The organism is Polaromonas sp. CG_9.11, assembly GCF_015752225.1.
Classification (GTDB): Bacteria; Pseudomonadota; Gammaproteobacteria; order Burkholderiales; family Burkholderiaceae_C; genus Polaromonas.
The window spans coordinates 166,768-222,824 of record NZ_JADOVE010000002.1; the positions used below are offsets into that span (position 1 = coordinate 166,768).

Consider the following 56,057-nt stretch of genomic DNA (forward strand, 5'->3'; position numbering starts at 1 on the left):
AAGAGGCCGCCCGTGCCGCCCGCATCCACGATTTCATCGCCTCGACGCCAATGGGCTACCAGACGATGGTCGGCGAGCGCGGCCTGAAGCTGTCGGGCGGCGAGAAGCAGCGCGTGGCGATTGCCCGAACGCTGCTGAAAAACCCGCCGGTGGTGATTTTTGACGAAGCCACTTCGGCGCTGGACTCGGCCAACGAGCGCGCCATTCAGGGCGAACTGCGCACCGCCGCGCAGAACAAGACCACGCTGGTGATTGCGCACCGGCTCTCGACGGTGGTCGATGCGCACGAGATCCTGGTAATGGACGCCGGCCGCATCGTCGAGCGCGGCAGCCACAACGCCTTGCTGGCCGCGAATGGCCGTTATGCCGACATGTGGGCCATGCAGCAGCAGGCCAGCGAGCGGATTCTGGATGAAATTGGCGTATAGCGCATTACTGGTGGGCGTATTCAGCTATTAAAAAATGAGTAGAAATTGACGTTCGATCGTGGCTTGCGGTAGCGCAGCGCCCGCCGCCCGTGCGCTTTCCCGCCGCATAATCCGCACATGGAAACCAAATGGCTGGAAGATTTCGTCTCGCTCGCTGAAACCCGCAGCTTCAGCCGTTCCGCGCAACTGCGGCACGTCACGCAGCCGGCTTTTTCACGGCGCATTCAGGCACTCGAAGCCTGGGCTGGCACCGACCTGGTGGACCGAAGTTCCTACCCGACGCGGCTGACGCCGGCTGGCCAGACGCTTTACAACCAGTCGCTGGAAATGCTGCAGGGCCTGCAGTCCACCCGGGCGATGTTGCGCGGCCACACGTCGGCAGGCCAGGACTTCATTGAGTTCGCGGTGCCGCACACGCTGGCCTTCACTTTCTTCCCGGCCTGGGTCAGCAGCCTGCGCGACAAGTTTGGCCCGATGAAAAGCCGGCTGATCGCGCTCAATGTGCATGACGCGGTGTTGCGGCTGACCGAAGGCAACTGCGACCTGCTGATTTCCTACCACCATGACTCCCAGCCTTTCCAGTTGAACGCCGACCGCTACGAGATGGTGTTGCTGGGCCAGGAAGTGCTGGCGCCGTTTTGCCGGGCGAACGCTGCTGGCGAACCCGAATTTCGGCTGCCCGGGCATGCCGGCCAGCCCCTGCCTTACCTGGGCTATGCGCCCGGGGCCTATCTGGGGCGCATGGTGGAACTGATCCTCAAGCAGTCCAGTATTCCCATACATCTCGACCGGGTGTACGAGACTGACATGGCCGAGGGGCTCAAAGCCATGGCGCTGGAGGGGCACGGCATGGCCTTTCTCCCCCTCAGCGCCGTGAGAAAAGAGCTTCGTTCCCGAAAGCTGGTCAGTGCCGGTACGGGCCTGGAGATGACCATGGAGGTCCGGGTCTACCGTGAACGGCCGAACGCGCGGAATGCCGCCAAACGCCACGCGCAGGATTTGTGGGTCTATCTGCAGGCGCAGGCCGACAGCAAGGGCAACGCAGTGGGCCTGCGCGTCCTGCCGACGCCCGCTGGGAAAGCGCAAGCGGCTAGGTAACAACCCGGGGGTGTTATAAATATTTCGCATAGTTTTCCGCGCAAACGGCATTGGCGGTTTCATGGCGATAAAATTACAGTTCGTTACGACCAGTTTTTGCCAATGTCCATCACCGGGAAAATGTTTTCAGTCTTCATCCTTCACCAAAATTCATGGCGTGGCGATGCAGATCTTCCGGGAGAAAATCGCATGCGTGGTCGATGCGCCTGAAATGAAAGGCACAAACATTGCTTGCAGGGAAATGACGATCCCAACGTCCGCTGCCCAGGTTGAAAAGCATGCATTCCCGGGCGACGGTGTCGTGAGGGCAGGCCGGGTAAACCTTGGCACGGGCTTGCGGTCGGCCTCTATAGAATAGTTTTTTCAATTGTTTCATCACAGGAGATTTCATGAAATTCAAGACAGCCACTCTGGCGCTCGCACTTCTTGCGTCAGGCGCAGCTTTTGCTCAGGCGACCGATACCGTCGCCAAGGCCAAGGCTTCCGGCGTTGTCACCATGGGGGTCCGCGATTCGTCGGGTGCCTTGTCCTATACCCTGGGTGATGGCAAATACGTGGGTTATCACGTCGAGATCTGCAACCGCATCATTGCCAACCTTGAAAAAGCGGCCGGTCGTAAACTTGAAGTCAAGTACCTGCCGGTCACTTCGCAGAACCGGATTCCGCTGGTGCAAAACGGCACCGTTGACATCGAATGCGGCTCGACCACCAACAACGCCACCCGCGCCAAGGATGTTAGCTTCTTGCACACCACCTTTGTCGAGGAAGTGCGTATTGCGGTGAAAGCCAATTCAGGCATCACCGCGATTGCCCAGCTCGCCAACAAAAACGTGGCCACCACGACGGGCACGACATCGGTGCAGACGCTGCGTAAAAATGAGCGTGCCACCGGCATTGACTTCAAGGAAGTCTATGGCAAGGACCACTCCGACAGCTTCCTGCTGCTGGAATCAGGCCGTGCCGATGCGTTTGTCATGGACGGATCGATCCTGGCAGGCAATATCGCCTCTTCAAAGAACCCGGCCGATTTCAAGATCGTCGGTGAAGTGCTCAGCGTCGAGCCGATTGCCATCATGGTTCGCAAGGACGATGTCAACCTGAAAAAGATTGGCGACAGCACCATTGACGAACTGATCAAGTCGGGCGAAATCAACAAGCTCTGGGACAAGTGGTTCATGCAGCCGATTCCACCGAAAAATACCCGTGTCGGCCTGCCCGTGAGCGAAAGCACCAAGACCGCCTGGGCCACGCCAAACGACAAGCCGATGGAAGATTACGCCAAGAAGTAACACCGGCTCTCAAGGTCAGCAGACCCCGCTCGTGATTGCGCTGGCGGGGTTTGTTGTTTGACCCGCGGAATTTTCATCAGCTAGCGAGCAACAAGACGCAGGAGTCACCATGACGTGGGATTGGAAAGTTTTTTTAAATGACGATGGTGGCGGACGCACCTACCTGGAGTGGATGATGACCGCCTGGGGCTGGACACTGTCCGTGGCCGTCGCCGCCTGGGTCGTCGCCATGCTCGTTGGCGCGCTGATGGGCACCTTGCGCACTCTGCCGAACAGCCCGTGGCTGGTGCGGCTGGGCAATGTATGGGTCGAGCTTTTTCGCAACATTCCGCTGCTGGTGCAGATTTTCCTCTGGTACTTCGTGGTACCCAAGATATTTCCCGCCATGAAGGAAGTGCCCGGCTTTGTGCTGGTGGTGCTGGCGCTGGGCTTCTTCACCTCGGCGCGTATCGCCGAGCAGGTTCGTGCCGGCGTCCAGGCGCTGCCGCGCGGCCAGCGTTATGCCGGCATGGCATTGGGCTTTACCACTGTGCAGACCTACCGCTACGTGATCCTGCCGATGGCTTTTCGCATCATCATGCCGCCGCTGACCAGCGAATCGATGAACTTGCTGAAGAACTCGTCGGTGGCGTTTGCCGTGTCGATTGCCGAACTCACCATGTTCGCCATGCAGGCGCAGGAAGAAACCTCGCGCGGCATCGAGATCTACATTGCCGTGACTGCGCTCTACGCGATTTCGGCCTTTGCCGTGAACCGGCTGATGGCGCTGGTCGAAAAGAAAATGCAGATACCGGGCCTGGTCGTGGTCGGCGCGACTGGCGGAGGACACTGACATGTTTGGACTTGACCTGACTTTTCTGAGCTGGGACATCCTGTCCAAGTTCGTCATCAGCGGCTTTTTGTTCAGCGTGCAGCTGACGGTGATTGCCACGCTGGGTGGCATCGTCCTGGGCACGCTGCTGGCGCTGATGCGCCTGTCGGGCAGCAAACTGCTGGCGATTCCCGCCACTGTCTATGTCAACGGCATGCGTTCGATTCCGCTGGTGATGGTGATCCTGTGGTTCTTCCTGCTGGTGCCGACCCTCATCGGCCGTCCCATTGGTGCGGAGCTTTCGGCCACCATCACCTTCATCGCCTTTGAGGCAGCGTATTTCAGCGAAATCGTGCGCGCCGGCATCCAGTCGATCTCTCGTGGCCAGGTGAACGCCGGGCGGGCGCTGGGAATGACCTACGGGCAGAACATGCGGCTGATCATCCTGCCGCAGGCCTTTCGCAACATGGTGCCGGTGCTGCTGACGCAGACCATCATCTTGTTCCAGGATACTTCGCTGGTCTATGCCATTGGCGCCTACGACCTGCTCAAGGGCTTCACCACCGCCGGCAAGATTTACGGTCGGCCTGAAGAGTCGTACCTGCTGGCTGCCGTGGTGTATTTCGTGCTGTGCTACAGCCTGTCCTGGATGGTCAAACGGCTCAATAGCCGTATTGCCATCATTCGCTAAACCTTGCCCGACACAGTAACACCCAAGAGAACATTGGAGAAAAAGATGATTGAGTTGAAGGAAGTTTCCAAATGGTACGGTGACGTGCAGGTGCTGAACAACTGCACCACCCGCATTGAGAAAGGCGAAGTCGTCGTGGTTTGCGGGCCGTCGGGCTCGGGTAAATCAACGCTGATCAAGGTCATCAACGCGTTGGAGCCTTTCCAGAAGGGGCAGATATTTGTCGATGGTCAGGCGGTGCATGACCCAAAGACCGATTTGCCCAAGCTGCGCTCCAGGGTTGGCATGGTGTTCCAGAATTTCGAGCTGTTTCCGCACCTGAGCGTGACCGAGAACCTGACGCTGGCGCAAATCAAGGTGCTGGGCCGCAAGCCCGACGAGGCGAAAGCGCACGGCCTGAAATACCTGGACCGCGTTGGCCTGATGCTGCACAAGGACAAGTTTCCCGGCCAGCTGTCGGGCGGCCAGCAGCAGCGCGTGGCCATTGCCCGGGCGCTGAGCATGGACCCGATTGCCATGCTGTTCGACGAACCGACCTCGGCGCTCGACCCCGAAATGGTCGGCGAGGTGCTCGACTGCATGATGGGCCTGGCCACCGACGGCATGACCATGATGGTCGTCACCCACGAAATGGGTTTTGCCAAGAAGGTCGGCAGCCGCGTGATTTTCATGGACGTGGGCGGCCGCATCCTGGAGGACTGCTCCAAGACCGAGTTCTTCAGCCACCCGGAAAACCGCCAGGAACGGACCAAGGAATTTTTGGACAAAATCCTGTCGCACTAACGTTTCAGTTGCCCACAAGAAAAAGCCCCGCAATGCGGGGCTTTTTCATTCAACTGGCAAGCCCCTCTTACTGCTTGCGCGCAGCAATCGACTTTTCAGCCGTGGCCACCAGGTTGGCACCGATCTGGTTTTTCCACTTGTCGTACACCGGGCGGGTCGCCTTGACGAACGCTTCGCGTTCCTGCGGGCTGAGCTGCGTCACGGTCACGCCGTTGGCCGCAATGTCCTTGAGCAGTGGGCGCTCGGCTTCGGCCAGACCCTTGCGGGCAATGGCGATTTCCTGTTTGCCGGCATCCACCGCAGCCTGCTTGACGATGGCCTGGTCGGCCGGCGTCCAGGATGCCCAGATGTCCTTGTTGACAACAAAGATCAGCGGATCAGCGACGTAGCCCCACATCGTGACGTATTTTTGCGCCATGGTGTGCAGCTTGGCCGCTGTGTAGATCGCCATCGGGTTTTCCTGGCCGTCGACCGCGCCGGTGGCCAGCGCCGGCTGGGCGTCGGCCCAGCTCATCTGGGTCGGGTTGGCGCCCAGCGCCGTGAAGGTGTCGAGGAACAGCGGCGAGCCGACGACGCGGATTTTCAGGCCCTTGAGGTCTTCCGGTTTCTTGATCGCCAGCTTGGAATTGCTGATCTCGCGGTAGCCGTTCTCGCCCCAGGCCAGCGGCATCACGCCGGCCTTGTCGATGATCCTGAAAATCTCCTTGCCGACGTCGCCCTGCGTCAGCGCGTCCATCGCGGCATAGTCGGGCATCAGGAAGGGCAGGGAGAACAGGTTCAGTTCCTTGACCTGCGGCGACCAGTTGATGGTCGAGCCGACGGCCAGATCGATCACGCCCTGGCGAATGGCGCTGAATTCGCGCGTCTGGTCACCCTGGATCAGCGAGACGCCCGGGTACAGCTTGATGTTGATGCGGCCCTGCGTGCGCTCCTTCACCAGATTGGCCCAGATTTCACCGCCCTTGCCCCACGGGTAGGCGGGCCCGAGCACCAGCGACATCTTGTATTCGGACTTGTAGGCCGTCTGCGCGGGCGCGGCAGCGCTGAAGGCCAGGGCAGTGGCGGCCAGCGCCAGGCCGAGAAAGTTCTTGCGTTTCATGGGAAAAGTCTCCTTGGGTAAAAAAGGGGTTCGGACTCAGTAGCCCAGCTTGCGCGGCAGCCACAGGGCCAGTTCGGGGAAGGCGATCACGGCGACCAGCACCAGGAACATCGCGCCCAGCATCCAGACCACCCAGCGCACGGTTTCTTCCATGCGCACGTTGGCAATCCGGCACGACACCATCAGGTTCACGGCCAGCGGCGGCGTGAACTGGCCGAGGGCCACTTTCAGCGTCAAAATGACGCCGAACCACACCAGGTCCCAGTGGTAAAACTGGGCAATCGGCAGCAGCAGCGGCACGAAGATCAGGAAGATCGAAATGCCGTCCAGGAACATGCCGACGGTGATCAGCATCAGGATCAGCAGCGACAAAATGCCGTACTCGCCCAGCCCGGAATGGACAATGGCGTTGGTCAGCGGGTCAATCACGCCCAGCGTGCTCAGCGAATACGCAAAAATGCTGGCCAGCGACACCACCAGCAGAATCACCGCCGACAACTCGCCCGACTCGCGCAGGATCGGGAACAGGTCGCGCACCGAGATCGTGCGGTAAATCACCATGCCGATGAACAGGCCGTAGAACACGGCGACTACCGCCGCTTCGGTCGGCGTGAACCAGCCAGCGCGCATGCCGCCCAGGATCAGCACCGGCGCGGCCAGTCCCCAGACGGCTTCCTTGAAACTGGCCCAGAAAGGCGGGCGCGGCATGCTGGCTTCCAGCGCGCCCATCTTGTGTTTGCGCGACAGCCACACCGCCGGAACGATCAGCGCCAGTCCGGCCAGGACGCCCGGCACCATGCCGGCCGCAAACAGCGCCGGCACCGAAGCGCCCGGCACCAGCACCGAGTAGATGATGAAGGCCACCGATGGCGGGATCAAAATGTCGGTCGCCGCCGCCGCGCCGACCACGCTGGCCGAAAACGCTGCCGGATAGCCGGCGCGGTTCATGGCCGCGATCATCACGCCGCCCACCGCCGCCGCGCAGGCCGGGCCCGAGCCCGAAATGCCGCCCAGGAACATTGCCACGGCAATCGCCACCAGCGGCAGCATGCCCGGGCCGCGCCCGACGATGGCGACGGCAAAATTGACCAGCCGCAGGGCGACGCCCGAACGGTCGAAAATCGAGCCGACCAGCACGAACATCGGAATCGCCAGCAGCGGGTACTTGCCCAGGCCGGCGTAAAAGTTCTGCGGAACGGCCAGCAGGCCGAACCACTGCGAATCGCCATTGGCCAGCGCAATCGCCGTGGCGCCGGCCAGGCCGAGCGCCGCACCAATGGGCACGCCCGCCAGCATCATGGCGATGAACGCCAGAAACAGCAGCGTGACGATCATGCCCGGCGTCCCCGGCGGATGAACAGGCCGACGGCGCGCAGTGCAATGCCGATGGACAGGATCGGCAGCCAGATGGTGTACCACCACTGCGGAATCCCGATGCCCGGCGAGGTTTCGCCAAACCGGTAATCGTCCCACACCAGACGGATGCTCAGCACGCCGATCAGGGTGAATAGCAAGGCCACCAGCACCGCGCCCAGCCGCGACAGCTTCTTGCGCCGCGCCATCGAGCCGCTGTCGGAAAAGTATTCGATGCGGATATGCCGGTCCCGCGCCACCGCCGCCGAACTGCCGACCAGCGCCAGCACGATCATCAAAAACACCGAGAACTCCTCGGTCCAGGCAAACGACTGGTTGGTGAAGTAGCGGGTCAGCACATTGGCAAAGGTGATCAGCGCCAGCGCGCCCATGACAAGAACGGTCAGCCAGTCTTCGATCTGGAGCGGCACCCGGGTCGGCTCGCCGACCTCATCAAGGGGCAAAATGGTTTCAGGCGCAGGGCCAGCGTGGGGAGGGGAAGACATGAACGGCAAGCCTGGGTCGCAAGAGTTGAAACAGCCGGGATTATCCTGCAGCCGGCCTGCATCGCAACGGTGCGGCGGTGCCTGACGCATCGGGAGTTTCCTTGAGCCGGTGCGACAATTCAGCGCATGACTTCAGCCACTTCCATCCCCTTGACTCCGGTTTCCCAACTCACCATCACCCGGCCCGACGACTGGCACCTGCATGTACGCGACGGCGATGCGCTGCACACGGTCGTGCCGCACACCGCCGCGCAGTTTGGCCGCGCCATCATCATGCCCAACCTGCGCCCGCCCGTGACCACCGCCGCGCAGGCGCTGGCCTACCGCGAACGCATCCAGGCTGCCGTGCCCGAGGGCGTGGCTTTTGAGCCACTGATGACGCTCTACCTGACGGACAACCTGCCGCCCGACGAAGTCAAGCGCGCCAAGGATGCCGGCGTGGTTGCGGCCAAGCTTTACCCGGCGGGCGCCACGACCAACAGCGACGCCGGCGTCACCGACCTGCGCAAGACCTACCAGACCCTGGAAGCGATGCAGCGCGAAGGCCTGCTGCTGCTGGTGCACGGCGAAGTGACCTCGCCCGAGATTGACCTGTTCGACCGCGAAGCGGTGTTCATCGACACGCAGTTGATCCCGCTGCGCCGCGATTTTCCGGAACTGAAAATCGTGTTCGAGCACATCACGACGAAGGAAGCGGCGCAGTATGTCGCGCAGTCCGACCGCTTTCTGGGTGCCACCCTCACGGCGCACCACCTGCTGTACAACCGCAATGCCATCTTCACGGGCGGCATCCGCCCGCATTACTACTGCCTGCCGGTGCTCAAGCGCGAAACGCACCGGCTCGCGCTGGTCGAGGCCGCCACATCGGGCAATCCGCGATTTTTCCTCGGCACCGACAGCGCGCCGCACCCGGCGCACCTGAAGGAGCATGCCACCGGCTGCGCCGGCTGCTACACCGCCCATGCCGCCATGGAACTGTATGCCGAAGCGTTTGACGCGGCCGGCGCGCTGGACCAGCTTGAAGCCTTTGCCAGCTTCAACGGCGCCGATTTTTACAGCCTGCCGCGCAACGCCGGCACGATCACGCTGGCAAGGGAAAGCTGGACGCCGCCGGTGAGCTTTGCCTTGGGCGAGGCGGAACTCAAGCCGCTGCGCAGCGGCGAAGCCCTGCCGTGGAAATTGCTGGCTGAGTGAGCGCGGTGCCCGAAGATGAGACCGTTCCTTTCCCGCTGACACCGCTGTCTGAAAAGGGACTGGCCGGTATCGACTGGCACCCTGGCTGGTTCGACGGCTGGCGCACCCATGGCCAAGGGGTGCAGTCACTGATCGTGTCAGGCGCCACGATGGCTGATGCGCTCAACGCACACGGCTGCGCGCCCGTCAGCTTTGTGCCGCAATCTGACTTGCCGCCCGGCATGGCCTACGAGCAGTTCATTTTCGAGCGCGGCAGCGTACCGACCCGCGACAACCTGCACGATTTTTTCAACGGCCTGTGCTGGATGCGCTTTCCCGCCACCAAGCAGCGGCTGAACCAGTTGCAGGCGGCCGAAATTGCCTGTGCCGGCGTCACCGCCCTGCGCGGCCCGGTGCGTGATGCGCTGACCGTTTTGGATGAAAACGCCGCCTTCCTGCTGGCGCCGCCGCCGGTGTGGGACGCGCTGGCGGCGCGCGACTGGCGGCGGCTGTTTGTTGATTTGCGCCCGCTCTGGGCCGAGGCGCAACTGGTCCTGTTCGGCCACGCCCTGCTGGAAAAGCTGGTTCACGCACGAAAACCCATCACTGCGCATGTCTACCGGGCACAACCAGCTATTGATTCGATAGCGGCGCTGGATGCCTGGGTGGCCGATGACCTGAACGCCGCCACGCTCGCTGGAAAGCCTTTTTTGCCCCTGCCGGTGCTGGGCGTGCCCGGCTGGTGGCCTGGCAACGAGGATGTTTCCTTTTATGATGACCGGTCGGTTTTTCGCCCGCCCAGCCAGGGGGTAAATCAGAAAAAACCCGGTGCCCCATCCCGCCATATTCCATACAGAAAAGCTTGATATGGTCTGAAACTCCCCCATTTCCTGCCGAGATATGCACAATTCGGGCCTGTACCCGTGGTGCTTTTTTTTCCTGTTTTTATTCAACGCGTCCCGGAGAACCCATGAAACGCATCTTTTTGTTTGTATTGACCAACATTGCCGTCGTGGCCGTGCTGGGCATTGTGGCGAGTCTGCTGGGCGTGAACCGCTTCCTGACGCCCAATGGCCTGAACCTGCCGATGCTGCTCGGCTTTGCGCTGGTCATCGGCTTTGGCGGCGCGATCATTTCGCTCTTGATCAGCAAGCCAGTGGCCAAGTGGAGCGCCGGCGTGCGCGTGATCAATGGCGCTGAAGGCCCGCAGAACGCCGATGAAGCCTGGATTGTCGAGACCGTGCGCAAGCTGGCTGAAAAAGCGCAGATCGGCATGCCCGAGGTCGGCATTTTTGAGGGCGCGCCGAACGCCTTTGCCACCGGCGCCTTCAAGAACTCGTCGCTGGTGGCGGTGACCACCGGTTTGCTGCAGGGCATGACCAAGGAAGAGATCGAGGCGGTGATCGCCCATGAGGTCGCCCACATCGCCAATGGCGACATGGTCACCATGGCGCTGATCCAGGGCGTGATGAACACTTTCGTGGTGTTCCTGTCGCGCGTCATCGGCTATGCGGTGGACAGCTTTTTGCGCAAGGGCAGCGACAACAATTCCGGCCCTGGCATCGGTTATTACGTCAGCACCATCGTGCTCGACATCGTGCTGGGCTTTGCTGCGGCCATCGTCGTCGCCTGGTTCTCGCGGCACCGCGAGTTCCGCGCCGATGCGGGCGCCGCGCGGCTCATGGGCCGCAGGCAACCGATGATGAATGCGCTGGCCCGCCTGGGCGGCATGCAGCCGGGCGAGCTGCCCAAGGCCGTTGAAGCCATGGGCATCACCGGCGGCATGGGAAAATTGTTTGCCACCCATCCACCGATTGAAGAGCGCATTGCCGCGCTGCAAAACGCACAGGGCTGATCCGGGCTCCTGGCAATTTTTTGAAGGCCGGCTGAATGCCGGCCTTTTTCATGGCGCCGTGCCAGCCTTCGCTGTCGATTCCTCAGGTGATGCTTTCGGCATGGCTTCGACTTCGACTTCAGTCTCAGTCTCAGTCTCAGATTCTGCTTCTGCTTCTGCTGTCACCGGGACTTCTTGCGCCTTTGCAAGTGCAACCGCATGCGCCGCCTGGTCGGCGCGTGCCCATTCCACCGTACGCCTTACCTCGTCCGGCTCCATGCCGTACATGTCCGAAAACTCGGCCACCGTCTTGCCGCTGGCTTCAAACATCCTGAGCAGCGCATCGCGCTTGGCGGACTGTTCGGCCAGTTCGGCAAACACGTCGTCGAGCAATGACGTGGACACCTCGTCCTGCTGGCGGATGCACAGCCGGTAGCTTTCCCGGCTCAGCCCGGACGCTTCGATCGCCTCGATCAGTTGCGCGCGCGCGTAAGGCCGCAAGTCCTGGTTCGAGCGCGCCTGGCGCCTGCGGAACACTTCCATGATGGCGTGGTGGACATGTTCCGGAGCCACCGGCTCCACCGGTTCGCCGTTCAGGTCGTGGCGCTGCAAGCCGGACGCCACGCTTTCCAGGTAGCGGGTGGAGCGCGCGTGCAGGCCGAGCGCGACCTTCAGTTCGTCGCGCTTGAACAGGTCAGGGTGCAGCGCCAGCAAATCCTGGAACACGCCGAGCTTGAGCGGCAGGAATTGCGCGCCGAACATTTTGGGGTACAGATCGAAAAGCTGCTGCAACACCGGATGCACGGCGCGCGGCGCGCGGGCCTGGTTTTGCTGTTTTGCCGGCGTCCGGCCGCGGCCCCCCTGCCGGGCCGGGCGTTGGGGTGCGGGGGCTACTGCCGGGGTGGATTCGAGTTCAGGGTTGGTTACGGTATCAGTCATCAATCAGTTCTGTCAGGTTGAGGTTTGGGCGACGCCTGGGCTTCGCTTCAGAAACAGGAGGCCAGAGTTTTTGGCGTTGGCGGTGTGAAACCGTGAGGGCGAAGTATCCCCCATCCGGGAAGGGCGCACGTTTCAGGCGGCCAGCGTGCGCGCGCATTCAGCTTCGGCCAACAGGCTGCGCGCCACCGCTTCGGCCACCTTGATGCCATCGACGCCGGCCGACAAAATGCCGCCGGCGTAACTCGCGCCTTCGCCGGCCGGGTACAGACCGCGAACATTCAGGCTCTGCATGTCGTCGCCCCGGCTCATCTTGATGGGCGACGAGGTGCGCGTTTCCACGCCGGTCAGCACCGCATCATGCAGGTCGAACCCCTTGATCTTCCGGCCAAAGGCGGGGAAGGCTTCGCGCATGGCATCGATCGCATAGACGGGCAGGGCGGACGACAGGTCACCGATGGCCACGCCAGGCGTGTACGACGGCATGACGCTGCCCAGGCCCGTGGACGGCCGCCCGGCCACGAAATCGCCGACCAGCTGGCCGGGCGCCTCGTAGGTGCTGCCGCCCAGCACGTACGCATGCGATTCAAGCTGGCGCTGCAGCGCAAGGCCGGCCAAGGGACTGCCCGGATAGTCGCGCGGGTCAATGCCCACGACGATGCCGGCGTTCGCATTGCGCTCGTTGCGCGAATACTGGCTCATGCCATTGGTCACGACGCGGCCAGCTTCGGACGTGGCGGCCACCACGGTGCCGCCCGGGCACATGCAAAAGCTGTACACCGACCGGCCATTGCTGGCGTGGTGCACCAATTTGTATTCAGCCGCGCCCAGCGCCGGGTCGCCCGCATGGCGGCCCCAGCGGGCGCGGTCGATCAGGCCCTGCGGATGCTCGACCCGAAAGCCGATGGAAAAAGGTTTCGCTTCGACATACACGCCGCGCGCATGCAGCATGGCAAAGGTGTCGCGCGAGCTGTGGCCCAGCGCCAGCACCACATCGTCGGCGCGCAACTCATGCGTCTGGCCGGTCACCTGGTCGAGCACCGTGAGGCCGCGAATATGCTGGTTGTCCGGCCCGCCCTCGATCAGCACGTCGGTCACGCGCTGCTGAAAGCGGATTTCCCCGCCCAGGGCGATGATCTGCTCGCGCATGTTTTCCACCACCTTGACGAGCTTGAAGGTGCCGATGTGCGGATGCGCTTCGTAAAGAATGTCGGCGGGCGCGCCCGCCTTGACAAACTCGTTCATCACTTTGCGGCCCAGGTGGCGCGGGTCCTTGATCTGGCTGTAGAGCTTGCCGTCGGAGAACGTGCCGGCGCCGCCTTCGCCGAACTGCACGTTGGATTCGGGATTGAGCACATTCTTGCGCCACAGACCCCAGGTGTCCTTGGTCCGTTCGCGCACAGTCTTGCCGCGCTCCAGCACGATGGGCCTGAAACCCATCTGCGCCAGCACCAGCGCGGCAAACATGCCGCACGGCCCGAAACCGATGACGACCGGGCGCAGTGGCAGGCTGGCCGGAGCGCTGCCGACCGGGTGGTAAGCCATGTCCGGCGTGGGAAAGATATGCGGATTGCCGGCGTGTCTGGTCAGCAGTTCGGCTTCGAGCGCCGCATCGGCCAGACCCACATCGACGATATAGACCTGCATGATCACGGCCTTGCGGGCGTCAAAACTGCGCTTGAACACCGTGAAGCTCGCCAGTTCGGCAGGCGTGATGTGAAGGGTCTGGAGGAGGGCATCGTGCAGCGCCTGTTCAGCGTGCGCGAGCGGGAGTTTGATTTCAGTCAGTCGCAGCATGGTTCGTCCGGTTCGTGGCTTGTGGTTATCAAGCAGAAGGGCGTCATGATAAAACGCGCCGGGTTCAGCCTTGACGCCGGACGCACCCGCCGCCGAAGGCTGGGCTCGGCGTTCGGATCAGTCCTGGGCGATGAACCTTGCTTGTTTTTATATGAAAAAGGCTGTTGGCGCATGATGCATAAGCACAAGAAGCTATTTTATTGATAGCAAAAAAAGTTTTGTGCTGCCTGCGACTGCGCCAGCTTCAGGCGGGGAAAAAGCCTTCGACCGACAAATAACGCTCGCCGGTGTCGTAGTTAAAGCCGAGCACACGGCTGCCTGCCGGCAGTTCGGCCAGTTTCTGCGCAATCGCCGCCAGTGTCGCGCCCGAGGAAATGCCGACCAGCATGCCCTCTTCGCTGGCCGAACGACGCGCCATCTCGCGGGCCGGTTCGGCATCGACCTGGACCACGCCGTCGAGCACGCTCACATCCAGGTTTTTTGGGATAAAACCTGCGCCAATGCCCTGAATCGGATGCGGGGCGGGTGCGCCGCCCGAGATGACCGGCGAGGCGCTGGGCTCGACTGCAAACACTTTCAATTGAGGCCAGGCGGCTTTGAGCACCCGGGCGCAGCCGGTCAGGTGCCCGCCAGTGCCGACGCCGGTGATCAGCGCGTCAAGTCCGTCGGGAAAATCGGCCAGGATTTCCTGCGCGGTGGTGCGGGCATGGATGTCGATGTTGGCCGGGTTGTCGAACTGCTGCGGCATCCAGCTGCCCGGCGTGGCCGCGATCAGCTCCTGGGCGCGGGCAATCGCCGCTTTCATGCCACCTGCGCGCGGCGTCAGGTCAAAACTGGCGCCATAGGCCAGCATCAGGCGGCGGCGCTCGACGCTCATGCTGTCGGGCATGACCAGCACCAGCTTGTAGCCCCTGACGGCCGAGACCATCGCCAGGCCGATGCCGGTGTTGCCCGAGGTCGGCTCGATGATCGTGCCGCCGGGCTGCAGGGCGCCCGATTTTTCGGCGGCTTCGACCATGGCCAGCGCGATGCGGTCCTTGATGGAGCCGCCGGGGTTGGCGCGTTCGGACTTGATCCACACCTGCGCATCGGGGCCGAACAGGCGGTTGATGCGGACATGGGGCGTGTTGCCAATGGTGGCGAGGATGCTGTCGGCTTTCATGGGGCTCCCTTTCGTTTTCGATGAACAAAAGCACATTGTGGCGCACTGCCATAATGCAGGGGTGAAGCCTGCCAGACCGCCGCTGGTGCAATTTCCGAAAGGAAGCACTGGAGGAACGTCCGGACTGCACAGGACAGCGTAGGAGGTAATACCTCTCCACCGCGAGGTGAGGATCAGAGCAACAGAGACGAGCCGGTTTAGTCCGGGTGAAACGGGCAATCTCTACGCGCAGCAACACCAAATAGGCCAGCGTTGACGTGGTTCCGCGGAGCTGGCGGGTAGGTGGCACCGAGCCGGGTGGGCGACCCCCGGCCCAGATTAATGGCGGTCACACCGGGCAACCGAAAGGAAGTCTGGCGCACAGAATCCGGCTTATCGGCGGGCTTCACACTTTATTTTTGCCGCCAGGCGCCGCTTGGCGCTCAGCGGCTGCCCAGCAGCGAGCGGCCCAGTGCGAACACCGAGTTCGGCGCCGTGGTGTAAACCGGCTTGGGCTTGGGGGCGCTGAAGACGCCGCGCTTTGCCGGACGTGCCTCGATTTTCACGCCCTTGGCGCGCTGCTCGCTGGCCAGGTGGCGCAGGCTGATCGACTGCATGTGCTCGACCATCTTGGCATTCAGCGCCGCCCACAATTCCTGCGTCATCCACTCGCCCGAGCCTTGCTGCATTGCCAGGGCTGCGTCTGCCTTGCCCGGTTTGTCAGCATGGGCCTCGACGGCGCCAATGATGTCGGCGACTGAAATGCTCTCGCTGGCGCGGCTCAGCGAGTAGCCGCCGCCCGGACCACGGGTGCTTTCGACCAGTCCGCTCTGGCGCAGTTTGCTGAACAGCTGCTCCAGATAGGACACTGAAATCCTGTGCCGCATACCGATGTCGGCCAGCGATATCGGGCCGGCGTTCCCCTGAAGGGCAATATCGATCATGGCAGTAACCGCGAAACGGCTTTTGGTGCTCAGGCGCATGGAAAGTCTCCTTTAAACATCAAAAAGATGACGTGATGCGCTTGACTATAGAAAGCTTTTTACTTCGTGTAAATTCGTATTTAAATCCATTTCATTTCGAAAAATACGAACTATCAAACAACTTGCTTCAGCAAGCACTAAATTTTCGGGGAAACCAGCGCATGAACTTCAAGCACCTGCATTACTTTTGGGTTACCGCCAAGGCCGGCGGCATCAATCGCGCCGGCGAGCAGCTTCACACCACGCCGCAGACGCTGTCGGGGCAGATCAAGCTGTTAGAGGCCTGGCTGGGGCGCCAGCTGTTCCGCAAAAGCGGGCGCCAGCTGCAGTTGACCGACGAGGGACGGCTGGCGCTGGGCTATGCCGACCAGATATTTGCCTTGGGGGCTGAAATGGAAACGGCCCTGCGCCAGGCCAGCGGCGGCCAGAAAACCCTGGACTTCCGTGTCGGCGTGGCCGATTCGGTGGCCAAGTCAGTGGTCTACCATTTGCTGGAGCCTGCGCTGGCGATGTCCCAGCCGGTGCGGCTGATCTGCAGCGAAGGCAAGTTCCCGGATTTGCTGGCCCAGCTTGCGCTGCACCGCCTGGACCTGGTGATGGCCGACGAGCCGATGTCGGGCCGCGTCAGCATCAAGGCCTTCAACCACCCATTGGGCAGCACGCCCATGAGTTTTTTTTGCACGCCGGCGCTTAAAAGCACGCTCAAGGGCGATTTCCCGCAGTGCCTGAACGATGCGCCGCTGCTGATCCTTGGCGTTTCTTCATCGGTACGCAAGCAGTTCGACAGCTGGTGCACCAAGCACCAGATTCACCCCCGCATCATTGGCGAATTTGACGATGGGGCGCTGATGAAAGCCTTCGGACGCGAAGGGCGCGGCGTTTTCATGTCGGCCAGCGTGTTGGATGCCGAGACGCAGACGCAATATGGCGTGGAAGTGATCGGCCGCACCGACGAGATGGTCGAAGACTTTTTTGCGGTCACGATTGACCGGCGCATCACGCATCCGTGCGTCGCCGCCATCACCCAGGCGGCACGCGGGCAGTTGCTGCATGGCCTGGGTCGGCGTGCCGCCTGATGACGTCAAGCCGGGCGCCATGGCGGATGACAGATGCGCTTTCACGCGCCGTGGCGAAGGTCTATTTCGATGCGGTCCCAGCCGGTGCTGACGCCGCACCTGCTGCGGCAGGCGCGGCGCCGAAATACTGGGCATAGATCTTGTTGTAGGTCCCGTCTTCCCGGATGCCGGCCAGGCCCTTGTTGATTTTTGCAAGCAATTCGGCGTTGCCTTTCTTGACCGCGATGCCGTACTGCTCGGAGGCAAAGCTGCTGTCGGCGATGGTCTTGAATTTCGAATCGGGGTTGTTGTTGACATAGTGGACCACCACGCCGTTGTCGGCCACCACGGCATCGACGCCGCCGCCTTCCATTTCCTTCAGCGCCAGCGGCGTGGACTCGAAGCGCTTGATGTTCGCACTGTCCTTGCCTTGCAGCTTGGTGATGACCTCGTCTCCGGTCGTGCCGTTTTGCACTCCCACCTTGAGTTTTTTCAGATCGTCGAACCTGGCGATCTTCGAGTCGCTTTTGACGGCAATGAGTTGCTGGGCGTCGAAGTAAGGCGTTGAAAAATCCAGCGTCTGCTGGCGCTCGGGTGTGATGGTGATGGCCGACACCAGCAAATCGCGGTCGCCCTGGGCCACCGAATTGAAGATGCCCTCCCACGGCGTGTTCAGGAACTTGACCTCGATGCCGGCTTTTTGCGCGGCGGCCTTGACCACGTCGATGTCAAACCCGACGATCTCGCCCTTGTCGTTTTGTGACTCGAAAGGTGCATAGGCGGCATCGGTGCCGACGACATAGACCCGGGCGGCGGCCGCGACGGGCGGCGCTGCAGGCGCGCCGGCGGCAGGGGCTGCCGGTTCCTGCTTGCCGCAGGCTGCCAGTACCAGCCCGGCCAGCAGGACGCCGGAGGTTTTGAGAAAGTTTCGCGTCGTGATCGTTGGCATGTAGCGTCCCAGAAGAGTTAATTGGCAGTCGCCCTGTCAGCCCAAACCCTCAGTGGCAGAACGACCAAAGAAAAGTATAAGGCTCTATCGGTAAGTAAGTGTTGCACCTGCGTGCTGGCTTGGTGCCTTACGCAACACGCCGCAGCGCCTCGATGCGGTCCACATGCGCCTGCAGAGAGCGCAGGGCAATCGGCCACAGGCGCGGGTCGGTGTCGTCATAGGCCAGCGCCACCCAGTCATTCGTCGTGCCGTCAGGCATGGCTTGCATCGCCGCTTCCACCTTGGCTTCGCGCTTCAGGCGGTGCGCCCTGAGCTGGGCAATCGCCTGCGGTGCCTCGCCGAGCACATGGCCGTGCGCCGGCAGGATGAAGTCGATCTCGTGCGCGTTGCAGGCGCAGGTGAGCCGGTCCAGCGAGTCGAGGTAGGCGTTCATCTCGCCGTCGGGCGGGTTGATGATGGTCGTGCTGCCGTTCAGGATATGGTCGCCTGAAAACAGCAGGCCGTCTTCGACCAGTACCAGACACACATGGTTGGCGGCGTGACCGGGGGTGAAGATGACCTTTAAAGTGTGTTTTTCCGCTTGATGGACAAGCCTGATTAGCTCCTGATTTAATAGCGGTCGATCGGGCGCGAAATGGGAGTCGGCGCGTGCCGTGTCGGCGGAAGGCAGTCCCAGGACGGGCGGGCGGTGGGCGCACAGTGCCTGCAAGGGGCGGGCGCCTGGTGAATGGTCGGGGTGCGAATGCGTGCAGACGATGGCCTTGATGCGCCCGCCGGTCGCGTCAAACAGGCGCCGGATGTGCGCCTCGTTGTCCGGCCCCGGGTCAATCACGATGTAGCCTGTGCCGTCCGTGCCGACGATGTAGCTGTTGGTGCCCGGGCCGGTCATCATCCCGGGGTTGGGCGCGGTCAGGCGCATGACGTTTTTCAGCAGCGGCACGGGGTGCTGGCACTGCCAGTCGAGCGAATGCACGATCTGGCCGTCGGGGCTGGTCAGCGCCAGCTCGCCGTAGGGCGAGTCGTGTTCCATGTAGCGCGCATCCTGGCCGCCCAGCAGGCCGGCGCGCGGGCAGGAAATCCACAGCGGCTTTTCATGCGCGCAGGCGGTCAGCACCGCCTCCGCGTTGGCGTACTGCGCCAGGCGCTCCAGCGTGCGCAGGGTGGGGAAAATCATGAAGAACGTACCGGCCTCGTGCCGCGCCAGTGCCTCGGCCGGGCGCACCCAGCTGGGTTCGAACTGCTCGGTTTCATCGGCCACCGGCGTCTGGCCTTCGGGCATGCGGGCGACCAGGAAGGGCACGTCGAAACGGCGCGGCAAATCGCGGTCGGTGACCCAGTGGGCCAGGGTGAAGACATCCTCGCCCGCCAGCAGGAGGCCGCGTTCCTTGCATTGCGCGCCGAACGGCGCCTTGCGGTCCAGCGCGGCAATGTCTTCGGTGGTGATATGGCGGCCGTCAGCATGACGCGCCAGCAACACGCCGAGTTCCTCGAAGCTTTCGCGGATGGCGGCGATGGCCTGGGTCAGGTGCAGGTCGGACTGGCCGGCCCGGCGCGTGGACTGCGCATGCGCTGCCGCGTCAGCCACGTCGATGCCGCCACCTGGAAAAACGTAGGCGCCCGGCGCAAAGCTGGCCGTCATGGAGCGCCGGGTCATCAGCACTTCAATGCCTTGCGGCGTGTCACGCAGCAGCAGCACGGTCGCGGCCGGGCGGGTGGGCGCTGGTTCGCGCTGGGCGTAAAGGAGTTGGGCAGTTCGGACCATGGCGAATTATGGCTTTTGAAGCGCATTCTTGCTGCACGCTCATGGCTCTTCACTCTTCTGGATAGGCGTTTGAACCGGTCCATTACCTGCTTGATTCCAACGATCAACTGTGAAATCAAGCTCCCAAAAAGTTCTCGACGTCACGCAAGGTGCGCAGGCTGCTGCCTTATTTCTTCAAGGCGATGAACGACTTGGGCAACCCGAAATATCTTTCCGTCACGATACGGGCGTCCTTGAACAGGTAGCGGAACATGTCATTGGTCACCAGATCGGCATGCTCTACCAGCATGACTGCGTCCCCAATGGACTCCGCGGTTTCAAAATGCCCCAGTTTGAAATGTCTTACCAGCCATACGCGAGCGGGTGCGGGAAGCCAGTGAAAAAACGGCGTCATGAAATGAGGCTCAATGGGGAACCAGTAGTTCGGGGTTTGAACAAAGTACGCCTGCGAGACGCGTTCAAGTTCCTTTGTAAATTGAACCTTTCGTCGCCAGTCTCCAACATGTTCCAGGACGGAATTTGAATGGGCGATGTGAAATGACCGGTCACTGAACCGTGCCAGATCACAGCCATCCGATTCAACAAAGGCAAAGGGTCCGTGGTCCGCAGGTAATCGGCTTCCGGGAAGATTGACAATAGTAATCTTTACATTGTGTTCCGTCAGGTATTGCAACGGCACGATTCCCCAATACTGTTCTGATCCCCCGATGTCTATAACGGACACCGCGCCATGCATATTGAAGACCTCTTCGATCATCTCCAGCAAAGGGGCGATGCGTTTGGTCCTCAACTTTGATCCTACGGATTGCTGGCTGTCGTAGTTTGAAAACCGCTTGGCTAGAACGCTTGAAATGGACACGATGGATTCCTTCCTGTTACTTACCCAACAGACAGGTGCAGACTTGTATGCAACCAATTGACCTACGCACCCTCAATTTGATGCTAATGGAATTTTATTGATTCGGTCTCGTAAATTTTGATTATTCATGTAATTCAGGTGTCAAAGAACAAACGCAAAGAATGTGTGACGTACCAATTAACAAGTAACTTTTTGAACTGCTTGGACTACTTGTTACATTTGTATACGCCGGGTGTCCATCGCGCTATAAAAAATACTGGTGGGAAATATTTTTCCAAAAAACTCCGTCATTGATTTGCCATGTATTTCAAGTTGTACAGCGCAAAAAAAATTGGCAAATTTGAAGAATTGTCTGGGAATAAGGTCGGTCGATATATTTGTCGATATTGATAATAAAAATATTATCTTTTTGTCTTGGAAAAAATCCAGGAAAACCAAAATAATTCTGTGCAGAACCCATGGCGCCAAGCACTTTTCTTGTCGGTGCTTGCTGTATATCCGGTTGCTGGATTTTTTTCGTGCTGGCTGCAACAGATCGCGCAGCAAGTGCAGTTTGGGTCCATCCATAGGGTGTCGGACTGCTACATGGCTTGAGGAGAATGCATGCTGCAGCGCTGCGCGAAGCCATGCTGCTGCCACACGCCGCCGTCACGTCCCCACTGCTGCCGCTCGAATTCGGATTTGCCTGCGCCGGCAAGGACGGACTGGTGCCGGTAAGCGCGCCCGATGCCGGTGGCCAGCCGCAGCTACGCATTGATGGCGACATCTCCGAACCCTTGCTGGTACTGGCCTGCCGCGAGGTCTAGGAGCTTGGGCTGCACAAGGTATGCATGGCGAAAAATGAACCGGCGCGGGCGCTTTGCAGCGCATGTCGTTTCTGCCGTCGAAGCGCTCTGGTCGCAGTTGGCGACAGCGGCTGCAAAGCCGGCTTTGTCAGCGCGGACTTGGGTTTTGACGGCTATCTGGTTGTTGCCGGCGTGTTGGTGCGATGCCACGCAGCGCATGCTGGCGCCGCTGACATGGACAGGGCGCAGGGATAATCGCTTCCATGCGAATCCGATTTACCAAAATGCAGGGTGCGGGCAACGATTTCGTGATGCTCGACGAAACCCGCGGCCCGCTGGGCTTGACCACCGCGCATTACCGTTTCCTGGCGGACCGCCACTTTGGCGTCGGCGCTGACCAGATTTTGACGGTGCGGCCTTCGCCCGCCGAAGGCATCGACTTTGAATACGTCATCCACAACGCCGACGGCGGCGAGGTCGAGCAGTGCGGCAACGGTGCGCGCTGCTTTGTGCGCTTCGTTCGCGAGCAGGGCTTGACCACCCAGGACGCGGTCAAGGTCAAGACGCTGGGCGGCATCATCGAGCCGCGCATGCAGCCCGATGGCCGTGTCACGGTCAACATGGGTGCGCCGGAGTTCGAACTCAACCGCATCCCGTTCAACCCCGCCGGCTTGACGCCCGAAGCCGCCGGTGCATGGCAAAAATGGCCTCTAGCGCTTGATGAGCTTGAGCAGGCAGCTCCAGTTTTTGTAGCGGTTGTGTCGATGGGGAACCCCCATGCGGTGCAACTGGTGGACGATGTGGACAGCGCTCCGGTCGCGCAAATAGGCCCGCTGGTCGAGCACCACGCGGCTTTCCCCAAGCGGGTGAACGCCGGCTTCATGCAGGTCGTCACGCGCAGCCAGATTCGCCTGCGGGTTTACGAGCGCGGCGCCGGCGAGACGCTGGCTTGCGGCACCGGTGCCTGTGCCGCGGTGGTGGCGGGCATCCGGCTCGGGCTGCTCGACACCCGCGTTGATGTGCTGACGCGCGGCGGCTCGCTGACGATTGAATGGACGGGCGCGCTCGCTGCGCCTGTGATGATGACCGGACCGGCAACGACCGTGTTCGAAGCCGAGATCGACGTTCCCGATATGCTGTGACCCGCCGACATCCGTGCACCAGGGTGACGCCGCTTTAAAAAAAATGGAGACAACACCGCCATGAATCCTGCCATGAACCTTGCCGTGCAGCCCTTCACCGAAGACGACATTGCCGATTTTCTGGCCAACCAGCCCGACTTTTTTGAGCGCCATGCCGAACTGCTGGCATCGGTGCAACTGTTCAGCGGCCATGGAGACCGCGCCATCAGCCTGCAAGAGCGCCAGGCCAGCTTGCTGCGGGAAAAAATCAAGGCGCTGGAAACCCGTGTGCTTGAGATGGTCGGCCACGGCCAGGACAATCTGGTGATTGCTGGGAAGATGCAGTCCTGGACGCGCCGGCTATTGCAAACAACGCAGGCGCGCGACTTGCCAAGCGCCATCGTCGAGGGGCTGGCCAGCGAGTTCCAGATTCCTCAGGCCGCGATCAGGCTGTGGGGGATGGACGCTGCCCATGCCGGCGAAGACTTTGCGCAGGAGGTCGGCGACGATGTGCAGCGTTTCGCGGCTTCGCTGAATGCGCCGTATTGCGGCGTCAACAGCGGTTTTGAAGCCGTCCGCTGGCTGCCGCACGCCGGGCAGGCGCAGTCGCTGGCGCTGATTGCGTTGCGCGCCAGCCTTGACGCGCCGGTGTCCGGTTTGCTGGTGCTGGCCTCGACCGATGCCCAGCGCTTTCACAGCGGCATGGGCACAGAATTCCTCGAACGGCTCGGCGAACTGGCCGGCGCGGCGCTGTCGCGCTTGCAGGCGCCGGCCGCATCGCGGCCCGCCGTAAACGTCGGATGACGCGCTTGCCACCAGCGCAGGGCGCCGTGCCTGATGCACCGGACCCGCTGGTCAGCCGCTACCTTGCTTACGTCCGGGTGGAAAAGCGGCTCGCCAGCCGCACCGTGGAGTTGTACACCGCCGACCTGCAAAAGCTGCAGGCCCAGGCGCTCAAGGCCGGCGTGGCGCTGCCCGATGTGAAGCACACGCATTTGCGGCGCTGGGTGGCGCAGATGCATTCCGGCGGACGCAGTGGGCGCGGCATCGCGCTGATCCTGTCGGGCTGGCGCGGCTTTTACACCTGGCTGGGCCGCGAAGGCCTGGTGCCCGGCAACCCGGTGCAGGACGTGCGCTCGCCCAAGGTCGCCAAGCCGCTGCCCAAGGCGCTGAGCGTCGATGAAGCGGTGCAGCTGGCCGGTTTTGAAGCCGACGCCTCTGGCGTTGACACCTTCATGGAAGCGCGCGACCGCTGCATCACCGAACTGCTCTACGGCTGCGGCCTGCGCATTGGCGAGCTGGTGGGTCTCGATGCGCAGGCCAGCGGCCAGGCACGCGGCTGGATCGACCGCGATGCCGGCGAGGCGCATGTGCTGGGCAAGGGCGAAAAGCGGCGCAGCGTGCCGGTGGGCAGCGCAGCGCTGGTGGCGCTGGAAGCCTGGCTGGCCATCCGCAACGCCTCGGCGATTCCCGCAGCTGAAGGGCGCGAGGCGCTGTTCATCAGCCTGCGCGGCACCCGCCTCACGCCGCAGCACATCCGCGTGCGCCTCAAGCAGCGCTCACAGCAGGCCGGGCTGGCCACGCCGGTGCATCCGCACATGCTGCGCCATTCCTTCGCCAGCCATGTGCTGCAGTCCAGCGGCGACCTGCGCGCGGTGCAGGAGCTGCTGGGGCACGCCAACATCACCACCACCCAGGTCTACACGCGGCTCGACTTCCAGCACCTGGCGAAAATCTACGACGCCGCGCACCCAAGGGCGATGTCGAACGGCGCGGGCGCAAAAGCAGACGCGCCGCCAAGCGAGGGCGCCCACCGAAAAGCGCCCGGGCCGTCACCCGAAAACGCCTGAAAACTCCCGCGCGCAAGCCCCCGTCACCGCTTGCCCCGGCACCGCGGGCGGCGGGCGTTTTTGAGACGCGACAATACCGCCATGAACATTATTCGATTGAAAGACGGCAAGGAACGCTCCCTGCTGCGCCGCCATCCCTGGGTTTTTTCGGGTGCAATCGCCAGCGGCGACGGCGATTCGGGTGAAACCGTGCGCATTGAAAGCCACGCCGGCCAGTTTCTCGGCTGGGCTGCGTTCAGCCCGACGTCGAAGATTCGCGCCCGGGTCTGGAGCTTCCACGAGGCACAGCCCATAGATGCTTCGTTTTTCATAGCGCGTATCGCCGAGGCCATAAGCGCAAGAAGCCTTTTTGACATCAAAAGTGACGGCCTGCGGCTGATCCACGGCGAATCCGACGGCCTGCCAGGGCTGGTGGTGGACCGCTACGGCGACACGCTGGTCGCGCAGTTTTCCAGCTGCGGCACGGAGAAGTGGAAAAGCGTGATCGTCGACGCGCTGCTGGCGCAAACCGGTTTGACACGCCTTTACGAACGCTCTGACGCCAGCGTGCGCACGCTCGAAGGCTTGCCGGAAGCCACCGGCTGGCTGGCCGGATCTGTAGCCCCCACGCTCCCCGCTGCGCGTGGTTCGCTGCCCCCCGAGGGGGCCGGTGCGCCTGCAGCCCGGCAAAGCCGGTTCTGCGGCCCTGGCTTGGACAGTGCGGCGCTGGACACGGCTGTCGTCATCACCGAGCATGACTGGACACTGAGCCTGGACGTCGCCGAAGGCCACAAGACCGGCTTTTACCTCGACCAGCGCGACAGCCGCCAGAAGTTTGCCGCCTACGCGCGCCGCCTCGGGTTCAAGGACGTGCTGAACTGCTACTGCTACACCGGCGGCTTCACCGTGGCGGCGCTGGCCGGTGGCGCGCAGCACGTCACGTCGATCGACTCGTCCGGCCCGGCCATCGAGCGCGCAAAAGCCAACGTCGCGCTGAACGGCTTTGACGCCGGCCGCACCACGATGCTGGATGCCGACGTGAACGCGTCGCTGCGCCAGTACCTGAAGGACGGTCGGACCTTCGACGCCATCGTGCTCGATCCGCCCAAGTTCGCGCCAACCGTCACGCATGCCGAACGCGCCGCCAGGGCCTACAAGGACATCAACCGGCTGGCGTTGTCAATCCTGGCGCCCGGCGGCGTGCTCTTCACCTACTCATGTTCGGGCGGGATCAGCGCCGACCTGTTCCACAAGATCGTCGCGTCGGCTGGAATCGACGCGGGCGTGGACGCCTTCATCTGCGAGCGCATGGGCGGCGCACCCGACCACCCGATGACAGTGGCGTTTCCGGAAGGCGAATACCTCAAGGGGCTGGTGCTGGTCAAACGGCCTTGGAACTAGCTTTTAAATGGTCAAATCGGCTTATTGCGCATGATGGTTATGTGTATTGTGCTATATAAATAATAGCAATCTAAGTTGTATTTCACTGCTTGTGCCGCCAGTCCTGCATGCACCGAAGCCTTTCAGGGTCTTGAAGGGACGGCTAAAGTCCTCATCTCGCTTGTTTCGCCTGGCGCCCAGTTCCTTGCGTATTTCCCACGTTTCCCGTTTTTTAGGTCACCACCATGAGCTTGATTCCCGTCACCATCCTCACCGGCTTTCTCGGCGCGGGCAAAACCACGCTGCTCAAGCGCATCCTGACCGAAGCCCACGGCCAGAAGATCGCCGTCATCGAGAACGAGTTCGGCGAGGAAAACATCGACAACGAGATTCTGGTCAATGACACGCAGGAAAACATCATCCAGATGAACAACGGCTGCATCTGCTGCTCGATCCGCGAAGATTTGCGCGAAACGCTGCAACTGCTGGCCGCCAAGAAGCGCAAGGGCCTGCTGGACTTTGACCGGGTGGTGATCGAGACCACCGGCCTGGCTGACCCCGGCCCGGTGGCGCAGACCTTTTTCATGGACGAGGAAATTGCCGAGCAGTACCTGCTCGACTCCATCCTGACGCTGGTCGATGCCAAACATGCGCAGACCCAGCTCGATGACCGCCAGGAAGCGCGCCGGCAGATCGGTTTTGCCGACCAGATCTTCATCAGCAAGACCGACCTGGTGGCCGAGGGCGAAGTGCAGGCGCTGATGCACCGTTTGACGCACATGAACCCGCGCGCGCCGCAAAAAGCCGTGCATTTCGGCGAGGTGGCGATTGCCGACGTGTTCGACCTGCGCGGCTTCAACCTCAATGCCAAGCTCGACATCGACCCGGATTTCCTCAAGGCCGACGAATCGCATGACCATGATCACGACCATGTTCACGGCGAGCAGTGCGACCATCCCTCGCATGCGGCCGAAAGCGGCCACCACCATCACCATGATGACGACGTGAAAAGCTTCGTGTTCCGCTCGGACAAGCCATTCAGCCCGGCCAAGCTGGAGGACTTTTTGGGGGCGGTGGTCAACATCTACGGCCCGCGCATGCTGCGCTACAAGGGCGTGCTGAACATGGACGGCACGGATCGCAAGGTGATTTTCCAGGGCGTGCACCAGCTCATGGGCAGCGACCTGGGGCCGGCCTGGGCCGAGGGTGAAAAGAAAACCAGCAAGATGGTGTTCATCGGCATCGACCTGCCGAAAGATATTTTTCTTCAAGGCCTTGAGCAATGCTTGGTCTGAGGCAGACTGGCGGCTTGCAGACTCCCTCCTTTCTTTAGCCATGAAAACGCCCACGCCGCCAGTATTTTCCAGAGGATTCCTGTTGAGTTCCTGGCAACGCGCTGCCCAGCCGCTACAATCGCGCGCCGATCAAAATACCCGGGAATTCAAATCGGGAAGCCAGCCTCGGGGAAACCCGCTCAGTTCAAGGCCTGAAAGCTGCCTCAGGGCGGTTTCAGGGGCTGGATTGGCAAAGACACACCAGATTATCTGGCACCAGGTAGGGCTTGGCGGCCGCAGGGCTGCCAGGCAAAGAAGCGGTCCCGGACATCACCCCGGGCCGCTTCCCAGAGGAGAGACTCAGTGAATACCCCAGAAAAGAAAATCAAGACCCCTGCGCAGACTCCGGCCAAGCCGGTGGCCAAGGATGGCAAGACGAGCAAGGCGCCGCCTGCCGCGCCCGTGCGCATGGACTCCGCGCCGCTCAAGCCCGGACGCAGAAGCTCGGCCCGCACCGCGATCCAGACCCCTGCGCCGTCGCCCATGCTGCCCACGCATGCGCCCGATGCCGCCAAAGCCAGCTATTCCACGATGACCGAACGCGTTATTGCGCCGCCTGTTCACGCGGCGGCTCCCAAGGATCCGCAACTGGCCAACAACTGGAAGACCAAGCCGGCCAACCAGCTGTCGGACTCCGAAATCAAGGCGATGCCTGATGCCGAGTACATGAACGACACCCAGCTGGCTTTTTTCCGCCACCGGCTGTCAGTGCTCAAGCAGGAAATCCACAACAGCGCCGGTCAGACAACCGAACACCTGCGCGAAGACGCCGCCATTGTTCCCGATCCGGCGGACCGCGCGACGATCGAAGAAGAGCATGCGCTCGAACTGCGCACCCGCGACCGGGAGCGCAAGCTGCTCAAGAAAATCGAGCAGTCGATTGCCCGCATTGATTCGGGCGACTATGGCTACTGCGACGAAACCGGCGAAGCCATCGGCGTCGGCCGGCTGATTGCCCGACCGACAGCCAACCTGTCGCTCGAAGCCCAGCAGCGGCGCGAGCTCAAGCAAAAAATGTTTGGCGACTGATCGGCCATTCCTGCGCAATGCACTGACTGAACAACATGTCCAAAGACGATACCGCTTCCGGCTTGTTGTCCAAGCTGGTCAAATTTGTCCGCAATCCGGCCACCAACTGGACCGAGCTTGATTCCATCGACGGCGACAAGGATGACGCAGTTACCAAGCAGTTGCTCAATGAAATGATCGAGCGCAAACGGCGCAACGACTTCGTGCGAAAGCGTGAATTCGACATGCTGCGCAAGTTGCAAAAGCTCGAGGCGCTGTCGGGGACAGCGGCCGACCCGGGCAGCAGGCCCTCATTTTTCCAGAGCAGTCTCACGTCCAATGTCGATGACCGCGCGACAACCTTGAAAAAGATCGACGAAATCGAAGCGCAGATGTCGATACAGTGGTGGAAAACCAAGAATCAGACCGCTTCCGGCGCTGCCACCGAACCGGCACCGCTGTCGCTTGCGCAAGCCAAAACGGGGCAGCCTCCGGTACAGGGTGCGCTGACTGCTGGCTACCAGCCGACGATGCCAGCAGAAATGGACTCGGTTCATCAGGCCGATGAGCCCGCTCCCGGGTTCCTTCTCGACGATCTTCTGGGCGTGCTCCCTAAAATCCCGGCCCGCATGGGTTCTCCAGGCATTGACAAGTCCATCGAGAGCAGTGCATTGGGATTGCTACCGGCGCGGGCTTCAGGCCTGGAGCGCGAATCCATCGTGCACGATACCGAACTTGAAGAAGCCGCAATTTTGTTTGCCAATGGCGATGACGCGGGCGCTGAAGACGGTCTGCTCGAAATCTTGCGGCCAGGCGCATCGCACTTCGACCATGTTTATACCTGGCTGGCACTGTTCGATCTGTACCGCGCCACCGGGGAACAGGGCAAGTTCGAAGCTGCCGCCCTTGATTTTGCCGAGCATTTCAGCCGCTCCGCGCCACAGTGGTTTTCATTGCCGGACATGGTCAAGGCACTGATCCAGCCGGGTGAAAAACCTGGGCATGAGAGCGTTGCTGCCGACTGGATCTGTCCGTCGGTATTGAGCATGCAGTCCGTGGGCGTTCTCAACACGGCGATTGCCCGATCCCCGATGCCTTGGCGTCTTGACTGGAGCTACCTCAAGACCATCGAATCTGCCGCTCTTGGGCCTTTGCACAAGGTTTTCAGCAACTGGGCGGCCCAGCCTGTGCAGTTGCGCTTCCGTGGTGATGTGCAACTGCAAAAGGTGTTGCTTGAAGCCACACCTTCAGGCGAGCGCGACACTGAGCCCAAGTGGTGGATGCTGCGCATGGAAATGCTGCGTATTATTCATCGCCCTGATGATTTTGAACTCACCGCGCTTGATTTTTGCGTTACTTACGAGGTGTCGCCACCCGCTTGGGAAGTCGCACGTTGTGACTACAAGTCACTCGACGACGAGGGCGATGCCATGGGCCGGGCAACGATCATCGGCGAGCCGACCACCGAAACCGTTTATTCCACCCTGATGGAGCTGGAGGGTGATTCGGGGATCGATTTTCCGTCAAGCGTATCCATTCGTTCTTTATCGGTGGACCTGTCCGGCCAGATCCAAGGCGAGGCCGCGGATGTTCTGAACAGGCTGGAAACCAGCCTGATGGGGGCCGACAGGATGCAGATTTCGTGTGCCAAACTCATTCGCGTCGACTTTTCTGCAGCAGGCATGTTGCTCAACTGGGTGTCTGCCCGGCGGGCTGAAAATCGCTGCGTCGAGTTTTCCGAAGTCAACCGGCTGGTTGCTGCTTTTTTCAACGTGATCGGAATCGTCGAGTACGCCAAGGTCAGCCCCCGCAGCGACTAATTCGATCCTGCAGAGCCTGGACAACATGGCCGGGCAATCTGTCACCCGCAGCACGATGGTCTGGCAAATAGGGGTTTGCCCGGGGAGCAATGTAAATCAGGGTTTACACTTGTATTTGATCTGGTTTGCAGTCAAAAAACTGCATGACTTTGGCGTGCAATAGCCTTGTACCCGGCTTTCACCGTCTTCAATACTTCACATCGAACCGGAATTACTGCACTTTCCAAGGTTTTTTCGTGAAAATAAAGTGCAAAAAACTGTTGTTGGTTGATTGCAAAAATAACAATTTGTTGTGCTTTTTGATGTGTTAAAACCCTCGTTTTGTATCCGGGAACGGATTTTTTCAGGCTGAAAGCCGGTGCATCGTTTTCCAACCTGTGACAAAGCCTGCAAGCCTTGGCAAACTGGCAAAAAAAATCCTCCTGCTACGCTTTTGCTAGCTTCCGGACATTAAGGCTCAAGGCTGACAGCCAGTCTGTTCAAAGACACGGCGATGCCGTCATTCAACCTTCTTGGCGATGAATGGCCATAGAAGTGCAAATATGGTGGCCATGCCTTTCTTGTGGCACCTTCAGCGATATTTATAGATGCTTGCGGTTCTTAATGTGAAACTTGCAGTATTCGCGCCAAGTCTTTAATTTTAAACAACTTTAATTCGTTTGGACGCTTTCATTTAACCCTCTAAGTTATTGATTTCATTGAAATAATTTGTGTCAAATTCCGTGCTGGAAGGAGGTTCCCTGATACAGTGGGAAAATGTGCAGTTCGGTGGTGAAAAGTGTCGGTAGAGGGTCTGAAAAGTGTTACAAGGTGCGTCATTTCTCGCTCTCGATGCCAAAGGCAGGTTGTCCGTGCCTGCGCGCCATCGGGAATCGCTGGGTGCAGATTTTTCCGGCCGGTTCACCCTCACCAAACATCCCCATGGATGCCTCATGATTTTTCCCTTGAACGAGTGGGAAAGGTTTCGCGAGAGGATTGCTTCGTTGCCCATGCAGGCGCAATGGTGGAAACGAATTTTCTTGGGCAATGCGATGGATGTTGACATGGATGCAACCGGCCGCATCCTGGTTTCGCCTGAACTGCGCAAAGCCGCTGGCATCAGCAAGGATGCGGTACTGTTGGGCATGGGCAGCCATTTCGAACTCTGGGATGCTGCGACTTATGCGGCCCAGGAAGCCGAGCAAATGAAGGGCGAAATGCCCGATGTATTTAAAGATTTTTCTTTCTGAAAGTAGATGGTGAAGGGCACATGGACACACCGCACCGTCCTGTTGAACGAAGCCATCACGGCGCTTCAGGTCAACCCGGACGGTCATTACATTGACGCGACGTTTGGTCGCGGCGGACACTCGCGCCTGTTGCTGTCGCAACTGTCGCCGTCAGGCCGCTTAACGGCATTTGATAAGGACCTTGACGCGGTTGCAGAGGCGCAGTCCATTAAAGACCCGCGTTTTTCCATTCGCCATCAGGGTTTTATGCACCTGGATCAAATGCCCGAGGCCAGCATCTCGGGCGTACTGATGGACTTGGGCGTGAGCTCCCCCCAGATCGACAATCCAGAGCGCGGTTTTTCCTTTCGGAATGAAGGCCCGTTGGACATGCGCATGGATACCACACGCGGTCAGAGCGTGGCCGAGTGGCTTCAGGACGCTTCGGTTGAGTCCATGACAGAGGTCATCCGCGACTATGGCGAAGAGCGCTTTGCCGGACTGGTTGCCAGAGCGATCGACCGGTACAGGCAGGCATCCGGCCCGCTTTCCACTACCGCCGAACTGGCTGCTGTGGTGGCCAGTGCAGTCAAGACCCGCGAACCGGGCAAGGATCCGGCAACGCGGACTTTCCAGGCGCTGCGGATTTTCATCAATGCCGAACTGGAAGAACTGGAGCAGGCGCTGAAGGCGTCGCTCAAGGTGCTGCAGCCCGGCGGGCGCCTGGTGGTGATCAGTTTTCATTCGCTTGAGGATCGCATCGTCAAGCAGTTCATGGCGGCACACTCGCGTGAGGTGTATGACCGACGCGCGCCTTTTGCCGCACCCAAGGTCATGCCACTCAAGGCGCTAGGGCGCACCAAGCCCAGCAACGAGGAAGTCGCCGGGAACCCGCGCTCGCGCAGCGCCGTAATGCGAGTCGCCGAGCGCGCAGGAGAAGCCGTATGAGTCTTGGTTTGGCCGTCGGCATGCGGGGCGAGTCATGAGCCGTCTGAATTTTCTGCTGCTGCTGGCTGTGCTGGCCAGTGCGCTGTACCTGGTGCAAACCCAGTATGAGTCGCGGCGTCTTTATGTAGAACTTGAAAAAGCGGCTGCGCAGAGCCGGAAAATTGAAACCGAAAGCGATCGCCTGCAGGTGGAAAAACGTGCGGAAGCCACACCCCTGAAGGTCGAAAAGCTGGCCAGGGATCGGCTTCAGATGCGCACCACCACACCGGCCATTACCCAGTACGTCAAGTATAAGTCCGCAGCCGATGTGGCGGCTTCTGCAGGCCAGAAGGCGCAGCATGAGTAGAAAAAACGTTCTGTACACCTCCAGCCCCTTGCTGGCCAGCAAGACCCCGGTCTGGCGCAGCAAGCTCATCGTGGCCCTGATCGCGCTGGCGTTTGCCTGTCTTGCGGTGAGGGCGGCCTATATCCAGGTGTACGCCAACGAATTTTTTCAGCGCCAGGGCCAGGTGCGGTTTGCGCGGACACTGGAACTGCCTGCCAACCGTGGCCGCATCCTGGACCGCAATGGGCTGATCGTGGCTTCCAGCGTGCCAGCGTCAAGTATCTGGGCCATTCCTGAAGACGTCAAGGCCAGTCCCGTCCAACTGACCGAACTGGCCCGGTTGCTGGGAATGCCGCTGGCTGAGCTGAAAAAGAAGTTTAGCGACGAGGACAAGACCTTCGTCTGGGTCAAGCGCCAGCTGGAAGAACCCGTTGCCCAAAAAATCAGCGAACTCGGTATTCCCGGCATTTACCAGCGCAAGGAATACAAGCGCAAATACCCTGAAGGCGAAACCATCGCCCACATCGTTGGCTTTACCAATGTGGAAGACAAGGGGCAAGAAGGTATCGAGCTGACCTTCAATCAGGAGCTGTCGGGCAAGGCGGGTTCGCGGCGTGTCATCAAGGACCGGCTGGGCCGTGTGGTCGAAGGTGTTGGCGAGCAGGTTCCGCCCGTGGATGGCAAGGACATTCAGCTCAGCGTTGACAGCAAGGTACAGTTCTTCGCTTATCAGAAACTGCGCGATGCAGTGATTGCGCGCAAGGCCAAGGCTGGCAGTGTCGTGGTGATCGACTCGATCACCGGTGAGGTGCTGGCGCTGGCCAATTATCCCAGCTATGTGCCCGACAAGCGCCAGAACCTGACCGGGGAGCAGCTGCGCAACCGGGCCGTGACAGACACCTTCGAGCCCGGTTCAACGATGAAGCCCATCACTGTCGCCATGGCGCTGGAGGCCGGGCGCATCAAGCCGCAGACCCTGATTGATACTGGCCCCGGACGCTTCAATATCGGCGGCTTCACCATCAGTGACACCCACAACTACGGCACATTGACCGTCGAGGGCGTGATCCAGAAGTCCAGCAACGTAGGCGCGTTGAAAATCGCCCAGAAAATGACGCCCCACGAAATGTGGGACACCTATGTCGCCTTGGGCTATGGACAGAAGCCGCAGATCGAGTTTCCCGGTGCCGTGTCGGGCCGTCTGCGTCCCTGGAAAACCTGGCGACCCGTCGAGCAGGCCACCATGGCTTATGGCTATGGCCTGTCGGCATCGCTGTTCCAGATGGCGCATTCGTACACCTCTTTTGCCCACGATGGCCAGATCATTCCAGTCACCATGCTCAAGAAAAATGAGCCAGCTGTCGGCGTCAAGGTGTTCTCTCCCGAGAATGCCCACGCCGTTCGCCGCATGCTCCAGATGGCTGCGGCACCGGGCGGCACCGGCCAGCTGGCACAGACCGTGGGCTATTCGGTGGGCGGCAAATCGGGCACTGCGCACAAGCAGGTCGGCAAAGGCTATGCCAGCAACAAATACCGCGCCTGGTTTACCGGCATGGCGCCCATCGAATCGCCACGCATCATTGTGGCGGTGATGATCGACGAGCCCAGTGACGGCAAATACTTTGGCGGCATTGCCGCCGCGCCGGTGTTCAGCGAAGTGGTTCAGCAAACGCTGCGCATGATGGGCGTGCAGCCCGACATGAGCGTGAAGCCGCAAATCATCACGCAGACAGTGGAGGAGTCGTTTTGACCATCGTCCAGCTTCGCACCCCTGAACAGGCCGCGCGCTGGCTGCATGAGCGCGTGACCGGCACGCTGTGGGCCGATAGCCGCAAGGCGGGCAAGGGCGACGGTTTCATTGCATGGCCGGGGGCTGCCACAGACGCACGCCAGTATGTCGCGGCCACTTTGGCTGCCGGCGCGGCTGCCTGCCTGGTTGAGAACGCGGGAGCTCAGGCCTACGGCTTCGATGATGACCGGGTGGCGACCTACAAAGGTCTGAAGGCCTCCACGGGACCGATTGCTGCTGCATACTTTGGCGCGCCCAGCGAGCAGCTTGCGCTCGTGGCCATCACGGGAACCAACGGCAAGACTTCTACGGCCTGGTGGCTGGCGCAGGCGCTTGGCCGGCTAGAGCGCCCTTGCGGCCTGGTCGGAACGCTGGGGATCGGCACGCCCGATGCGATGGTTTCCACCGGAATGACGACGCCAGACCCGGTGCTGCTTCAACAGCAGTTGCGTGTTTTTGCAGGCAAAGGCTTTTCAGCCTGCGCACTGGAGGCCTCGTCGATAGGTATCGAGGAGCGGCGGCTGGACGGAACGCAAATCCAGGTTGCGGTGTTCACCAACTTTACCCAGGACCATCTTGATTACCACGCATCAATGGACGCTTACTGGGCTGCCAAGAGAGCGTTGTTCAACTGGCCGGGTCTGAGGGCTGCTGTCATCAATATTGACGATCCCAAGGGCCTGGAGTTGGTTGCGGCGCTGGCGCCAACGTTGCTGGACCGCTGGACCGTGTCGTGCGAAGGTCCTGCGCGGCTTGAGGCGCAGGCGATCCGGCAGGGCGCGCAGGGTTTGAGCTTCGACGTGGTGGAAGGCGCCGAGCGCCACACGATGTCAACCAGCATGGTGGGCCTGTACAACGTGTCGAATTTGCTGTGTGTCATGGCCAGCCTGCGGGCAATGGAGGTGCCGCTGGCCGATGCGGTCGCTGCCTGCGTGGACATTCTGCCGGTGCCTGGCCGGACTGAAACCCTGGCGGTGGCCGGCCTGCCGCTGGTCGTGATTGACTATGCGCACACGCCCGATGCGCTGGAAAAAGTGCTGCTGGCGCTCAGGCCGGTGGCACAGGGCCGGGGCGGCAGGTTGTGGTGTGTTTTTGGTTGCGGCGGCGACCGTGACGCCAGCAAGCGGCCCTTGATGGCAGCAGCGGCAGAAAAAATTGCCGATCAGCTGGTGCTGACCAGCGACAACCCTCGCAGCGAAAACCCGCTGGTCATCATTGAGCAGATGCAAAAAGGCCTGGGCCAGCCGCAGGCTGCGCATGCAGAGCCAGACCGGCATGCCGCTATCGCCCATGCGCTGATGCTGGCCCAAGCGCAGGACGTTGTGCTGCTGGCCGGCAAAGGGCATGAAAACTACCAGGAAATCAAGGGTGTGAAGATGGCATTTTCCGACCGCGACCATGCGCAGGCTGCCTTGAATGTCATGGCGCCAGGGCGCCAGGCAAAGGAGCACGCATGAAGCGCCTGGAACAGATCGCGGCCTGGTTGCCATCCTCCCGGCTGGTGGGCGACGGCAGCGTAACCCCTCTGCGGATTCATACCGATACGCGAAGCCTGCGGCCGGGCGACCTGTTTGTCGCGCTCAAGGGTGAGCATTTCGACGCGCACGAATTTTTGCCGAATGCCAGCGCCGAAGGCGCCGTGGCAGCCATCGCACAGCACGGTCTGGCGCAAGCCGGCCTGCCCGGCATAGAAGTCGCCGATACCCGCCTGGCGTTGGGCCAGATCGGCGCCGCCTGGCGTTCGCAGTTCAGCCTGTCCCTGATTGCTGTGACGGGCAGCAATGGAAAAACCACGGTCACGCAGATGATCGCGGCGATTTTGCGAGCCTGGAAACCCGAAGCGGCGTTCGCGACAGAAGGCAACCTCAACAACGACATCGGCGTTCCCCTGACATTGCTGCGCCTGCGGGCTGAGCATGAGGCTGGCGTGGTTGAACTCGGAATGAACCACCCCGGCGAAATTGCCTACCTGGCCGACCTGGTCCGGCCCACGGTGGCGCTGGTCAACAATGCCCAGCGTGAACACCTTGAATTCATGGCCACGGTGCAAGCCGTGGCCCTGGAAAACGGCTCGGTGCTGGCATCGCTGGAGGCGTCCGGCACAGCGGTTTTTCCTGCGGACGATGCCTACACCGATGTCTGGCGGCGTCTGGCGGGTGCGCGCCCGGTCATGACGTTTGCGCTGGAGGGGCCTGCCGATGTGACCGGCAGCGCGAAATGGCATGGCGATGGCTGGCAGGTGGAGGCCAGCACGCCGTCGGGCCCTCTGGCGTTTGCGTTGCATGTTGCAGGCCGCCACAACGTCAAGAACGCACTGGCGGCCACGGCCTGTGCATTGGCTGCCGGCGTTCCGCTGGTTTTCATCAGCACCGGCCTTTCGGCGTTCATGCCGGTCAAGGGGCGTTCGCGTGCCTTGTCGGTGCCGCTGGCAGGGCGCACGGTGACGCTGGTTGACGACACCTACAACGCCAATCCCGACTCGATGCAGGCGGCCCTGCTGGTGCTGGCCGAACTGCCCGGTCCGCGCCTGCTGGTCATGGGTGACATGGGCGAGGTCGGCAGCCAGGGGCCGCAGTTCCACGGCGAAGCTGGCCGAAATGCCCGTGCGCTGGGGATTGAAAAATTTTTCACTCTGGGTGAACAGTCTCAGGGCGCAGGCGCCGCTTTTGGTGAAAGCCGTCATTTCACCGGCATGGCGGAACTGAGTGCGGCCGTGGTACGCGAACTGCCGCATGTCGCCAGTGTGCTGGTGAAAGGTTCGCGATTCATGAAGATGGAGCGCGTGGTCCAGGCGGCCATGGCCGCTGGCGACAATTTACAAAAAGAAGACAAGAAAGCGTCTCATGCTGCTTAGCCTGGCCCAGTGGCTCCAGACCCTTTCGCCTGACCTGGGATTCCTGCGGGTGTTCCAGTACCTGACCCTGCGCGCCGTGATGGCCGCGCTCACTGCACTGTTGATCGGTCTGCTGGCCGGCCCGTTCGTGATTCGCCGGCTGATTTCGCTCAAGATCGGCCAGCCGATCCGTGAGTACGCCATGCAGACGCATCTGAGCAAAAGCGGCACGCCAACCATGGGCGGTGTGTTGATCCTGATGGCGATCGGCATTTCCACGCTGCTGTGGTTCGACCTGGCCAACCGCTTTGTCTGGATCGTGCTGCTGGTGACGCTGGGCTTTGGCGCCATCGGCTGGGCCGATGACTGGCGCAAGGTGGTGCTCAAGGACCCCGAAGGCATGCGGTCGCGCGATAAATATTTGTGGCAATCCGTTGTCGGGCTGATTGCCGCGGTTTACCTGGTGTTCAGCATTTCCGAAAGCTCCAACATGCGCGTGCTGGAGCTTTTTGTCAGCTGGGTGCGGTCGGGGTTCGATGTCAACTTGCCACCCAAGGCCGGCCTGCTGCTGCCCTTTATGAAGGAAATCAGCTATCCGCTGGGCGTCTTCGGTTTTGTGATTCTGACTTACTTGGTGATTGTTGGCTCGAGCAATGCCGTGAACCTGACCGACGGGCTGGATGGGCTGGCCATCATGCCGGTGGTGATGGTCGGCTCCTCGCTGGGCGTGTTTGCGTATGTGACCGGCAGCTCGGTCTATTCCAAATACCTGCTGTTGCCCCATATCCCCGGATCGGGCGAGTTGCTGATCTTTTGTGCCGCCATGGCGGGCGCCGGATTGGCCTTCCTGTGGTTCAACACCCATCCGGCGCAGGTCTTCATGGGCGATGTCGGTGCGCTGGCGCTGGGTGCGGCGCTTGGCACGATCGCCGTCATCGTGCGGCAGGAAATCGTGCTGGCGATCATGGGCGGGATCTTCGTGGTCGAGGCGCTGTCGGTCATGCTCCAGGTGACCTGGTTCAAGTACACCAAGCGGCGTTACGGTCAGGGGCGGCGGCTGCTGCAGATGGCGCCGCTACACCATCATTTCGAAAAATGCGGCTGGAAGGAAACCCAGGTGGTTGTCCGTTTCTGGATCATCACCATGCTGCTGTGTCTGGTCGGTCTTTCAACGCTGAAACTGAGATGAAAAACCTGGCACATCAAAACATTCTGGTTCTGGGGCTGGGCGCTTCCGGCCTGGCGTTGGCGCGCTGGTGCGCGCGCTGCGGTGCCCGTGTCACCGTGGCGGATACACGTCCGACGCCGCCGCAACTCGCCGCCTTGCAGGGCAGCGTGCCGAACGCCCGCTTCGTCAATGCCGCCATGGATGGCGCACTGCTGGACGGTGAAAACTTCAACATGGTGCTGAAAAGCCCGGGCCTGTCACCCGCCTCCATCAGCGGTGTCGTGGCAGCAGCCCGTGCGCAGGGCATTCCCTGCGGCAACGAATTGAGCCTGTTCGCGCAGGCGCTGGCCGACTTGAAAGAGGACCGTGGGTATGCGCCCAAGCTCATCGGCATCACCGGCACCAACGGCAAAACCACCGTGACCTCCTTGACGGGGCAACTCATCGAGCGCGCCGGAAAAATGGTGGCGGTGGCCGGTAATATCGGGCCGACGCTGCTGGAGACTTTGACCGAAAAGCTGGATGCGCAAGCCCGTGACGAAGCTGTCGCGCTGCCTGAGGTCTGGGTGCTTGAATTGTCCAGTTTCCAGCTCGACGGGGTCGCGAATTTCGAGCCGGGGGTGGCAACGGTCCTGAACATCACACAGGACCACCTCGACTGGCACGAAACCCTGCCAGCCTATGCCGCCGCCAAGGCGAATGTCTATGGCCGCGCCGGCCTCATGCTGCTGAACCGCGATGACCCGCGGGTGATGGCAGCATTGCCCGCACCCGTCAAGGGCCGGCAAATCCGGAACTACCTGACCTTTGGCGGCGATGAGCCAAGGCGGCCGGGCGATTACGGCATTCAGACGGTCAATGGCATGGCGTGGCTGGTACGCGCAGCCGAGGCCGACGAGTCCATCAAGCGCCGCAAGGCCGAGGCGCTGGTGCTGCACATCCAGCGCCTGATGCCGCTCGAAGCGCTGCGCATTCGCGGCCGCCACAACGCCACCAATGCACTGGCCGCGCTCGGCCTGGCCGTCGCCCTGGGTTGCCCGCTGGCGCCGATGCTGCATGGCCTTCGGGAATACCGGGGTGAGCCGCACCGCGTGGAGTCGGTGGCCGTGCTGGAGGGCGTGGAATACTTTGACGACAGCAAGGGCACCAATGTCGGCGCCACAGCGGCGGCGCTGGCCGGCCTGGGCGCTGATCGCAAGCTGGTGCTGATCCTCGGCGGCGAAGGCAAGGGCCAGGACTTCTCGCCGCTGGCCGACCCGGTGGCGCGTTATGTCCGGGCCGTGGTGCTGATTGGCCGTGATGCGCCGGTCATCCGCGCCGCACTGGAAGGCCGACAAGTCGAGTTGCTGGAGGCCACGTCCATGGCCCAAGCAGTCAGCCTGGCCGCCGCGCTGGCGCAGGCGGGTGACGCGGTGCTGATGTCGCCCGCCTGCGCCAGTTTTGACATGTTCGACAACTACCAGCACCGCGCACGGGTTTTTTGCGAGGCGGTGAAGGAACTCGCCGTGGAACAGGGAGCCGTGCTGTGACTGTCAAACTGCCTCGTGGCGGCTGGTTTTCAGGGTTCGGCAAGGCCGCTTCGGATGCCTTGCCGGTGCGCCTGGGCGGTCGGAGCCTTCCGGGCAAGCTCGCCACGCCGGTTCGGCTGGCAGGGCTCGACTGGGCCCTGGTCTGGGTCACTGTGGCCTTGCTGCTGTCTGGCCTGGTCATGGTTTATTCCGCCTCGGTGGCCATGCCTGACAACCCCAAGTTTGCGCGCTATGCGCACACTTTTTTCCTGACACGGCATCTGTTCTCATTGCTGATGGCGTCGATTGCTGCTTATCTGGCGTTCCAGATCCCCATGGCGACCTGGGAAAAATACGCACCCTGGCTGTTCATGGGGTCGCTGTTGCTGCTGGTGCTGGTGCTGGTTCCCTTTATTGGCAAGGGAGTCAATGGCGCGCGGCGATGGATTCCGCTGGGCGTCATGAACTTCCAGCCTTCGGAACTGGCGAAATTTGCCGTGCTGCTGTATGCCGCCAACTACATGGTGCGCAAGATGGAGGTGAAGGAACGATTCTTTCGCGCCGTGCTGCCGATGGCCTTTGCCGTGGGAATCGTCGGTGTACTCTTGCTGGCCGAGCCCGACATGGGCGCCTTCATGGTGATTTCGGTCATTGCCATGGGCATTCTCTTTCTGGGCGGCGTCAACGCGCGCATGTTTTTCGTGATTTCAGCGGTGGTCGTGGTGGCCTTCGGCATGATGGTGATGTTCAGCGAATGGCGGCGCGAGCGGATCTTTGCCTATATGGACCCGTGGAACGAAAAGTACTCCATGGGCAAGGGCTACCAGTTGTCGCACTCGTTGATTGCCTTCGGCCGGGGTGAAATCTTTGGTGTCGGGCTGGGCGGCAGCATCGAAAAACTTCACTGGCTGCCCGAAGCGCACACCGACTTCCTGATGGCCGTGATTGGCGAGGAATTCGGCCTCATCGGCGTGCTGGTGGTGATCGGCATGTTCTTGTGGATGATCCGCCGCATCATGCACATCGGCCGCCAGTCCATCGCGCTGGACCGGCTGTTCTCCGGGCTGGTGGCGCAGGGCGTCGGTATCTGGATGGGGTTTCAGACCTTCATCAACATTGGCGTGAACCTCGGCGCTTTGCCGACAAAGGGCCTGACGCTGCCGCTGATGAGTTATGGCGGCTCTGCCATTGTGATGAACCTGATTGCGCTGGCGGTGGTTCTCCGCATTGACTACGAAAACCGCGTGCTGATGCATGGAGGCCGCATATGACCCGGCAACGTTGCGCCCTGGTTATGGCTGGCGGAACCGGCGGCCATATCTTTCCAGGCCTGGCCGTGGCCGAAGCCTTGCGCGCGGGTGGCTGGCGCGTGCATTGGCTGGGCGGCAAGGGCAGTGCAGATCGCCCAAGCATGGAAAGCCAGCTGGTGCCGCCGCGCGGCTTTGCTTTCGAGTCGATTGATTTTTCCGGCGTCCGTGGCAAGGGGCCGGTGACCCTGGCCTTCCTGCCGCTGCGCCTGCTCAGAGCCTTCTGGCAGAGTGTGCAGGTCATCCGCCGCGTCAAGCCCGATGTGGTGCTCGGCCTGGGCGGCTATATCGCCTTTCCGGCCGGCATGATGAGCGTGATGCTGGGCAAGCCGCTGATCCTGCACGAACAAAATTCCGTGGCCGGCCTGGTCAACAAGCTGCTGGCCCGCGTCGCCGACCGCGTCTTTACTGCTTTCCCCTGCGTGTTGAAAAATTCCGAATGGGTGGGCAATCCGCTCCGGCTGGCCTTTACCCGGCAGCCCGATCCGGCCGTGCGCTTTGCGCAGCGGCGCGGGCCGCTCAAGGTGCTGGTGGTGGGCGGCAGTCTGGGCGCGACGGCGCTGAACGAACTGGTTCCCAAGGCGCTGGCGCTGATCCCGGCGGCGCTGCGCCCCCGCGTCACGCACCAAAGCGGCGCCCGCCAGCTTGAAGCGCTGCGCGCCAATTACCAGGCCGCCGGCGTGGACGCTGAACTCACGCCTTTCATCGAGGACACAGCCCAGGCGTTTGCCGATGCGGACCTCATCATCTGCCGCGCCGGCGCCAGTACGGTGACCGAAATTGCCGCTGTCGGCGCTGCGGCGCTGTTTGTTCCCTTTCCGTCTGCGGTGGATGACCACCAGACAGCCAATGCGAGATTTCTTGTTACGCATGGCGGGGGCTGGCTGGTGCAACAACATGACCTGACCCCTTCGATTCTTGCGATAATGCTACAAAAAACAGAGCGCCTTGCGCTTGTCCAGTCTGCGCTAAAAGCGAAAAATATGCAAAAAGTAGATGCCACCGCCCATCTTGTCGCCGCTTGCGAGGAACTTGCGCGATGAAGCACGCGATCAAGCACATCCATTTCATCGGCATCGGCGGCGCGGGCATGTCCGGAATTGCCGAAGTCCTGCACAACCTGGGGTATGTGATTTCCGGCTCCGACCTGTCGGACAGCAGCACGCTGCAGCGCTTGAGCGGACTCGGTATCCAGGCCTTTGTCGGCCATGCAGCCGACAACCTGGTCAATGTCGATGCGGTGGTGACTTCCACTGCGGTTCAGTCTGACAACCCCGAGGTCCTGGCCGCGCGCGAAAAACACATTCCGGTCGTGCCCCGCGCATTGATGCTGGCCGAACTCATGCGCCTCAAGCAGGGCATCGCTATTGCCGGCACCCATGGCAAGACCACCACCACCAGCCTGGTGGCCTGCGTGCTGGCCGAAGGCGGACTGGACCCCACCTTCGTGATTGGTGGCAAGCTCAACAGCGCGGGCGCCAATGCCAAGCTGGGGTCGGGCGACTACATCGTGGTCGAAGCCGACGAATCGGACGCGTCCTTCCTGAACCTGCTGCCGGTGATGGCGGTGGTCACGAACATCGATGCCGACCACATGGAAACCTACGGGCACGATTTTGGAAACCTGAAAAAGGCCTTTGTCGATTTCCTGCACCGCATGCCGTTCTACGGCACGGCGGTCCTGTGCACCGACGACCCGGTAGTCCGTGACATCGTGCCCCAGATGTCGTGCCCCATCACCAGCTATGGCTTGAATGACGAAGCCCAGGTACGCGCCGTGAACGTGCGCGCTGTCGGCGCGCAAATGCATTTCACCGCGCAGCGCCGCAATGGTGTGCAACTGCCCGATCTGGAGGTGGTGTTGAACCTCGCCGGCCAGCACAACGTGCTCAATGCCCTGGCCGCCATTGCAATTGCGGTGGAACTCAACGTGCCCGATGCCGCGGTGCAAAAGGCGCTCGCCGACTTCACCGGCGTGGGCCGGCGCTTCCAGCGCCATGGCGACCTGCCCGCCAAGGACGGCGGCCTGTTCACGCTGATCGAGGATTACGGCCACCATCCGGTCGAGGTGGCGGCTACCTTGTCGGCGGCGCGCGGCGCTTTTCCGGGGCGGCGGCTGGTGCTGGCGTTCCAGCCGCACCGTTACACCCGCACCCGCGACTGTTTCGAGGATTTCGTCAAGATCATCAGCAGCCATGCCGACGCGGTCCTGCTGGCCGAGGTCTATGCCGCTGGCGAAATGCCCATCGTGGCGGCCGACGGCCGCTCGCTGGCACGTGCGCTGCGCGTGGCCGGCAAGGTCGAGCCGGTCTTCGTGGATGCCATCGCCGCCATGCCCCAGGCCATCCTCGATGCAGCGCTGGGCGGCGACGTGGTCATGTGCATGGGCGCCGGCTCCATCGGGCAGGTGCCTGCCGGGGTCGTGGCCATGCTTGAGCGCCACGAACTCAAGGTGCTGGAAGGGCAATGCGCATGAACGCCCATCCTTCGAGCTTCGGCAAGGTCGCCGTCCTGATGGGCGGGCGCTCCGCCGAGCGCGAAATCTCGCTGATGTCGGGGCAGGGTGTGCTGCAGGCGCTGCGCTCGCAGGGTGTTGATGCCCACGCCTTTGACCCGAGCGAACGTGATTTGGGCGACTTGAAGAAAGAGGGCTTTGCCCGCTGCTTCATTACGCTGCACGGCCGCTTCGGCGAAGACGGCACGGTGCAGGGCGCGCTGGAACTGCTCGGCATTCCCTATACCGGCTCGGGCGTCATGGCGTCGAGCATGGCCATCGACAAGGTCATGACCAAGCGCGTGCTGCTGTCCGAAAACCTGCCCACGCCACGCTATGTGCTGCTGCGCCGGGGCGGGTACAGCCCGGCAGAGGTCGATGGGGTAGCCGACACGCTTGGACTGCCGCTGATCGTCAAGCCGGCGCGCGAAGGTTCGTCGCTGGGCTTGAGCAAGGTGGCCGAGCGCGCCGGCTTGGCAGCTGCCGTGGCGCTGGCTGAAAAGATGGATGCTGACATCCTGTGCGAGCAGTTCGTCAGCGGCGACGAGGTGACCTGTCCGGTGCTCGGCACCGGCGCGCAGGCGCGGGCGCTGCCGGTCATTCGCATCGTCGCGCCTGAGGGCAATTACGACTACCAGAACAAGTATTTCACCGACACCACGCAGTACCTGGTGCCCTGCGGCCTCCCTGCCGGGGAAGAGCAGGCCATCCAGCAACTCGTGCTGCAGGCTTTTCGTACCCTGAACTGCCGGGGCTGGGCCCGCGCCGACGTGATGATCGACCAGGCCACGCGCAAGCCCTACCTGCTGGAGATCAACACCTCGCCCGGAATGACCGGGCATTCGCTGGTGCCGATGTCTGCACGCGCAGCCGGCATTTCCTATGAGGCCTTGTGCGTCCGGGTGCTTGAAACCGCAGCGCTTGATAGCCAACCCCAGGACGGAACACCGCCGTGAGCCGTACCATGCCAATGCCCGCCGCCTTGCCGCCGGACGTCAGGCTCATGAACACCGTGTCGGTGCTCCTGGGGCTGGTGTTCGGCGCCATGGTGCTGGCCCTGGGCATGGCCTGGCTGGTGCGCCAGCCCGCCTTCAACCTGAGCACCATACGCGTCGGCGGCGACCTGACGCATAACAATGCCGTTACCCTGCGCGCCAATGTGACGCCCAAGGTGGCCGGCAACTTCCTGACGGTGGACCTGGAATCCACGCGCGCCGCCTTCGAGGCCGTTCCCTGGGTTCGCCGGGCCGTGGTGCAGCGCGAATTTCCGAACCGCCTGAAGGTCGTGTTGCTGGAGCACAAAGCCGTCGCCTATTGGGGTCCCGAGGGCGAAGCCCGGCTGGTCAACAACCACGGCGAAGTGTTCGACGCCAATCCAGGGGATGTCGAAAATGAGGAACTGCCGCTGCTGAGCGGGCCCAAGGGCCAGACTCCGCAGGTGCTGCAGGCCTACCACGCGCTGCTTCCGCTGTTTGAAGAGATGGATGCCGTGCTGGAGCAATTGCAGCTGAGCGATCTTGGAAGCTGGCGCGCGCAGCTTGACAGCGGCGCGGTGATCGAACTGGGCCACGGCTCGCTGGCTGAAGTGCAGGCGCGTGCCCGGCGCTTCGTTGACACCGTGACGCAGGTGTCGTCCCGCTTCGGACGCGATGTGGAGTCTGCCGACCTGCGCTATGCCACCGGCTACGCGCTCAAGCTCAGGGGCGTCACCACCGGCGAGATCTCTGACAAAGACGACAAGAAAAAGAAAAGGTAAATGAATGGCCAAAGAATACAAAGATCTGGTGGTGGGGCTGGACATCGGGACCAGCAAGATCATGGTCGTGGTGGCCGAGGTCATGCCCGGCGGGCAGCTCAAGCTGGCCGGCCTCGGCATTGCCGCCAGCCAGGGACTCAAGCGCGGCGTGGTGGTCAACATCGATGCCACCGTGCACAGCATCCAGCAGGCGTTGAAAGAGGCCGAACTCATGGCCGACTGCAAGATCGGCCGTGTCTTCACCGGCATCACCGGCAGCCACATCCGGGGCATCAATTCCAGCGGCATGGTGGCCGTCAAGGACAAGGAAGTGACCCAGGCCGACGTCACCCGCGTGATTGAAACCGCCAAGGCCATCAACATCTCCACCGACCAGCGCCTGCTGCTGGTCGAGCCGCAGGAGTTCGTGATCGACGGCCAGGATGTGCGCGAGCCCATCGGCATGAGCGGCCTGCGCCTGGAGGCCAAGGTGCACATCGTGACCGGCGCGCAGAGCGCCGCCGAGAACATCATCAAGTGCGTGCGGCGCTGCGGCCTCGACGTGGACCAGCTGATGCTCAATCCGTTGGCCTCCAGCCTGTCGGTGCTGACGCCCGACGAGCAGGAGCTCGGCGTGGCCATGGTCGACATTGGCGCCGGCACCACCGACGTGGCGATTTTTACCGGCGGCGCCATCCGGCACACCGCCGTCATCCCGATTGCCGGTGACCTGATCACCAGCGACATCGCCATGGCGCTGCGCACGCCGACCAAGGACGCCGAGGACATCAAGGTGGAAAACGGCTGCGCCAAGCAGTTGCTGGCCGACCCCGACACCCAGGTCGAGGTGCCTGGCCTGGGCGACCGCGTCCCGCGGATGCTCAGCAAGCAGGCGCTCGCTGGTGTGATCGAGCCGCGCGTCGAGGAAATCTACCTGCTGGTCCAGCAGGCGATCCGCGAGTCGGGCTACGAGGAAGTGCTGTCCTCGGGCATTGTCATCACCGGCGGCAGCGCCATGATGCCCGGCATGATCGAACTGGGCGAAGACATTTTTCTCAAGCCGGTGCGGCGCGGCTTGCCTCGCTATTCCGGCGCGTTGTCGGACATGGTTTCCCAGAGCCGGGCCGCGACCGTCATGGGGTTGCTCGAAGAAGCCCGGCTGGCGCGCATGCGGGGCTTCAAGGTGGCGCAGAAGGCCGGCAGTGTTCACAGCGCCTTTGGCCGCGTCAAAGACTGGTTCGTGGGGAATTTCTGATGACCTGTCTGTCCAGATTCTTCGGCCGCCCCTGGCGCCGAACCCATTCGGGAGGCGCTGATCCACCGGCCTGACCCGCCATGTTTCGCAAAAAATTTGACATGTATTCACCCACCCTATTAACCCCAACAGGAGGCTCCCAATGAGTATCGAAATGATTGAAATCCAGGAATTCAACCAAGGCACGCAGATCAAGGTGATTGGCGTCGGTGGCGGCGGCGGCAATGCCGTCGGCCACATGATCCAGTGCGGCGTGCAGGGCGTTGAATTCATCTGCGCCAACACCGACGCACAGGCGCTCAACCGCGGTACCGCGCACAAAAACATCCAGCTGGGCGCCAGCGGACTGGGCGCCGGCAGCAAGCCTGAAAAAGGCCGCGAAGCCGCCGAACTGGCCGTGGACGACATCCGCAGCGCCATCAGTGGCGCGCACATGCTGTTCATCACCGCCGGCATGGGCGGTGGCACCGGTACCGGTGCTGCGCCCGTGATTGCCCGCGTGGCCAAGGAAATGGGCATTCTGACGGTCGGCGTCGTGACCAAGCCCTTCGATTTCGAGGGCGGGCGCCGCATGACCAATGCCGACCTTGGCCTGGCCGAGCTCGAAGCCAATGTCGATTCGCTGATCGTCGTGCTGAACGAAAAACTGCTTGAAGTGCTGGGCGACGATGTGACGCAGGACGAAGCCTTTGCGCATGCCAATGACGTGCTGAAAAACGCTGTCGGCGGCATTGCCGAGATCATCAACGTTCCCGGCCATGTCAACGTCGACTTTGAGGACGTCCGTACCGTCATGGGCGAGCCCGGCAAGGCGATGATGGGAACGGCCCGGGCCAACGGCCCCGACCGCGCCCGCATCGCCGCCGAGCAGGCCGTGGCCTGTCCGCTGCTCGAAGGCATCGACCTGTCGGGCGCCAAGGGCGTGCTGGTGCTGATCTCGGCTGCCAAGGGTTCGCTCAAGCTGAACGAGTCCAAGCTGGCAATGAACACCGTGCGCGCCTACGCTTCGCCCGATGCGCATGTGATCTACGGCACTGCCTACGACGACGAGCTGGGCGATGACATCCGCGTCACCGTGGTGGCGACCGGCCTGAGCCGCCAGGAAGTACGCAGCAATGTTGCGCCGTTGCAGGTGCTGCGCGGTGCCGGCCAGAATGCGTCCGGCGTGCAGGGCCTGAAGCAGCCTGACTACGGCAACATGGCCAGGCCCAACGTGTGGGGGAACAACCGCACCCAGGCGGCGGCGAAGGTCGATGCGCTGGCATCGGGCGGCATGGACGACTTTGAGATTCCTGCCTTTTTGCGCCGCCAGGCGGACTGATCCTGCCTGCACCGGCCTGCCATGGCGGGCCGGTACGCAGGTCCTGCTGCCTGACAGCCTGCCCCTGTTGCGCGCCAGCCTGCCGCATGGGTTTGGCGGGCCGGGCAGTGTCGCTGCGCACCTGACAATTTAAAATATGGCATGCTCGCTCAAAGAACCCTCAAATCCCTGACCCGGGCGGTCGGCGTCGGGCTGCACAGCGGCCAGCGGGTCGAGTTGACCCTGCGGCCGGCACCGCCCGACAGCGGCATCGTGTTTCGTCGCGTCGACCTGCCGCAGCCTGTGGACATCGCCATTTCGCCCGAAGCAGTCACCGACACCCGGCTGGCGTCGACCATTTCCAGCGGCAGCGCCAAGGTGCTGACGGTCGAGCACCTGATGTCGGCCTGCGCCGGGCTGGGCATTGACAACCTGGTCATTGACATCACCGCCGAGGAGGTGCCGATCCTGGACGGCTCGGCGTCGTCGTTTGTGTTCCTGCTGCAATCGGCCGGCATTGCCTTGCAGCCGGCGCCCAAGCGCTTCGTGCGCATCCTCAAGCCGGTCGAGGTGCGCGAAGGCGAGGGCGCGAATGTCAAATGGGCGCGCCTGAGCCCCTACGAAGGCTACAAACTGAGCTTCGAAATCGACTTTGACCACCCGGCCGTTGATTCGACCGGCCAGTGCGTCGAGTTCGACATGGGCAGCGGCGCCTACAGCCGGGACATTGCCCGTGCGCGCACCTTTGGTTTCACCAAGGATGTCGAGATGATGCGGGCCAACGGCCTGGCGCTGGGCGGCGGGCTCGACAATGCCATCGTCATGGATGACTACAAGGTGTTGAACAGCGAAGGGCTGCGCTACAACGACGAATTCGTCAAGCACAAGATCCTTGACGCCATGGGCGACCTGTACCTGCTGGGCAAGCCGCTGCTGGCCGCCTACAGCGCCTTTCGCTCGGGCCACGCCATGAACAACAAGCTGCTGCGCGAGTTGCTGGCGCATCCTGAAGCCTATGAAATCGTCACGTTTGACGACGAAAAAAGCGCACCCAAGGGTTTTTCCACCCTGGCGCGGGCCTGGTAAGCCCGTGTCGCGCGAACTGCAGGAAGCCTGATCATGGTGGTGTTCCGGTTGATGATTTTGCTGGCACTGCTGGCTTCTGCCGTGTCATTTGTGCTGTACGCCATCACATCGCAATTGCGGTTTCGGCGTCAGGGGTTGAACATCCTGAAATGGACCCTGGTTGCCGCTTTCGGGTTTTTTGCGGTGCTCATCATGGAGCGGGTGGGGTAGACGGTCAGCGGCTGCGCCCCGCCCGGTAATGGCTGCTCATCTTGCCGCTGGCTTCGCTGGCCTGCGCCAGCCGCGCCATCGCCGCGCCCACATGCGCATGCGTGATGGCCAGCCCCAAGGCATCAGCGGCATCCTTTCCCGGCAGCGACGGCAGCTTGAGCAGGCGCATGACCATTTGCTGCACTTCTGCCTTGCCGGCCTTGCCGTAGCCGGCAACAGCCTTTTTCATCTGCAGCGCGGTGTATTCGGCCACCGCCAGGTCGGTGGACACCAGCGCCGTGATGCACGCGCCGCGGGCCTGTCCGAGCAGCAGCGTGGCCTGCGGGTTGACGTTGACGAACACGATCTCGACCGACGAGGCTTCGGGCTGGTAGCGCTGGACCACCTCGCGAACACCGTCGAACAGCACCTTCAGCCGGCCTGGCAAGTCCTTTTTGTCCAGGTGCGCAGTCTTGATGGTGCCGCTGGCCACGTAGCGCAAATGCGGGCCGTCCATGTCCACCACGCCAAAGCCGGTGATCAGCAAACCCGGATCGATTCCCAATATATGCATTGCTATGATTAAAGTAGCTATTTAGGCCCGCAGGTATTGCGCAAAGGCACGAAATGACTCGTAAAAAGTAAAGCGCTGGCGCTCATGGCAGGTCCACGCCGCCCATGCGCCCCGCAATCGTCCGGGCGCGCGACGCCAGGTAGCCCGAGCCGGTGTGCGTTTCAAAATACTTCGGACGGGGAAGCATCACCGCCAGCCGGGCCGACTCGATGGCGTTCAGGCGCGCAGCCGGCTTGCGGTAGTAGTGCTGGGCGGCGGCTTCGGCGCCAAAAACGCCTTCGCCCCATTCGACGTTGTTGAGGTAAATCTCCAGGATACGCTGCTTGTTCAGCAGCGCTTCAAGCATCAGCGTCAGCAGCAGCTCCTGGCCCTTGCGCAGCAGGGTGCGCTCGCCCGACAGGAACAGGTTCTTGGCAAGTTGCTGGGTGATGGTCGAGCCGCCGATAATTTTGGGTAACCGGGCCAGCGGCGCTTTCGACTTGCCCTCGGCCAGCCGGCTAGTGGATTGCGCGGCACGTTCTTCTGCCTGGGTGTTTTTCTCCCAGGCTTTTTCCAGCGCGTCCATGTCGATGCCTTCGTGCAGCACGAAACCTGCGTCTTCCGAGGCGATGATGGCCCGCTTGAGGTGGCTTGAGATTTCCGCGTAGGGCACCCACTGCTGGCGCCATTTGAGCGTGCCGGTGTTGCGGGCTACTGCCCAGGCTTCCGAGCGCTGGAAGGCGGTTGATTCCGGGTCGACGAAGCGCATCAGCGCAATGCGCCCCGCAAAATACAACTGCAGGGCCAGGCCGGCCAGCAAGGCCAGGAGCAGCAGGCGCCCAAAGGCTTTCATGCCAGCCACGCCGGCGCGCAGGCGTTGATCTGCGCAGACCTGCCGCTGGTCATCGGGTTGCCGGGCGCCGGGCTAGGCACTGCGGCCGCGTGGTCGCTGGTCATAAGGCCATCTCTTTCATCCAGACTATTCATTGTTCAATGCAAGCGCCGCATCCAGGCTCAGCGATGGGTCAGCTTCGTTTCGAGGCTGTCATCGCGCCCGAAATTGAAGCTCGACACCACCACGATCTGGTCGGCCTTGCCGCGCATGGCCTCGCTGAACGGCTCGAAAGGCCCGCTGCCCTGCACCAGGCTTTGCGCCCAGCGGTCAAGCGTCGGGTTGCCCGAGCTTTGCACTACTTCGGTCGTCAGCACCTGGCCGTCGGCATTGACCGTCATCGTCATGGTCAGCTCGCCATAGAGTTTTTTTCCGGCCCGTTGCGGAAAGTTCAGCGTTCCCTTTTTTTCGATCCTGCGGCGCATCGCATCGTAATACACCGCATAAACCGCTTCGCGGGTCGAGGGGCTGATGTAGCGCCGGGATGGCTGGGCGCCGTCTTCATTGATGTTTTTTTCAATTTCGGCGAGCAGTTTGACCAGTTGCCGGCGCTTTTCTTCCTGCTCGGTCTGTGCGCGCAGGCTGGACGGCACGCTCATGTCGGGCGGCGGCAGTGCGGCCAGCTCTTTGCGGGTCTGCAGCAGCAGTTCGGCTTGCTCCTCCTTGACCGACCGGACCTGGCGCCGCTCGTTTTCATCTTCGGGCGCGTCGCCGGTTTTCGCCACCAGTGAAGGCGGCAGGGGCGACGTTGGCCGGCCGCTTTCAAGCGCGCCACCTCCCGCCAGCGAAGCCTGCGCAATGGCTTTGGCGTTCGCATCGGGTGCATCGCTGGACTTGGCGTTGACCAGGATCACCTCCAGCGGCGTGTCCTGGAACACACGGTTGAAGCGTTCCGGATCGACAATTCGCACGGCCAGCAGCGCGGCATGCGCAGCCAGCGAAATGCCCAGCGCCACCTGCAGGGTGCTGGGCGACCGGGATTTCCCCAGCGGCCGGCCAGGTTTCAGCATGAAGGCACGATGCCGGGGGCCGGCCATCGGTGGCGCGCTGGACATCGCTGCGGCTTCAGGCGGCCGCAGCGGGAGCCGGTTCGGCATCCGCCTGCGCCTCGTCCATGTCAACGGCAATCGAAATCGGACCCGCAGCGATTTCGTCTTCGCCATCTTCGCCAGAGTCGTTGTCCTGCAGCTCGGGCGAAGCCTCGGCGACCGTGTCGAGCCGCTCGATGACGGTGCCCGTAATGTCCAGCGTGATCTCGTCAATCGCGCCGAGCTTGACGCGCACCCGGGCGCCGCGCGGCAGGCCCTGCGCGCCCAGGGCGGCCAGCACCAGCGGCAAGTCGTCGGCGCGCACCAGGTTGTCCTTGAAGCTGGTGGCCGTCAGTTCGGTGATGCCGTTTTGCGCCAGGTATTTCAGCGTCCAGTAGCGCTCGATGCCCGACTGGAAGCCGTTGTAGGCGCTGTAGGCCGCGTCAAAGCACGAAATCACCGAGAACAAATCGGCATCCTTGGGCTTGAAGGGCGCAACCAGGGCGGCGCTGCGGCCGTGTCGGGTGACGGCAATGATCTGCCACTGGTTCACCAGGTCGGTGTAGCGGCGCAGCGGCGAGGTGCACCAGGCGTAGCTTTTCACGCCCAGGCCGGCATGCGGCAGCGCCTTGGTGCCCATGCGAACCTTCACGCCGGGCGCCATGCTGGCCTGGCTGCGGTAGATGCCGGGAACCCCATGCTCGGCCAGCCACTGGCCCCAGGTGCTGTTGGCCAGGATCATCGCCTCGGCAACGATCAGGTCCAGCGGCGCGCCGCGCTGGCGTGTGCTGATGCTGACCGTCTCATCGCCTTGCGGTTCGCCACCCGTCGGGTTGTCGAGCTTGAAGTTGTAATCCGGCCGGTTGAAATTCTCGGGCTTGCCGCGAACGATTTCGCGCTGGGCCTTCAGGTGCCGGGCCAGCCGGTGCAGGAAGGTCATTTCCACCCCCCAGGGCACATCGACCGGCGCGGTCACTTGCGCGGCTTCGAAGAAGGCTTCGGTGATCACGTTGTCGAGCGCGTCGTGGCGCAGGTTGCTGACGATGGGCACCTGCTCCAGCCGAGTGACGCTGGCGGTGATGTCCAGCGTGGCCTCGTTCATCGTGAGGTAAAGCGACAGGGCCGGGCAGTTGCGGCCTTCCTGCAGCGTGTAGGCCTGCACCACGTCGTCGGGCAGCATGGTCAGCTTGTAGCCGGGCATGTACACGGTGGACATGCGGGCGCGGCCGACCGCGTCAATCGGGCCGCCCGGCAGCACGGCCAGGCCGGGTGCGGCAATGTGAACGCCCAGCGTGACCGTGCCGCTGCCCAGACCTTGAACAGACAGCGCATCGTCAATCTCGGTGGTGCTGGAGTCGTCGATGGAAAACGCACGGACATCGGCCAGTGGCAGCTCGTCCTTGATCGGCGGCGCCAGCAACTCCGGAAAGCGCGTGCCTTTGGGAAAGTTCTCGAACAAGAAGCGCTTCCAGTGGAACTGGTAGGGCGAGGCGATGGCGCCGGCTTTTTGCAGCAAGTCGAGTGGCGCGGTGTGCGTGGCGCGCGAGGCATCGACCACGGCCTTGTACTCGGCGCTGTTCTTGTCGGGCTTGAAGAGGATTTTGTAGAGCTGCTCGCGGATCGGCGCCGGGCACTGGCCCTGGCCCAGTTCCTCGGCCCAGGTGGCAATTTGCGCCGTGATCTGCTTTTTCTTTTCGATGGCGGCCAGCGCCTGCTGCAGGATTTCGGGCGGCGCTTTTTTGAAGCGGCCCTTGCCGGCGCGGCGGAAGTAATGCGGCGCGTCGTACAGGCGGAACAGCGCGGCGGCCTGTTGCTCGGCCGAGGCAGGCCTGGACGCGTCGGCGCTGAAGTAATCGCGCGCCAGTTCGGCAAATCCGAATTCCTCGTCGCTGGCGAATTCCCAGGCCAGGTCCAGGTCGATTTCTTCAATCAGCCGCTGGCCGGCGGCGATGAATTCGGCAGGCAGCGGTTTTTCGAACTTGAGCAGCGCATTCGCCGCCTTGACCTTGACCCGCTTGCCCGAGTCAAGCTCGACCTGCAGCGAGCTGTCCGCTTCCGACAAAATCCGGCCGGCCAGAAACTTGCCGGTTTCTTCAAACAATACAAACACAACGAAATCCTTTGGCCTGGGTGGAGCGGGGTGATGGCCTTTGCGGGGCGTGCGGCTGGCAGCCGACGACCCCTAGGTCCGACAGGCTGCTAGTGTAATCAGGCGGCGCCTGCCCGAGACAAGCTGGCACCCGATTCAGGCCAGGCTCAAGAAGTCCAGGATGGCTGGCAAATGGGCATCGAAGTCGCTCAACGCATGGTCGCCGCCTTCCAGAAGGCGCAGGCGGGCGCCCGCATAGCGCGCCGCCATCTCGCGCCAGTCGAGCACTTCGTCACCCTTGGCGATGATGGCCAGGTAGTGGTGCGGGTTCTTCAGCGGCCCGGCCTGCAGCGCGCGCAGTTCATCGACAAAACGCGCCTCGAAGAAAAAATGCTCGTCGGGATTCTGCCACGTGGTTTGCTCGCCGATGTAGCGGGCCAGGTCGCGCACCGGATCGACCGCCGGGTTCAGCAGCACGGCCTTGCAGCCCTGGCGCTCGGCCACCGCCGTCGCATAGAACCCGCCCAGCGACGAGCCGATCACCGCCATCGATCCGGCCGGCCAGTCCGCCAAGCCTTGTTCCAGCAGCGCCATGGCGTCCTGCGGCGAGGGCGGCAGCTGCGGGCACCACCAGCGCACCGCCGGGTGGCGGGCTGCCATCAGGGCGGCCATTTTCCGGGCCTTGGCCGATTGGGGCGAGGAGCGAAAGCCGTGCAGGTAAAGCAGGTGGGTGATGGGCATGGGGCCATGGTAAACGTCCACCTGCAGGCGCAGGGCGCTGTGATGTAAGTCGCTTTCAGCTTGAATACGGAGTTGGCATCAAAAAAGCCGTTTGAGCAGGCGGGGTGGATGTCTTAAGCTATGTTTTTGGTAGTGACGAAGTGCCATTGGATATGTCCTTTGGCTTCCAGGCAGCTTGCCGGCTAACCGATAATCGCGCCCATGTCTGCCGTTTTCGACCAACCATCTCTTTACAAGCGAACCCTGCCCCTGCTGCAGGGTTTTGACGGCCTGCTCGCCTTTGCCGTGTTCCTGCTCGCCTGCGCCGGCCTGCTGATCATGTATTCGTCAGGCTACGACCACGGTACCCGCTTTGCCGACCATGGCCGCAACATGCTGATTGCCGGTGCCATCATGTTTGTGGTGGCGCAGGTGCCACCGCAAAAGCTGATGGTCTTCGCCGTGCCGCTGTACCTCACCGGCGTGACGCTGCTGGTGGCGGTGCTGGTGTTTGGTATCACCAAGAAGGGCGCCAAGCGCTGGCTGAATGTCGGCGTGGTGATCCAGCCCAGCGAGATTTTGAAGATTGCCGTGCCGCTGATGCTCGCCTGGTGGTTCCAGAAGCGCGAAGGGCAGTTGCGCCCGCTCGATTTCGCTGTGGGCCTGGTGCTGCTGGCCGTGCCGGTGGGGCTGATCATGAAGCAGCCCGACCTGGGCACCTCGCTGCTGGTGCTGGGCGCGGGCCTGGCGGTGATCTTTTTTGCCGGCCTGAGCTGGAAGCTGATTGCCCCGCCGCTGCTGCTGGGCGTCATCGGCATTTCGCTGGTTGTCTGGTATGAGCCGCAATTGTGCGCCGACGGCATGCGCTGGCCGGTGCTGCACGACTACCAGCAGCAGCGCATCTGCACCTTGCTTGACCCGTCGCGCGACCCGTTGGGCAAGGGTTTCCACATCATCCAGGGAATGATCGCGATTGGCTCGGGCGGCATGTTCGGCAAGGGATTCATGGCGGGCACGCAGACGCACCTGGAGTTCATTCCCGAGCGCACCACCGACTTCATCTTTGCAGCGTATTCCGAGGAATTCGGCCTGGTCGGCAACCTGCTGCTGATCTCGGGTTTCCTGTTCCTGATTTTTCGCGGACTGGCGATTGCGATGGATGCGCCCACCTTGTTTTCGCGACTGCTGGCGGGCGCGTTGACGATGATTTTCTTCACCTATGCCTTCGTCAACATGGGCATGGTCAGCGGCATCCTGCCGGTGGTGGGCGTTCCGCTGCCCTTCATCAGCTACGGCGGCACGGCGATGGTGACGCTGGGGCTGGCGCTGGGCATGCTGATGTCGATTGCGAAGGCGAAGCGCTTGGTCCAGACGTAAGGATGTAGCCCCCACGGTCGCCCACTGCGTGTGGCTTCCTGCCCCCCAAGGGGGCCGCTGCGCCTGCGGCCCGGCGAAGCCGGTTCCGCGGCCCTGGCTGGTAGGGAATGGCCCCCACGCTTGTCGCTTCGCGTACTGCGCTGCCCCCCGAGGGGGCCGCTGCGCCTGCGGTCTGGCAAAGCCAGTCCGGCGGCCCCTGCTGGTAGGGAATGCCACTCCCTTACGCTTGTTGCTTTGCCTGCCTTCCTTCCAGCCATCATCCCTATGAACAGCACTGGCGGGTCACACTGCCTACAATCGTTGGATGATTTCACTCAACTCCGCTGCCGCCTCTGTTCGCCAAACCAATGTCTCCGGGCGTCCTCCGGCCCGGCCCAGCAAGGACTCGACGTCGGAGCGGCTGGCGATTGCCCAAAAACTGTTGCTGTC

Annotated in this window: 55 protein-coding genes and 1 other RNA gene (2 of these 56 only partly in view); 38 read left to right on the forward strand and 18 right to left on the reverse strand. The window is 62.1% G+C overall.

Annotation, left to right across the window (positions count from 1 at the left end):
- Both IWX85_RS02545 and IWX85_RS02550 read left to right on the forward strand, forming a co-directional pair.
- Window positions 1-428 carry the 3' end of an ABC transporter ATP-binding protein/permease gene (locus IWX85_RS02545; protein WP_196868655.1) on the forward strand. Its footprint begins 1,393 nt before the window's first position, so the window shows 428 of its 1,821 coding nt (coding positions 1,394-1,821); its start codon lies beyond the left edge, outside the window; its stop codon occupies window positions 426-428.
- A gap of 117 nt (window positions 429-545) precedes the next feature.
- Window positions 546-1,526: a LysR family transcriptional regulator gene (locus IWX85_RS02550; protein WP_081932588.1), complete on the forward strand. Its 981-nt coding sequence runs from the start codon at window positions 546-548 to the stop codon at window positions 1,524-1,526.
- Window positions 1,527-1,659: 133 nt separating this feature from the next.
- On the opposite strand, the gene IWX85_RS02555 is transcribed toward IWX85_RS02550, so the two are convergent.
- Window positions 1,660-1,917: a hypothetical protein gene (locus IWX85_RS02555; RefSeq protein WP_196868656.1), complete on the reverse strand. Its 258-nt coding sequence runs from the start codon at window positions 1,915-1,917 to the stop codon at window positions 1,660-1,662.
- Between IWX85_RS02555 and IWX85_RS02560 the strand changes: the two genes are divergently transcribed.
- The 4 genes from IWX85_RS02560 (at window position 1,916) to IWX85_RS02575 (ending at window position 5,100) form a co-directional block, all read left to right on the forward strand.
- Window positions 1,916-2,815, forward strand: coding sequence for an amino acid ABC transporter substrate-binding protein (locus tag IWX85_RS02560; RefSeq protein WP_036808955.1), 900 nt, complete (start codon window positions 1,916-1,918; stop codon window positions 2,813-2,815). The two genes, IWX85_RS02555 and IWX85_RS02560, sit on opposite strands and share 2 nt — an antisense overlap.
- A gap of 109 nt (window positions 2,816-2,924) precedes the next feature.
- On the forward strand, window positions 2,925-3,647 hold the full coding sequence (locus tag IWX85_RS02565) for an amino acid ABC transporter permease (protein ID WP_196868657.1): 723 nt from the start codon (window positions 2,925-2,927) through the stop codon (window positions 3,645-3,647).
- Window position 3,648: 1 nt separating this feature from the next.
- Complete coding sequence (locus tag IWX85_RS02570; RefSeq protein WP_036808962.1) at window positions 3,649-4,317, forward strand: amino acid ABC transporter permease; 669 nt, start codon at window positions 3,649-3,651, stop codon at window positions 4,315-4,317.
- A 45-nt stretch (window positions 4,318-4,362) separates the two neighbouring features.
- Entirely contained in the window at window positions 4,363-5,100 is a 738-nt protein-coding gene (locus IWX85_RS02575; protein WP_036808966.1) for an amino acid ABC transporter ATP-binding protein, read from the forward strand.
- A gap of 67 nt (window positions 5,101-5,167) precedes the next feature.
- On the opposite strand, the gene IWX85_RS02580 is transcribed toward IWX85_RS02575, so the two are convergent.
- Genes IWX85_RS02580 through IWX85_RS02590 form a run of 3 tightly spaced genes read right to left on the reverse strand, consistent with a single transcriptional unit; the run spans window position 5,168 to window position 8,058 of the window.
- Window positions 5,168-6,199 (reverse strand): DctP family TRAP transporter solute-binding subunit, encoded by a 1,032-nt coding sequence (locus IWX85_RS02580; protein ID WP_036808969.1) that lies wholly within the window; start codon window positions 6,197-6,199, stop codon window positions 5,168-5,170.
- 36 nt (window positions 6,200-6,235) lie between these two features.
- Entirely contained in the window at window positions 6,236-7,534 is a 1,299-nt protein-coding gene (locus IWX85_RS02585) for a TRAP transporter large permease (RefSeq protein WP_196868658.1), read from the reverse strand.
- Complete coding sequence (locus IWX85_RS02590) at window positions 7,531-8,058, reverse strand: TRAP transporter small permease (protein WP_036813228.1); 528 nt, start codon at window positions 8,056-8,058, stop codon at window positions 7,531-7,533. Before IWX85_RS02590 ends, IWX85_RS02585 begins: the two co-directional genes overlap by 4 nt.
- A gap of 126 nt (window positions 8,059-8,184) precedes the next feature.
- Between IWX85_RS02590 and pyrC the strand changes: the two genes are divergently transcribed.
- From pyrC to htpX, 3 genes are all read left to right on the forward strand, one after another.
- Complete coding sequence (gene pyrC / locus IWX85_RS02595; protein ID WP_196868659.1) at window positions 8,185-9,252, forward strand: dihydroorotase; 1,068 nt, start codon at window positions 8,185-8,187, stop codon at window positions 9,250-9,252.
- Between the two features lie 5 nt (window positions 9,253-9,257).
- Complete coding sequence (locus IWX85_RS02600; protein WP_370584179.1) at window positions 9,258-10,097, forward strand: DUF3025 domain-containing protein; 840 nt, start codon at window positions 9,258-9,260, stop codon at window positions 10,095-10,097.
- A gap of 104 nt (window positions 10,098-10,201) precedes the next feature.
- Window positions 10,202-11,086 carry a protease HtpX gene (htpX, locus tag IWX85_RS02605; protein ID WP_036808980.1) on the forward strand — a complete coding sequence of 295 codons (885 nt, stop codon included), beginning with the start codon at window positions 10,202-10,204 and terminating at the stop codon, window positions 11,084-11,086.
- A 48-nt stretch (window positions 11,087-11,134) separates the two neighbouring features.
- Here htpX and IWX85_RS02610 read toward each other — a convergent pair whose 3' ends face one another.
- From IWX85_RS02610 to cysK, 3 genes are all read right to left on the reverse strand, one after another.
- A complete protein-coding gene (locus IWX85_RS02610; protein WP_196868660.1) occupies window positions 11,135-12,004 on the reverse strand; it encodes a ProQ/FINO family protein in 870 nt (289 codons plus the stop codon).
- A gap of 132 nt (window positions 12,005-12,136) precedes the next feature.
- Window positions 12,137-13,798, reverse strand: a complete 1,662-nt coding sequence (locus IWX85_RS02615) for an NAD(P)/FAD-dependent oxidoreductase (protein ID WP_196868661.1) — start codon at window positions 13,796-13,798, stop codon at window positions 12,137-12,139.
- A 244-nt stretch (window positions 13,799-14,042) separates the two neighbouring features.
- Window positions 14,043-14,960, reverse strand: coding sequence for a cysteine synthase A (gene cysK, locus IWX85_RS02620; protein WP_036808989.1), 918 nt, complete (start codon window positions 14,958-14,960; stop codon window positions 14,043-14,045).
- Between the two features lie 63 nt (window positions 14,961-15,023).
- On the opposite strand from cysK, the gene rnpB reads away from it, so the two are divergent.
- An RNA gene (rnpB, locus tag IWX85_RS02625) (RNase P RNA component class A) lies at window positions 15,024-15,351 on the forward strand.
- 31 nt (window positions 15,352-15,382) lie between these two features.
- On the opposite strand, the gene IWX85_RS02630 is transcribed toward rnpB, so the two are convergent.
- The gene (locus IWX85_RS02630) at window positions 15,383-15,922 is read right to left on the reverse strand and encodes an Rrf2 family transcriptional regulator (RefSeq protein ID WP_036808991.1); all 540 of its coding nucleotides are present in this window, start codon (window positions 15,920-15,922) and stop codon (window positions 15,383-15,385) included.
- A gap of 161 nt (window positions 15,923-16,083) precedes the next feature.
- Between IWX85_RS02630 and nhaR the strand changes: the two genes are divergently transcribed.
- Entirely contained in the window at window positions 16,084-16,998 is a 915-nt protein-coding gene (nhaR, locus tag IWX85_RS02635) for a transcriptional activator NhaR (RefSeq protein WP_036808994.1), read from the forward strand.
- A 61-nt stretch (window positions 16,999-17,059) separates the two neighbouring features.
- On the opposite strand, the gene IWX85_RS02640 is transcribed toward nhaR, so the two are convergent.
- From IWX85_RS02640 to IWX85_RS02655, 4 genes are all read right to left on the reverse strand, one after another.
- A complete protein-coding gene (locus IWX85_RS02640; RefSeq protein ID WP_196868662.1) occupies window positions 17,060-17,926 on the reverse strand; it encodes a basic amino acid ABC transporter substrate-binding protein in 867 nt (288 codons plus the stop codon).
- Between the two features lie 127 nt (window positions 17,927-18,053).
- On the reverse strand, window positions 18,054-19,688 hold the full coding sequence (locus tag IWX85_RS02645; RefSeq protein WP_196868663.1) for an MBL fold metallo-hydrolase: 1,635 nt from the start codon (window positions 19,686-19,688) through the stop codon (window positions 18,054-18,056).
- Between the two features lie 166 nt (window positions 19,689-19,854).
- The gene (locus tag IWX85_RS02650) at window positions 19,855-20,547 is read right to left on the reverse strand and encodes a hypothetical protein (protein WP_196868664.1); all 693 of its coding nucleotides are present in this window, start codon (window positions 20,545-20,547) and stop codon (window positions 19,855-19,857) included.
- A 307-nt stretch (window positions 20,548-20,854) separates the two neighbouring features.
- Window positions 20,855-21,175 (reverse strand): hypothetical protein, encoded by a 321-nt coding sequence (locus IWX85_RS02655; RefSeq protein WP_196868665.1) that lies wholly within the window; start codon window positions 21,173-21,175, stop codon window positions 20,855-20,857.
- On the opposite strand from IWX85_RS02655, the gene IWX85_RS02660 reads away from it, so the two are divergent.
- The 8 genes from IWX85_RS02660 to IWX85_RS02695 all read left to right on the forward strand — a co-directional run bounded on the left by IWX85_RS02660 (window position 21,174) and on the right by IWX85_RS02695 (window position 29,824).
- Entirely contained in the window at window positions 21,174-21,353 is a 180-nt protein-coding gene (locus IWX85_RS02660) for a hypothetical protein (protein WP_196868666.1), read from the forward strand. The genes IWX85_RS02655 and IWX85_RS02660 overlap by 2 nt on opposite strands.
- 242 nt (window positions 21,354-21,595) lie before the next feature.
- Entirely contained in the window at window positions 21,596-22,474 is an 879-nt protein-coding gene (dapF, locus tag IWX85_RS02665) for a diaminopimelate epimerase (RefSeq protein WP_196868667.1), read from the forward strand.
- A gap of 72 nt (window positions 22,475-22,546) precedes the next feature.
- Window positions 22,547-23,257, forward strand: a complete 711-nt coding sequence (locus IWX85_RS02670) for a DUF484 family protein (protein ID WP_231379481.1) — start codon at window positions 22,547-22,549, stop codon at window positions 23,255-23,257.
- Window positions 23,254-24,303, forward strand: a complete 1,050-nt coding sequence (locus IWX85_RS02675; RefSeq protein WP_196868669.1) for a tyrosine recombinase XerC — start codon at window positions 23,254-23,256, stop codon at window positions 24,301-24,303. Before IWX85_RS02670 ends, IWX85_RS02675 begins: the two co-directional genes overlap by 4 nt.
- Before the next feature lie 81 nt (window positions 24,304-24,384).
- Window positions 24,385-25,683: a class I SAM-dependent rRNA methyltransferase gene (locus IWX85_RS02680; protein WP_196868670.1), complete on the forward strand. Its 1,299-nt coding sequence runs from the start codon at window positions 24,385-24,387 to the stop codon at window positions 25,681-25,683.
- Window positions 25,684-25,907: 224 nt separating this feature from the next.
- Window positions 25,908-26,957 carry a GTP-binding protein gene (locus tag IWX85_RS02685; RefSeq protein WP_036809026.1) on the forward strand — a complete coding sequence of 350 codons (1,050 nt, stop codon included), beginning with the start codon at window positions 25,908-25,910 and terminating at the stop codon, window positions 26,955-26,957.
- A gap of 342 nt (window positions 26,958-27,299) precedes the next feature.
- Window positions 27,300-28,025 carry an RNA polymerase-binding protein DksA gene (gene dksA, locus IWX85_RS02690; RefSeq protein ID WP_370584180.1) on the forward strand — a complete coding sequence of 242 codons (726 nt, stop codon included), beginning with the start codon at window positions 27,300-27,302 and terminating at the stop codon, window positions 28,023-28,025.
- Window positions 28,026-28,060: 35 nt separating this feature from the next.
- Window positions 28,061-29,824, forward strand: a complete 1,764-nt coding sequence (locus tag IWX85_RS02695) for an STAS domain-containing protein (RefSeq protein WP_196868671.1) — start codon at window positions 28,061-28,063, stop codon at window positions 29,822-29,824.
- Window positions 29,825-29,955: 131 nt separating this feature from the next.
- On the opposite strand, the gene IWX85_RS02700 is transcribed toward IWX85_RS02695, so the two are convergent.
- Window positions 29,956-30,198, reverse strand: a complete 243-nt coding sequence (locus IWX85_RS02700; RefSeq protein WP_196868672.1) for a hypothetical protein — start codon at window positions 30,196-30,198, stop codon at window positions 29,956-29,958.
- Window positions 30,199-30,624: 426 nt separating this feature from the next.
- Between IWX85_RS02700 and mraZ the strand changes: the two genes are divergently transcribed.
- The 17 genes from mraZ (at window position 30,625) to IWX85_RS02785 (ending at window position 48,990) form a co-directional block, all read left to right on the forward strand.
- A complete protein-coding gene (gene mraZ, locus IWX85_RS02705) occupies window positions 30,625-31,053 on the forward strand; it encodes a division/cell wall cluster transcriptional repressor MraZ (RefSeq protein WP_036809032.1) in 429 nt (142 codons plus the stop codon).
- A 6-nt stretch (window positions 31,054-31,059) separates the two neighbouring features.
- Window positions 31,060-31,980 (forward strand): 16S rRNA (cytosine(1402)-N(4))-methyltransferase RsmH, encoded by a 921-nt coding sequence (gene rsmH / locus IWX85_RS02710; RefSeq protein WP_036809036.1) that lies wholly within the window; start codon window positions 31,060-31,062, stop codon window positions 31,978-31,980.
- 34 nt (window positions 31,981-32,014) lie between these two features.
- Window positions 32,015-32,326, forward strand: coding sequence for a cell division protein FtsL (ftsL, locus tag IWX85_RS02715; protein ID WP_036809039.1), 312 nt, complete (start codon window positions 32,015-32,017; stop codon window positions 32,324-32,326).
- Window positions 32,319-34,055, forward strand: a complete 1,737-nt coding sequence (locus tag IWX85_RS02720) for a penicillin-binding protein 2 (protein ID WP_036809042.1) — start codon at window positions 32,319-32,321, stop codon at window positions 34,053-34,055. Before ftsL ends, IWX85_RS02720 begins: the two co-directional genes overlap by 8 nt.
- Before the next feature lie 2 nt (window positions 34,056-34,057).
- Window positions 34,058-35,551, forward strand: coding sequence for a UDP-N-acetylmuramoyl-L-alanyl-D-glutamate--2,6-diaminopimelate ligase (locus IWX85_RS02725; protein ID WP_196868752.1), 1,494 nt, complete (start codon window positions 34,058-34,060; stop codon window positions 35,549-35,551).
- Window positions 35,548-36,948, forward strand: a complete 1,401-nt coding sequence (gene murF, locus IWX85_RS02730; RefSeq protein WP_036809046.1) for a UDP-N-acetylmuramoyl-tripeptide--D-alanyl-D-alanine ligase — start codon at window positions 35,548-35,550, stop codon at window positions 36,946-36,948. The genes IWX85_RS02725 and murF overlap by 4 nt, the downstream gene beginning before the upstream one ends.
- Window positions 36,938-38,116 (forward strand): phospho-N-acetylmuramoyl-pentapeptide-transferase, encoded by a 1,179-nt coding sequence (gene mraY / locus IWX85_RS02735; protein WP_036809048.1) that lies wholly within the window; start codon window positions 36,938-36,940, stop codon window positions 38,114-38,116. The genes murF and mraY overlap by 11 nt, the downstream gene beginning before the upstream one ends.
- Entirely contained in the window at window positions 38,113-39,624 is a 1,512-nt protein-coding gene (murD, locus tag IWX85_RS02740; protein ID WP_196868673.1) for a UDP-N-acetylmuramoyl-L-alanine--D-glutamate ligase, read from the forward strand. The genes mraY and murD overlap by 4 nt, the downstream gene beginning before the upstream one ends.
- Window positions 39,621-40,874: a putative lipid II flippase FtsW gene (gene ftsW, locus IWX85_RS02745; protein ID WP_036809054.1), complete on the forward strand. Its 1,254-nt coding sequence runs from the start codon at window positions 39,621-39,623 to the stop codon at window positions 40,872-40,874. The genes murD and ftsW overlap by 4 nt, the downstream gene beginning before the upstream one ends.
- Window positions 40,871-41,953: an undecaprenyldiphospho-muramoylpentapeptide beta-N-acetylglucosaminyltransferase gene (gene murG, locus IWX85_RS02750; protein ID WP_196868674.1), complete on the forward strand. Its 1,083-nt coding sequence runs from the start codon at window positions 40,871-40,873 to the stop codon at window positions 41,951-41,953. Before ftsW ends, murG begins: the two co-directional genes overlap by 4 nt.
- Window positions 41,950-43,386 carry a UDP-N-acetylmuramate--L-alanine ligase gene (gene murC / locus IWX85_RS02755; protein ID WP_036809059.1) on the forward strand — a complete coding sequence of 479 codons (1,437 nt, stop codon included), beginning with the start codon at window positions 41,950-41,952 and terminating at the stop codon, window positions 43,384-43,386. Before murG ends, murC begins: the two co-directional genes overlap by 4 nt.
- Window positions 43,383-44,360, forward strand: coding sequence for a D-alanine--D-alanine ligase (locus tag IWX85_RS02760; RefSeq protein ID WP_196868675.1), 978 nt, complete (start codon window positions 43,383-43,385; stop codon window positions 44,358-44,360). The genes murC and IWX85_RS02760 overlap by 4 nt, the downstream gene beginning before the upstream one ends.
- Before the next feature lie 8 nt (window positions 44,361-44,368).
- Window positions 44,369-45,160 (forward strand): cell division protein FtsQ/DivIB, encoded by a 792-nt coding sequence (locus tag IWX85_RS02765; RefSeq protein WP_196868753.1) that lies wholly within the window; start codon window positions 44,369-44,371, stop codon window positions 45,158-45,160.
- Between the two features lie 4 nt (window positions 45,161-45,164).
- Window positions 45,165-46,394, forward strand: coding sequence for a cell division protein FtsA (ftsA, locus tag IWX85_RS02770; protein ID WP_036809062.1), 1,230 nt, complete (start codon window positions 45,165-45,167; stop codon window positions 46,392-46,394).
- 142 nt (window positions 46,395-46,536) lie between these two features.
- Complete coding sequence (gene ftsZ / locus IWX85_RS02775) at window positions 46,537-47,715, forward strand: cell division protein FtsZ (RefSeq protein ID WP_036809064.1); 1,179 nt, start codon at window positions 46,537-46,539, stop codon at window positions 47,713-47,715.
- A gap of 141 nt (window positions 47,716-47,856) precedes the next feature.
- Window positions 47,857-48,780 (forward strand): UDP-3-O-acyl-N-acetylglucosamine deacetylase, encoded by a 924-nt coding sequence (gene lpxC, locus IWX85_RS02780; protein ID WP_196868676.1) that lies wholly within the window; start codon window positions 47,857-47,859, stop codon window positions 48,778-48,780.
- Between the two features lie 33 nt (window positions 48,781-48,813).
- Window positions 48,814-48,990 (forward strand): hypothetical protein, encoded by a 177-nt coding sequence (locus tag IWX85_RS02785; protein ID WP_196868677.1) that lies wholly within the window; start codon window positions 48,814-48,816, stop codon window positions 48,988-48,990.
- Between the two features lie 4 nt (window positions 48,991-48,994).
- Here IWX85_RS02785 and ruvC read toward each other — a convergent pair whose 3' ends face one another.
- The 5 genes from ruvC to IWX85_RS02810 form a co-directional block, all read right to left on the reverse strand.
- Window positions 48,995-49,543, reverse strand: a complete 549-nt coding sequence (ruvC, locus tag IWX85_RS02790) for a crossover junction endodeoxyribonuclease RuvC (protein WP_196868678.1) — start codon at window positions 49,541-49,543, stop codon at window positions 48,995-48,997.
- An 82-nt stretch (window positions 49,544-49,625) separates the two neighbouring features.
- Window positions 49,626-50,375 (reverse strand): transglycosylase domain-containing protein, encoded by a 750-nt coding sequence (locus IWX85_RS02795; protein ID WP_196868679.1) that lies wholly within the window; start codon window positions 50,373-50,375, stop codon window positions 49,626-49,628.
- A 161-nt stretch (window positions 50,376-50,536) separates the two neighbouring features.
- Window positions 50,537-51,424 (reverse strand): energy transducer TonB, encoded by an 888-nt coding sequence (locus tag IWX85_RS02800; RefSeq protein WP_196868680.1) that lies wholly within the window; start codon window positions 51,422-51,424, stop codon window positions 50,537-50,539.
- Between the two features lie 55 nt (window positions 51,425-51,479).
- On the reverse strand, window positions 51,480-53,552 hold the full coding sequence (locus IWX85_RS02805) for an RNB domain-containing ribonuclease (protein WP_196868681.1): 2,073 nt from the start codon (window positions 53,550-53,552) through the stop codon (window positions 51,480-51,482).
- Between the two features lie 135 nt (window positions 53,553-53,687).
- A complete protein-coding gene (locus tag IWX85_RS02810; RefSeq protein WP_036813252.1) occupies window positions 53,688-54,272 on the reverse strand; it encodes a YqiA/YcfP family alpha/beta fold hydrolase in 585 nt (194 codons plus the stop codon).
- 201 nt (window positions 54,273-54,473) lie between these two features.
- Here IWX85_RS02810 and rodA point away from each other — a divergent pair, with 201 nt between their 5' ends.
- A complete protein-coding gene (rodA, locus tag IWX85_RS02815) occupies window positions 54,474-55,628 on the forward strand; it encodes a rod shape-determining protein RodA (RefSeq protein ID WP_036809080.1) in 1,155 nt (384 codons plus the stop codon).
- Window positions 55,629-55,932: 304 nt separating this feature from the next.
- A protein-coding gene (gene tldD, locus IWX85_RS02820) for a metalloprotease TldD (protein WP_231379483.1) crosses the window boundary here: on the forward strand, window positions 55,933-56,057 show its 5' end (the start). Its footprint extends 1,402 nt past the window's final position; only the first 125 of its 1,527 coding nucleotides appear in the window; it begins with the start codon at window positions 55,933-55,935; the stop codon falls past the right edge of the window.

Coding starts and splice junctions, on each gene's coding strand:
- rsmH (WP_036809036.1), top strand. CDS start 31,060: ATGGTGAAGGGCACATGGACACACCGCACCGTCCTGTTGAACGAAGCC.
- ruvC (WP_196868678.1), bottom strand. CDS start 49,543: ATGCATATATTGGGAATCGATCCGGGTTTGCTGATCACCGGCTTTGGC.
- lpxC (WP_196868676.1), top strand. CDS start 47,857: ATGCTCGCTCAAAGAACCCTCAAATCCCTGACCCGGGCGGTCGGCGTC.
- IWX85_RS02645 (WP_196868663.1), bottom strand. CDS start 19,688: ATGGTCCGAACTGCCCAACTCCTTTACGCCCAGCGCGAACCAGCGCCC.
- IWX85_RS02550 (WP_081932588.1), top strand. CDS start 546: ATGGAAACCAAATGGCTGGAAGATTTCGTCTCGCTCGCTGAAACCCGC.
- ftsL (WP_036809039.1), top strand. CDS start 32,015: ATGAGCCGTCTGAATTTTCTGCTGCTGCTGGCTGTGCTGGCCAGTGCG.
- IWX85_RS02785 (WP_196868677.1), top strand. CDS start 48,814: ATGGTGGTGTTCCGGTTGATGATTTTGCTGGCACTGCTGGCTTCTGCC.
- IWX85_RS02580 (WP_036808969.1), bottom strand. CDS start 6,199: ATGAAACGCAAGAACTTTCTCGGCCTGGCGCTGGCCGCCACTGCCCTG.
- IWX85_RS02555 (WP_196868656.1), bottom strand. CDS start 1,917: ATGAAATCTCCTGTGATGAAACAATTGAAAAAACTATTCTATAGAGGC.
- IWX85_RS02640 (WP_196868662.1), bottom strand. CDS start 17,926: ATGCCAACGATCACGACGCGAAACTTTCTCAAAACCTCCGGCGTCCTG.
- IWX85_RS02800 (WP_196868680.1), bottom strand. CDS start 51,424: ATGCTGAAACCTGGCCGGCCGCTGGGGAAATCCCGGTCGCCCAGCACC.
- ftsA (WP_036809062.1), top strand. CDS start 45,165: ATGGCCAAAGAATACAAAGATCTGGTGGTGGGGCTGGACATCGGGACC.
- IWX85_RS02765 (WP_196868753.1), top strand. CDS start 44,369: ATGCCAATGCCCGCCGCCTTGCCGCCGGACGTCAGGCTCATGAACACC.
- pyrC (WP_196868659.1), top strand. CDS start 8,185: ATGACTTCAGCCACTTCCATCCCCTTGACTCCGGTTTCCCAACTCACC.
- murD (WP_196868673.1), top strand. CDS start 38,113: ATGAAAAACCTGGCACATCAAAACATTCTGGTTCTGGGGCTGGGCGCT.
- murF (WP_036809046.1), top strand. CDS start 35,548: ATGAAGCGCCTGGAACAGATCGCGGCCTGGTTGCCATCCTCCCGGCTG.
- ftsZ (WP_036809064.1), top strand. CDS start 46,537: ATGAGTATCGAAATGATTGAAATCCAGGAATTCAACCAAGGCACGCAG.
- murC (WP_036809059.1), top strand. CDS start 41,950: ATGAAGCACGCGATCAAGCACATCCATTTCATCGGCATCGGCGGCGCG.
- nhaR (WP_036808994.1), top strand. CDS start 16,084: ATGAACTTCAAGCACCTGCATTACTTTTGGGTTACCGCCAAGGCCGGC.
- IWX85_RS02675 (WP_196868669.1), top strand. CDS start 23,254: ATGACGCGCTTGCCACCAGCGCAGGGCGCCGTGCCTGATGCACCGGAC.
- IWX85_RS02570 (WP_036808962.1), top strand. CDS start 3,649: ATGTTTGGACTTGACCTGACTTTTCTGAGCTGGGACATCCTGTCCAAG.
- IWX85_RS02560 (WP_036808955.1), top strand. CDS start 1,916: ATGAAATTCAAGACAGCCACTCTGGCGCTCGCACTTCTTGCGTCAGGC.
- murG (WP_196868674.1), top strand. CDS start 40,871: ATGACCCGGCAACGTTGCGCCCTGGTTATGGCTGGCGGAACCGGCGGC.
- IWX85_RS02680 (WP_196868670.1), top strand. CDS start 24,385: ATGAACATTATTCGATTGAAAGACGGCAAGGAACGCTCCCTGCTGCGC.
- cysK (WP_036808989.1), bottom strand. CDS start 14,960: ATGAAAGCCGACAGCATCCTCGCCACCATTGGCAACACGCCCCATGTC.
- IWX85_RS02565 (WP_196868657.1), top strand. CDS start 2,925: ATGACGTGGGATTGGAAAGTTTTTTTAAATGACGATGGTGGCGGACGC.
- IWX85_RS02660 (WP_196868666.1), top strand. CDS start 21,174: ATGCTGCTGCCACACGCCGCCGTCACGTCCCCACTGCTGCCGCTCGAA.
- rodA (WP_036809080.1), top strand. CDS start 54,474: ATGTCTGCCGTTTTCGACCAACCATCTCTTTACAAGCGAACCCTGCCC.
- IWX85_RS02575 (WP_036808966.1), top strand. CDS start 4,363: ATGATTGAGTTGAAGGAAGTTTCCAAATGGTACGGTGACGTGCAGGTG.
- IWX85_RS02615 (WP_196868661.1), bottom strand. CDS start 13,798: ATGCTGCGACTGACTGAAATCAAACTCCCGCTCGCGCACGCTGAACAG.
- IWX85_RS02670 (WP_231379481.1), top strand. CDS start 22,547: ATGAACCTTGCCGTGCAGCCCTTCACCGAAGACGACATTGCCGATTTT.
- IWX85_RS02590 (WP_036813228.1), bottom strand. CDS start 8,058: ATGTCTTCCCCTCCCCACGCTGGCCCTGCGCCTGAAACCATTTTGCCC.
- dapF (WP_196868667.1), top strand. CDS start 21,596: ATGCGAATCCGATTTACCAAAATGCAGGGTGCGGGCAACGATTTCGTG.
- IWX85_RS02685 (WP_036809026.1), top strand. CDS start 25,908: ATGAGCTTGATTCCCGTCACCATCCTCACCGGCTTTCTCGGCGCGGGC.
- IWX85_RS02610 (WP_196868660.1), bottom strand. CDS start 12,004: ATGACTGATACCGTAACCAACCCTGAACTCGAATCCACCCCGGCAGTA.
- mraY (WP_036809048.1), top strand. CDS start 36,938: ATGCTGCTTAGCCTGGCCCAGTGGCTCCAGACCCTTTCGCCTGACCTG.
- htpX (WP_036808980.1), top strand. CDS start 10,202: ATGAAACGCATCTTTTTGTTTGTATTGACCAACATTGCCGTCGTGGCC.
- IWX85_RS02655 (WP_196868665.1), bottom strand. CDS start 21,175: ATGGCTTCGCGCAGCGCTGCAGCATGCATTCTCCTCAAGCCATGTAGC.
- IWX85_RS02720 (WP_036809042.1), top strand. CDS start 32,319: ATGAGTAGAAAAAACGTTCTGTACACCTCCAGCCCCTTGCTGGCCAGC.
- IWX85_RS02585 (WP_196868658.1), bottom strand. CDS start 7,534: ATGATCGTCACGCTGCTGTTTCTGGCGTTCATCGCCATGATGCTGGCG.
- IWX85_RS02695 (WP_196868671.1), top strand. CDS start 28,061: ATGTCCAAAGACGATACCGCTTCCGGCTTGTTGTCCAAGCTGGTCAAA.
- IWX85_RS02760 (WP_196868675.1), top strand. CDS start 43,383: ATGAACGCCCATCCTTCGAGCTTCGGCAAGGTCGCCGTCCTGATGGGC.
- IWX85_RS02795 (WP_196868679.1), bottom strand. CDS start 50,375: ATGAAAGCCTTTGGGCGCCTGCTGCTCCTGGCCTTGCTGGCCGGCCTG.
- IWX85_RS02630 (WP_036808991.1), bottom strand. CDS start 15,922: ATGCGCCTGAGCACCAAAAGCCGTTTCGCGGTTACTGCCATGATCGAT.
- IWX85_RS02810 (WP_036813252.1), bottom strand. CDS start 54,272: ATGCCCATCACCCACCTGCTTTACCTGCACGGCTTTCGCTCCTCGCCC.